Genomic DNA, 57,671 nt, shown 5'->3' on the forward strand with positions numbered 1-57,671 from the left:
TGAAAATCTGCCTATCCCCCTGGAGATTACCCGCGAAATTGAAATTTACCTTGACCACTATAATGAAAATGAGCCGTTTGCGGTAAGATCAAGCGCTACAGCAGAAGATTTGCCTACTGCATCCTTTGCAGGTCAGCAGGATACTTATTTGAATATCCTGGGCAAAGAGGCAATTTTGAGGCATATCAGCAAATGCTGGGCCTCTTTATTTACCGATCGTGCCATCACTTACCGCATTCAAAATGGCTTTGATCATCATAAGGTTCAACTTTCGGTCGTTGTACAAAAAATGATTTTCGCCGAAGCGGCAGGAGTGATGTTTACAGCCAACCCCATAACCGGTAACCGCAAAGTGCTATCCATTGATGCCGGTTTTGGCTTAGGTGAAGCCATGGTTTCGGGTTTGGTTAACGCAGATAACTATCAGGTTTGCGACGGTAAGATTGCGGATAAGAAAATACCGGCCAAGAAACTGGCTATTTGGTCCCTGAAAGGTGGAGGGACAAAAGTACAGGAACTGCCCTCGGAGCTGCAAGCCCGGCAAGTGCTTAGTGATGAGCAAATTTTACAGCTTGAAGCACTCGGGAGAAAAATTGAAACGCATTTTGGCAGCCCACAGGATATCGAATGGTGCTGGATAAATGATACCTTTTATATTTTGCAAAGCAGGCCGATTACTACCTTATTTCCCGTGCCCGAGGCGGGCGATAACGAAAAACATGTTTATATTTCTGTTGGTCACCAGCAAATGATGACAGACCCGATGAAACCTCTTGGATTATCTTTATGGCAATTAAGAGCTGCCAGGCCGATGTATAAAGCGGGTGGAAGATTATTTGTAGATGTAATCGATAGCCTGGCCACCGCTACAGGAAGAAAAAATTTACTGGAAGCCATGGAACAGCACGATCCGCTGATCAAAGATGCATTGGTTACCATAATCGAAAGAGAAGATTTTATAAAATCACTACCGGATGATGGGGCAGGCGTTTTAATTGCTAAAAGCACCAAAGGTTTATCGTCTGCTGAAATTTTGAAACAGGCGGGAAGCACCCCTGCAATTGTTTTTGAGCTGATTAAACAGAGCGAAGAATCAATAGAAATATTAAAACGGAATATCCAAACGAAATCAGGACCGGAACTATTTGATTTTATTCTGGAAGACATTGAGTTATCAAAAAAAATGGCGTTTGATTCGGAACACATTAAGGTAATCATCGCAGCGATGAATGCTGCATCATGGATCAATGAAAAAATGGATAAATGGTTAGGTGAAAAAAACGTATCCGATATACTTTCACAATCCGTATCGAATAATATCACATCCGAAATGGGACTGGCACTACTGGATGTGGCTGATGCGATCCGGCCTTTCCCTGAAATTATCAATTATTTACAGGAGGTTAAAGACGATCGGTTTTTAGAGGAGTTACCCCGGTTTAATGGCGGAACCATGGTTAAAGAGGCCATTGAAGACTACCTGAACAAATATGGCATGCGCTGTGCAGGCGAAATTGATATTACCAATACCCGCTGGGGAGAAAAACCATCGATTTTGATTCCGCTCATACTCAGCAATATCAAAAACTTTGAACCTTATGCCGGTAAACAGAAGTTCGACCGGGGAAGGGCAGAGGCGTTAAAAAAAGAAAAAGAATTATTGAATAAGCTCGCGCTTTTACCTGAAGCCGAACAAAAAATCGGAGAAACAAAAGAGATAATCAGCCTGCTCCGCAATTTTGCAGGTTATCGCGAATACCCTAAGTATGCGATTGTTAGCCGCTTTTACGTGTATAAACAAGCCTTGATAAAAGAAGCCGAAAAATTATTAGAAGCTGGGGTAATTGATGAAAAAGAAACGGTTTATTACCTCACATTTAATGAACTAAAGCAATTAGTGGTCACACATAAATCCGATAAAAAGCTTATTGCTCAGCGAAAAGAAGAACATCGTTTGTATGAAAAGCTTAATCCACCTCGTGTAATCACCTCTGATGGTGAAATTATCTCAGGCAGGTATCACCATCAAAACCTTCCGGAGGGAGCTATTGTTGGTTTAGCGGTTTCATCGGGGGTGATAGAAGGGCGGGCACGTGTAATTTTAAATATAGAAAGTGCTGATCTCGAAGATGGAGATATATTGGTAACTACTTTTACCGATCCCAGCTGGACCCCATTGTTTGTGTCTGTTAAAGGCCTGATTACTGAAGTTGGCGGCCTGATGACCCACGGAGCCGTTATTGCACGAGAATACGGTTTGCCGGCAGTTGTAGGTGTAGAAAATGCTACTAAACTCATCAAAGACGGGCAGCGCATCAGGGTGAATGGAACAGATGGATATGTAGAGATATTGAAAAGTTAAATTAATCAAACCGACAGTTTAAAAATGAATTGAGTCGGATTCCGGTGCCGGAGGTTACAAGTTAAAGCGTATCCAATAACCCACAGTTTTATACGCTTTGCTCTTCTCTCCGTGCGCCCTTTGCGATAAAAACCTTTTATTTGTATCACGATTAATACCAATTTTTTGCTAAAACAGCAGTATTTTTATCGCAAGATTAACTAACATGATGAATAAATATTGGCTTACTGTAACGGCTTGTACTTTGGCCATTGCAGCAAATGCTCAGCAAAAAGCTTTAACCGTTAACGATTATGAAAGAGCGGAAAGTTTTATGAGCTATAACACCACAAAGTATGTAGATCATGCCAACGTGCAACCCAATTGGCTTGATGACGATAAATTTTGGTATAGCACTAAAACCAATGGCACCGAACAGACTTTCCTGGTCGATCCTGAAAAAAAAACCAAAACACCCACTACTGATTTTAAAACTGGCGAAATGCCATCGCGACGTATGGGTGGCCGTAATGAGGTGTTATCGCCTGATGGTAAAAAAGCCATTTTAATTAAAGATTATAATCTTTTTGTGCGAGATGTGGCTTCTAATAAATTAACGCAGCTCACTACCGATGGTATTAAAGATTATGGTTATGCTACCGATAACGCAGGCTGGACACACAGTGATGCCCCAGTTTTACGTTGGTCGCCCGATTCAAAAAAGATCGCTACCTTTCAGCAGGATCAAAGAAATTCAAAAGACATGTACCTGGTAACCACTAATGTAGGGGCGCCGGTATTAAAAGCATGGAAATACCCTTTACCCGGTGATAAACAGATCGCGACCATCAGAAGGGTAATCATTGATGTTGAAAATCCAAAGGTAATTTCCCTTAACATTCCTGCCGACCCGCACCGTGCAACACTAAGCGACGATATATCAAGCAGTGGTACGTTTGATGATATTGATTGGAAAGCCGATGGCTCGGAAGTAGCCTTTCTATCCACCTCACGCGATCATAAAAACGAAAAATTCCGTATTGCCAACGCCACAACCGGTGCTGTGAGGGAAGTTTTCGAAGAAACCGTAAAAACACAATATGAATCGGGCCAGGGTGCCATTAACTGGCGTTACCTTCCTGCCTCAAAAGAAATTATCTGGTATTCGGAAAGAGATAACTGGGGGCATTTGTACCTATACGATTCCGGTAATGGAAAATTGAAAAACCAGATTACCAAAGGCGATTTTGTGGTTACTCGCCTGGTTAAAGTTGACGAAAAAGCACGTACACTTTATTTCTTTGCCAATGGCCGCGAAAAAGGTAACCCTTATTTCAGTTACCTGTATAAAATTGGTTTTGATGGAAAAAACTTAACCCTTTTAACACCGGAAACCGGTAATCACCAGGTCGTATTTTCTCCATCTTTCAAATATTTTGTAGACAGCTACTCGCAGCCAGACGTCCCTCCGGTTACCGTATTAAGAAGCATCGACGGAAAACTGGTTAATACTTTAGAAAAAACCGATGTTTCCAGGTTAGCTGCTACCGGTTGGAAAGCACCAACTCCGGTTTCGGTTAAAGCCAAAGATGGTAAAACCGATATCTACGGCCTGGTTTTTACGCCAACAAAAATGGATGCCAGCCGGAAATATCCCGTTATTGATTATATTTATCCTGGGCCTCAGGGCGGTAGCGTAGGCAGTTGGTCTTTTGCTGCTTCTCGTGGCGACAACCAGGCCCTGGCTGAGCTGGGCTTTATCGTGGTGGTAATAGAGGGAACGAGTAATCCCGACCGCTCTAAAAGTTTCCATGATATGAGTTATGGTAATATGGCTGAGAATACTTTGCCTGATCAGATTGCAGCCATCAGACAGCTTTCGGCAAAATATCCTATCGATACGACAAAAGTAGGCATCTGGGGGCATTCAGGTGGTGGTTTTGCCACTGCTGCAGCAATGTTCCGATATCCCGATTTCTTTAAAGTAGGTATTTCAGAATCGGGAAACCACGACAACAGGAACTACGAGGACGATTGGGGCGAACGCTATAACGGCCTGGTAGAAAATTCAGATTACGAAGCCCAGGCAAATCAAAATTATGCCAAAAATTTAAAAGGCAAGCTGATGCTGGTTCATGGATTGATGGATGATAACGTGCCGCCATACAATACGCTGTTGGTAGTAGAGGCGCTTGAAAAAGCAAACAAATCATTCGACCTGGTTATTTTTCCAAACAGCGCCCATGGGTATGGCACTTATTCGCCTTATATGATGCGCCGCCGCTGGGATTACTTTGTTCAAAACCTTTTGGGGGCAGAAGCTCCTAAAGATTACCAGATGAAAGGGCCATTGGCAAGATAATTTTTTAGCTATAGTATTTTTTGATTGAACCCCAAAGTTGTAAAAAGCTTTTGGGGTTTATTATTTATATCAAAGTTGCTGCAATTTTTTATATCCTTTCCGGAGGTTCAAAGAAAAGGAATCAATTAATTTATATGACCAAAAAGTTAATTTGTACTTTAAAAAGCTTTTTCTAATCTGTTTATTGCTTTGATTACTATCGTGCTAAACCGTCTTTATCATCAGCTTATATTGGGCAACCAAATCCTTTATAACATGTCATCGCAATAAATTATGTTACTTTTTATGGTTTTATATAATTTATAAGTTATCTTCATGTTATAAAATGGATAAGAAGTGTAAACTTAACCGTTCAACACCGACACTTAATCATTACATTAACCAAATACTAAACTAAATAACAATAACTCAGGTGCCTTATTTATAGGGTTCAAGTTTATTGTAGCTAAAATTATGAGACAAGTGAAACTTTTCATCGTTTTATCTCGCCTGTTTTCTCCCGGACGGTCACTACCTATTGCAAATAATTTTTCAAATCAAGTAAATAATCTGTGCGATGGTCAAAATACCCTAACCATATACCGATCGCTTTTAGATGGGGGTAAATATGAGTTAAAAAATGTCCAGTCATTTTTTAACATAAATTCCGGGAACGATCCCGGGGATTCGAATTGCTCCATCTGTGCAAAGCGTGAACAATATCATCAATTAATATAACCTAAAAAAGCAAACCATGAAACACACACCGCCTTAAAATCAGAAAGAACTAAATCGTTTAAACGTTCCTATTTTCTAACCAACTAATTAAATCAATTATGAACATGACTTTACCAGGCAATTCGTCTGTTTTATTTCTAAAACAGAAATTGTATTCATTAAAGAAAATGATGGGCATGAGCCTCCTGATGCTCCTATTGAGCACGGCAGCTATAGCCCAAATCACCGTAAAAGGTATAATATACGATAGCGATAAAACGCCTTTAGCAGGTGCAACTGTACAGGTAACCGGTACAAATACAAGAACCCAAAGCGATGCTGGAGGTAAATATCAGATTACTGCTCCCGGAACGGCGCAGCTAACCGTAAGTTTTGTGGGCTACGAATCACAAACGGTAAATATTAATAATCAAACCCTGCTGAATATTACTTTAAGTTCGCTGAATAATTTAGAGGCTGTTGTGGTGGTTGGTTATGCATCTGTAAGAAAAAATGATTTAACGGGTGCTGCAACAACCGTGTCAGCCAAAGATTTTAATAAAGGCCCGTTAAATGCCCCTGATCAGCTGATACAAGGCAAGGTTGCAGGCGTGCAGATGATCAATAACAGTGGCCAGCCAGGTGGAGCATCTACTGTTCGTATTAGGGGGAACTCAGCCATTACCGGAACCGGACAACCCCTTTACGTGGTAGATGGGGTAGCACTTGACGGACGTTCGGCAAGGCCATCAGCCAGTGCAGGTATCGGTACCGCGCCAGATGGTAACCCTTTAAACTTTATCAACCCGGCAGATATCGAATCCATGGAGATATTAAAAGATGCATCGGCTACGGCAATTTATGGCTCGCGTGCTGCATACGGTGTGGTTTTGATTACCACTAAAAGAGGGAAATCAGGAGAAACCAAAATTGATGTAAGCGCCTCTGCTGGTATAAGCAATATTGCCAGAAAAGTTGATGTGTTAACGGGCGATGAGTACCGTGCAGCATTATCGAAATACAATCTTACCGCAGGTAATTTCGGTACTAGTGTTGATGCATTGGACGCGATTACCAGAACGGCCTATAATCAGAATTACTCTGTTGGTATAAGTGGTGGCACTAATGGTAACACCTTCCGCGTTTCACTCGGTTATCAGGACCAGCAGGGGATTATCAAGACAACCGATTTTAAAAAATACAGCGCGGGATTTAACGGCAATTTCAAATTCCTCGAGAGCAAAAAGCTTGGTTTGGATGTTAATATGATCAGCAATCAATACCTCGAAAGTGTAGCGCCCATTACCACTGATGCAGGTTTTACCGGAAGTTTGATTTCGCAGGCACTATCCTGGAACCCCACCCAATCCTTTTATAATCCCGATGGAAGTTTATTTATAGATTATGGTTCTACCACGATCAATCCTTTGGCTGCTCTGGCTGCAAATAGCGATAAATCTAAAGTTTCTACCATTTTAGGAAGCGTTTCTCCATATTATAAAATTACGCCCTGGTTAGAATACCGAATGCTGGCCAGCGTAAATTACAGCACGGGTATCAGGAGGGCTTCTACAAGGAGTACCTTAAATCTGCAGGGGATACAGCCCTCAGGCACTTTTCTTGGTGGTTATGCGAGCTATTCCAACAACGAGTTAATTACACAACAGTTTACCAATACCTTAAATTTTAACAAGGAAATTGTAAGCAAACTAAACCTGAACGCCATTTTGGGTTACGAATATTCTAACTTTATCAACAAAGGGGCAACCAATACGGCAACCGGTTTTGGTGATATAGCTGCTGATTATACCGACGCCTTTCAGACCACAGCCCCGGCTAACCGTACATTTTCTACCTTCAACAATCCTACAACACAATTACAGTCGTATTTTGCAAGGGCAATTTTTAATTACGATAACCGGTACATCTTAACCGCAACGTTTAGGGCCGATGGTTCAACCAAGTTTGGTAAATCAAACCGGTATGGTTATTTCCCTTCTTTTGCAGCTGCCTGGGATATCAGAAAAGAAAGTTTCATGTCTGATGTCCAATGGTTGGATCTGTTAAAATTACGTGTGGGTTATGGTAAAACCGGTAACCAGGATTTCCCTTCAGGTTCTGCGCAGCTTCGCTATGATTTTGGAAATGCGAATGGCTTGCCGATTTTAACGCCGATTAACAATGAAAATGCCGATTTAAAATGGCAATCAGACAAACAAGCTAACATAGGTATCGATTTTGGCCTGTTTAAAAACAGGTTAACAGGATCGGTTGATTATTTCAATAAAACAACAAAAGATCTCTTATTCCCACAAATTGCATTTTCTCCGGCAGTTGGGGGCAACGTACCTACGTGGGTAAATTTACCTGGCCAGATCATTAATAAAGGGCTGGAGCTGACCTTAAATGGTATCATTATCGATCAGGATAACCTTACCTGGTCTTTAGGAGGTAATGCTACTTTTATCAACAATAAAGTACAGAACATTAATGGCATTATTAAAACAGGTTCGTTAAACGGACAGGGTTTGAGTGGTGTAACCACTGAGGTGATCCAAAACGGGCTACCGCTTTTTGCCATGGTTACCCGCCAATACAATGGTTTGGATGCCGGTGGATTTTCGAAATATACCGATGATGGTTTTACCGCTTATTATGTCGGCAATCCCAATCCAAAAGTAATTTTGGGTTTAAGTACAAACTTAAGGTATAAGAAGTTCTCATTTACAGCAAATTTTAACGGCTCGTTTGGCCAGGATATCTACAACAATACCGCAAACTCGGTACTTGCAATATCCAACCTGGGCGCCCAGCGCAATATTTCTGCCGCTTTGATCAACTCGCCTATACAAGAGTCGCTTGCTAATCCGATCGCCGCTTCATCGAGGTATATCGAAAAAGGCAATTACCTAAAATTGGCCAATGCCACGCTTAATTATAATATTGGCAACATTGGTAAATCGATTAAGTCGCTAAACGTTTATGTTAACGGGCAAAATCTGTTCGTAATTACAAAATATACTGGCTTTGATCCGGAGGTGAATGTGAACAAAGGAGTGAGCGGTGTTCCATCTGCAGGTATAGATTACACCGCTTACCCAACAGCAAGGACCTTCAATTTTGGTGTTAATTTTTCCCTTTAATCTTTTAATTATAATCACATGAAAAATCAATATATTTTCACTTTTGCTATGGTCGCCCTGAGTTTTTCGGGCTGTACCAAGCTGGATGAAAACCTGAATGGCCAGGTTGGCAGTGGAGCAGTATCGTCAAATAATGTTGCAGGAGTATTGGGTGCTACATATGCAGCAATGATTGGCCCTTATCAGGCGCCATGGAATTGGTCTGCTTTGCAGGAGGTTACATCAGACGAAATTATTGTACCAACGCGCGCAGGCGACTGGGACGATAATGGTGCCTGGCGGGCACTGCACTTACATAAATGGGCACCAGATCATACCCGGATTTCGGATGTTTTTAGGGATTTGAACAGCATTTCTTATGTAGCCACAAGTGTGTTAAATGCCAGCCCGAATGCGGTTCAGGCAGCACAGGCACGCTTCTTACGTGCATTTGCCCAGTTTTCTGTTTTAGATGGCTGGGGCCAGGTTCCGTACAGGGATCCGGGAGAAGGTGTTACCAAACCATCGCGTGTTCGGAATGCTGCCGACGAAATTGCCTACTTAATCAGCGAATTAAATGCCATTATCCCCGATCTGCCCAATGGACCGGCAAACATTGCCAATAAAAATGCGGCCAGAACCCTGTTAATGAAAATTTACCTGAACAAAGGTGCTTTTTTAAACCGCAGCACGCCAACTTTCGACGCTGCTGATATGGCCAAGGTTATTTCACTCGCTGATGAAATAGCCGCTGGTGGTTATGTACTCACGCCAAACTATTTTGATAATTTTGCACCAACAAACGATGTGCTTTCAACTGAAAATATTTTTACCGCACAAAATTTAGGAGGTGTAAGCGGGAGCGATTTAGATGGACAATGGAAATGTACCACACACTATAACCAGGATCCGAGTGGTTACAATGGTTTTTCAACCCTGTCTAACTTCTACGCCAAATTTGAAGCGTCAGATAAAAGAAGAGGAGGATCCTACGCCGGACAAACCAATATCGCCGGGGTTAGGATTGGATTTTTGGTTGGACAGCAGGTAAACCAGAATGGCGTGGCATTAAAAGACCGTAAAGGCAATCCATTGGCTTTCACACCAGAGGTAAGTATTATCGAAAGAGATCCCAACCATTTGGAAGTGGCGGGTATCCGCGTAATTAAATACCCGATTGATTATGCCAACTCCGGATCTAAAAAGCCCGATAACGATTGGGTTTATTTTCGTTATGCCGATGTATTATTGATGAAAGCCGAAGCACAGTTAAGAACCTCGCAACCAGCACAAGCCTTAACTATTGTTAACTCAATCAGGACAGTAAGGGGCGCATCAGTTTTACCAAGCCTTACATTGGATATCCTGCTGGATGAACGCGGCCGTGAGCTGTATTGGGAAAGTTTTAGGAGACAGGACTTAATCCGTTTTGGCAAATTTCTTGCCGCCTGGCAGGAAAAACCTGCAAGCGAAGCTAAATACCTACTTTTCCCTATTCCCGACAATCAATTGGGTAATCCTAATCTGATACAAAATCCTGGATATTAAAATTTAATATTCTTCAACAGAGGCTGTAACCACTGGCATATTTATGATGCCTGTTTTGGGTTCAGCCTCTGTTTTCTTAAATCATGGCTGCTTTCTCTAAAGGATTAAAGAGGAACAAATACTATGAATTATTTTTTCAGCAGCTTTAAAAGTACACCGTTTGTCCAACCAAAGCCATCCTGAAGGGGATATTCTCCACCGCCCCCTTTGCTGTTCGGCTGTACCACATTGTATTTCTCAATCAGTTTCCCGGTTTCCTTAAATACAGAAATATTCAGGTTTATCCATCGGCTGGTAACCGTATCGGCCAATTTATCGTAACCATAATTACGCAACCCGGTAATGCTGATATATTGGAGCGGTGCCCATGCATTTGGCGCATCCCATTGCTCTTTTGTGGTGGTTAAGGTGGTAATTAAGCCGCCTGTTTTAAGAAAATTCCTTTCCAGTTTTTCTTTAACGGCTTTAGCCTGTTCCGGCGTTGCCAGGTTGAAATACAATGGAAATGTTGCTGCGAGTGTGAGCTGACTGGAAAGTGACTGGTTTTTCCAATTATAATCGGTAAAAAAGCCCTGTTTTTTGTTCCAAAAATATTTATGGATAGCTTTTTTACGCAAATTAGCTTTTTTGGTAAATAAAGCAGCTTTTGTTTGGTTGCCTGCTTCGCTGTTTGCTTTAGCAATGGTAATTTCAAGATTATATAGTAAAGTATTTAAATCAACCGGAAGCAGATCCGTAGTAATAATCTGGTTGTAATTTTTACCATCGGCAAACCACCTGCTGCTAAAATCCCACCCCGATTCTGCTGCAGAGCGTACGTTTCTGAGAAATGTAGCCGGAGCCTGTTTGGTTAATTTAGCGGCTTCAAAATCCTCCCTGTACGATTCTTCGCGGGGCCGATCGCTGGCATCGTAGTAACGGTTTAAAATAGTGCCATCAGTAAGTTTTACCACATGGTTTATCGCTTTGCCATTTTTTAACTGCTCTGCCCCTTTCATCCAGAAATGATATTCTTTTTCCAGGACATCCTTATAATCTGTAAGTGTTACATCCTTGTTATGCCGGGTAAGCAACTGAACCATTGCCGCAAAAAATGGCGGTTGAGAACGTGTTAAATAATAAGTACGGTTTCCATTGGGGATAAAACCATATTTATTGATGAGATAAGCGAAATTATCAACCATATCTTTTATGGTTTTTATTCTGCCGGCCTTTTGCAATCCAAGCATTGTAAAATAAGAATCCCAATAATAAATTTCCCTGAACCGGCCGCCCGGAACAATATAGGGCTTTGGTAATGGCAGCAACGATGTTTGGTAGGTGGAAGCCGTGTCAGGGGTTCTTTTTAAAACCGTCCACAAGGTATCCAGGTGTTTTTCGATGCCCGCACTGATATCAGATTGATAAGTTGCTTGATGGCTTTCCGGAATATTAAAATATTCATTTACAAAAGCTTTTAAGTCGAAATTTCGGGTATTTTTGAAAGTATTATAAGCCTTCATGATATCTGAAGGACGCTTTTTTGGAATGGCATCTGCAAAAGATTTACTGTCAGGATAAATTCTTGCCATTTGAACTTTCTCAAATAAATCAGGATAGATTTGCCCCGGACTTAATTCGTTCTGCGCAAATAACCGGCTGGAAATAAATAACAGGCAAGTAAGCAGTGTTATTTTAATACCTGGCAAGCTTGGTCTCATCATATTGCTGTTTTATTAAATATAATTAATTATCCTCTTTCTACCTCAATAAAGCAAAAAGAAATGCAACTGCTTTATTTGGCAAACAAAGATTCACTTATCTTCGTTTTGATTTATTAAATAAACTTCCGATGGGAAAAACCAGAAATCAAAATAATGTAATCATAACCGGAGCTACCGGAATGGTTGGCGAAGGCGTATTGATGCAATGCCTGAACAGTGCTGAAATTAACAGTGTTTTAGTTGTTAACCGTAAACCTTGCGGTTATACCCATCCAAAGCTAAGGGAAATTATCCATCCTGATTTTTTCGATTTTACAGCAATAGAAAATCAGCTAACGGGCTATAATGCCTGCTTTTTTTGTTTAGGTATTACTTCGGTGGGTGTTGATCAGGAGACTTATTATAAAATGACCTATACACTCACCATGCACGTTGCGCAGACATTGAGCAAGCTCAATAGCGATATGACTTTTTGCTATGTTTCTGGTGGGGGAACAAATGAGCATGGCCGTTTAAAATGGGCACAGGTAAAAGGCAAAACGGAAAGCGATTTAACAAAATTGCCTTTCGAACAGGTTTTTAATTTCCGTCCGGGTTTTATCAAGCCGCTGCCAGGCCAAAAATATGCACATAAATTCTATAAATACATCAACTGGTTATTTCCTATTGGTAGGGCGGTTTACCCAGGTGGTTTCTGTACCATGGCTGAGCTGGGCCGTGCAATGATCAATACCTTAAGCCATAATGGTGAAAGACGGGTCCTGGAAGGGAAAGATATTATCGCTTTAGCTAAAGAATAAGCTCAGGTACCGCTTAGGTACCCGAGCTCATCTTCAGCTGATTTAAGGATTTAGTTTAGGTTAATTGATTATTTTGGGTTTAATATAAAACAGCGGTTGCGTCTTTATCTTTTTGCGATAAAACGGTCGCACCCGAGCCGCATTGGCCACCGTTCATGAGCGACTGAGAATCTGTTCCGGTAACACCAGGAACATTTGTTGCAGTTGACTCGCCTTGGGCTGCCCAGTTGGTATGCCTGAATGAGATGCAGTGACCAAATTCATGACAAATGGTTCTGGCACGTTGAGCAAATGAATTACCTGCAATATAACTTTTGTTGATTTTGATTAAAGCCCCTGCGCTTCCGCCTGATGGGAATTGCCCCTGACCACAAACACCAGATCCTAAATTTTCATCTTTGATCAAAATGTCGTAAGGAGCTGCAGTTACAATATTAAAGCGCAGGGTAGAACCAGATACACCATTCCATTGCGCAATGGCACTATTGATCTCACTGCTCATAGATGTCATAGAAGGATCTACAAAAACCCTGATGTTTAATTTATTGGTGCTGTTTACAATGCTTCCGGTATAGTATTGCTCAGTTTTTGGTCCCGCGGTACTAGCCGGGATATTCATGTCTTTGGGAAATATAATATCTTCTTCAACGATATACTCATTTCCGTTATCTACAATACTTGATTCAGGGAACCCAAGATTTTTAATGTGCTGTAAAACCTTATCGGCATTTTTTACAGTTTCTTGTGGTTCTGGGCTTAATGTTTCTTGGTTTTTTTTACACGCTGCAATTGCTACTGCAACCATCGCTACAACAGCGATTTTTTTTAGGTTTTTTTTCATTTGGATAAGAGGTTAGTTAATCCTTAAGAGCTGATGAAACAAATGTAACAGAAGGTGTTACATAAATTTTTAGCCAACTAAGATTTTTACACGAAAACTTAATTAGTATGCCGTGTAGCTGTTTAAATCTATGTTTGTATTTAAAAATTTACATGAACAGTCTTTTTTTTACATGTTTCTTTCAGCTAAACGCGGGAAGCAATATATTTTTTAACAGGATAAATGCATTCTAAACTATTACAGAGTCAATTCTAAACCGAATAAAAAATATTTTTTATCTGAATTTTACACTGCCATAGGGTTGTCAGTGGCTTGTGTTTTCTTTGTTTAACTAAAAACAAAAAGCTATGATACAGGAACAATTATTTGCAGAAACAATGGAAGAAACCTCCCTTGTGTATTTAATGAAGAATTATGCAAACTACAATTTCTGGGCAAATTTAACCCTGGTAAATTGGTTAAAAACACATCCTGAGCCATTATTGGAGCAAGAAGTGTTATCAAGTTTTAAAAGTGTAAAACTAACCCTTGCGCATATCTTACAGGCACAGGAGTATTGGTATTCTATTCTAACTAAAACAGAATTTGAATTTAGGGAATACGGAAGTTTAAATGATATTTTTGATTCCCTGTTAAAACAGTCAGAAAACCTTGCTGCTTATATTACAGCAATCGGCGAAGATAGATTTAATGAAAAAACAGAAATTCAAAGTCCCTGGTTTACTTCTGATTTTGAAAATTTCGAATATGTGCTGCATGTTTTTAACCATAGTACTTATCACCGTGGTCAAATCATTACCATTTGTCATAATCTAGGAATAACAGGCGCTCCTATGACAGATTATAACTTTTATAATGTAACGGCTAAATAAAATATGATTAATGATAATGGCTTGTCAGAAATTCTGTTTCAATCTTGTTCTTCTGACAAGCCCTTTTGATACATTCAGCTGCATTAATTATTTTTTATTATCGTATTTTCTTTGGTTGTCCTTATTGGAAGTTTGATCTGACCTTTGGCCGCCACCATTAGTGATTCCCTGGATTTTTTTATCGGTTTTAATATCGTGGTTAGCCCTGTCAGCTATTGAACTACCTTGAAATGTTGGATTGTTTTTGGGTGTGCCTGTATTTTTCATAACTCAAAAATTTGGTAAATAAATAGCAGAGCGCTATAATAACAACCAATGTGGGATTGGATATGTTTTGATTTTTTGAAATTCTAATATTTCTCATGGCGTAATCCGTCATTCCCAACTTGATTGGGAATCGTAATGCAATAAGCTTTAAGATTCCCCCTTCGAGGGAAGGAGGCTCGACTAAAGAAGCCTAGTACAACAAAAATATAGTAGGCTGTTTATGAAGGTCTATATTTTCTTTGCGCCAGTTATAAACACTTTGGGTTTTAATAAATTCATCTGGAGCAGTAAGGTTACTTGCCACACAAACCTGTGTATTGGGTTTGCAGCTTTTTAAGACCTCTTCAAAGAGCTGGTTATTGCGAAACGGTGTTTCGATAAAAATCTGTGTTTGTTTATAACGGCTGGCCGATATATCGAGATCTTTGATCCTCTTGGTACGTTGTTCCTTATCAATGGGTAAATATCCCCAAAATGCGAAACTCTGCCCGTTAAAACCAGATGCCATCAAAGCCAATAAAATTGAGCTTGGCCCTACCAGCGGAACTACTTTAATACCGCGTTTATGCGCTTCAGCCACAATGTCTGCCCCCGGATCGGCAATGCCAGGGCAACCCGCCTCACTCATTAAGCCCACATCTTTTCCTGCCACCAGCTCTGTAAAAAACTGACCTAGATCCTTCCGGTTATGTTTACCATAATCGTGCACAATTAAATCTTTCTGAGGGGTTTTTAAACCGGCCTCTTTTAAAAAACGGCGGGCTGTTTTACTGTTTTCTACAATGTAAGTATCAATCTGGTTAATGGTATCAACCAGGTAAGGGGTAAAAGTTTTATGTGCTACCTCTTCGGCCAGCGGTACAGGAATAAGATATAAAGTGCCTTTTTGCATGTTACAAAAATACGTACAATAAATAGAATTTAAGTTCGAAAGCTTGTAGAACTGGCAATATAATCTATTTTGTAAGCAAATGTGTAGCAAATTTTATTTCTAACTGACTTATTTTCTGCACAATTAAAAACATACTTAAAGCGTTAGATATTAGTTAAGTATGCCCTAAAGGGCAATATTTGCAGGAAAAACCAGAAACTATGCATGCATATTAAACCTTATGCATTTTTGGTTCTCTAATTGATACATGGTTGATAGGTTATTAAAATAAACATACAAATGAAAACACTGAAATTTACGGCACTTGTGCTGGGGCTTTTTGGGCTCCTTGCCGGAACCACAACCCTTGTCAGGGCACAAGACTACCAAAACGACTACCGGAACGATGGTTATAGTACCGGTAACATCTCTTTGCAGACTTTTTACGATGAACTTTCACCCTACGGTACCTGGATACAGGACCCGCAATATGGTTATGTTTGGCGTCCGGATGTAGATCAAAGTGATTTCCGCCCGTATTACACAAACGGACGTTGGGTGATGACCGAATATGGTAATACCTGGGTTTCCAATTACGATTGGGGCTGGGCACCTTTCCACTATGGCCGTTGGGTAATTAACAGCTACAGGCAATGGATTTGGCTACCTGATACCAACTGGGGACCGGCATGGGTTGATTGGAGAAGTGGCGATGGTTATTACGGATGGGCGCCAATGGCACCAAGCATCAGTATTAATTTAAGTTTTGGCCGCCGTTATATTGTACCAGAATTTTGCTGGAACTTTATTCCACAACGCAGTATTTATGTTAGTGTTTTCCCAAGATATGATTACGGGCGCAATAATGTATATATCCGTAACACCACCATCATTAATAATACTTATGTATATAACAGAAGAACTTATTATGGTGGCCCAAGGATTGAAGATATCAGGCGTGCAACCAACAGGGATGTAACAGTTTACCGTTATGCGCAAAGTTCAAGACCTGGGGCAAGCAGGGTTAGTGATAGGGAGGTTTCTATTTACAGGCCAAGGCCAGAGCGTAATGTAGATAACCGCAATGCTGCACCAAGGAGATTTGAACAGGGCAGCGCCGGTTTCAGCAGAAATGGAAGGAATGAAGGTTATGCCAACCGCGATCAAAACGCCGGTAATCCGGGCAATAATGATAACCGTTTCGGATCAAGAGATGGCCGTAATTCTACACAACCAGATAGAAATAACAGCGCTATAGGCAGAGATAATAATCAGCCATATAACAGAGATGCAAACGGACGTTTTAGTCGTGGAGGTGCTAATGGTATCGATAATGGAAACAGGCAGGATAATGCCAACCGTGGCCAGGATCAACAACGTTTAGAGCAGATGAGGCAGCAGCGTAACCAAGATCGCATGAGCGTAGATCAACAACGCGGGCAACGTGATATGCAACCACAACAACGTGGCCAGGATGATCAGCAACGTGCTCAAATGGACCAATTAAGGGCACAACGTAACGATCAGATGCAACAGCAACGTGCACAACGCGATGCACAAATGCAACAACAGCGTAATGATCAAATGCAGCAACAGCGTGCACAACAAGCTCAGCAACAACAACAAGAAAGGGCTCAACGCGATGCACAAATGCAACAGCAACGTAACGAGCAAATGCAGCAACAACGTGCACAAATGGAGCAACAAAGAGCACAGCGTAATGAACAGATGCAACAGCAACGTGCCCAACAACAACAAGAAAGGGCCCAACGTGATGCACAAATGCAGCAACAACGTAACGAGCAAATGCAACAGCGACAAGAACAAAGAAGAATGGAAGCCCCGCAACAACGTGGTGGCGGTGGTGAAAGAGGTGGTTCTGAAGGAGGAAGACCATCTAGAGGTGGTAGAGGATAAATAGAAAAAGTCCCGGTGCAAACCGGGACTTTTTATTGTTAAGGCTTATTCTTGATCCGGCTGGATTTTAAGAAAATAGCCGTGTTATTCATTAATATTTATTTTACTTTAAAGACCTGAAATTCTGCTAAATGTGTATAATCCTGAGGCCCTTCGGTCATTTCTAACTTCAGGAACCTAACTTTAGTAGGGGCATCGAGCTCATAGTTCTGTAAAGCTTTTAAATTGGGGTCCATGGCTTTGGCTGTTAAAAGATCAGTCCAAACGCTGCCATCAATACTTCCTTTCAGGTTAAATTTGGTAAACCCTGTATTGTTGTTATTGCGGGGAGCCATAGATATGCTGGTTACATTGGTGAGCGTAAGCATATCTACCTGGATCCAATGTGGGTATGGTAAAACGGTGGGTGAATATTGCGAATGCCAGAAGGTTGCCAGGTCGCCGTCAATTACACTTGCAAGTGATCCATCTCCGGCCTGAGTGCTTGATGCGCTGAGGGCCCAGCCAGTTCTGTCTGCAAGAATCTCGGGTGCCTTGTACTTCACGGTCGTAATAAACATTGTTTTTAACGAAGGATTGATCTTATATCCGGAAGCATCAACAATACTGATCGGCAACATATAAACTTTGTTGGGATCAAGGTTTTTGGAATTGTACTTTAAGGAAGCCAGGTTAGAAGTAATTGCCCCGCTTGATATGGTTACATCCAATGCGCTAATGGTATAGGCGCTTTCTGGGAGTTTAGAATAGGGGGTAAGGTTTTGACTGGTACGCACAACATTTACACTATCAAAGGCTTTATCATCTATCTTAAATCTCACCGTAATATTGTTTAGCGGCAAACCCACGGCAGCGAAAGATGCACCAAAATCGTAGGATACAACAGTATCCTTTGCCGGATAAACGATTATTTTTTGTGCATTGGCTTTTCTGGAAACATATACCACTGCATTTTCTTTACTGTCTGATTTTTCAAGGTATGCTTCTTCTTTCTTACATGCACCCATAACTGTAAGCACAGCTATGATACAGGATAATATTTTATATCGTTTCATATAACATCATTTTAAGTTAGTATCCCGGAAGCTGAACAATTTGTTTGTTCCTGTCCATTTCATTCTGGCGATAAGGGAGGAAATAAAATTTACGCTGCCACAGTACCCTGGAGGTTGCAACTACCCGCTTGTAAAAAGCAGGGTCAGACAAAGAAGTACCGGCATCGATGTTCATGCCATAAAAATCGCCACCCTGTTTAGAACCGGTTTCATCCGGGATTTTCCACCGGCGTACATCCCAAAACCTAATGCTCGATTCGTAACAGAGCTCGATTCGCCTTTCCAGGCGAATTTGTTTCCGCATTTCCGTCTGACCAAGGTCTGCCGGGATTGCAGGGATACCTCCGCGTGTACGTACATCATTCAGGTATTTTAACACATCGGCATGGCCTGGCTGCGATTCGTTTAAAGCTTCGGCATAACTTAAGTACAGTTCGGCCATCCTGATCAGCATAGCCGGACGTGCAGGGTTGCTTCAGGTGCTTAAATTGGTATTGGGATGAATGTTTTTTCTGGCTGTATACCCGGTTTTCGGATAATCCCGTGCATTTGCCTTTTTACCCGATGCCGCTGTAGAATAATAAGTAACATAGGTTTGCCCTGCAGCAGGAACCACCGGTATTACGGCGCCGCTAAAGGTTACATCGACATAAAAACGGGGCTCTCTTCCAACATACATATTATTTGTTCCTGCAGAATAATAAGGTGTTGCAGTGTTGGTGAATGTTGTTTCGTTATAGGAAGGTGTTTCTTTAATACCACGCCCATTTTCCATTCTGAAATCATCAACAAGCTCCTGTAATACACCAATACCATTCCAGCCATTGCCGGACAGGGAATTTTTTGGTGCACAATGCTGAGACCAGCCAGAATGCACATTGTTTGCCCTTCTTAGCCAAATACCTTCTTCTTTCCAGCCATCCCAAAACATATCCCTGGTCGAATTAAATCCCTGAAGAAATAAGTTGGCATTCTGTTTTATAAAAAGTTTATGGCCCTGGGCCACATTCAGATCAATGGCTCTTTTCATTGCCTCGGCTGCAGCTGTCCAACGGCTGGGATCGTAGGTTTGGTTAAATAATTGCTTTCCGTCAAAGTTCTTCCAGTCTGCAAATTCTGAATTCCCGTTAAACAGCGGGCTGGCATGTGCCAGTAAAATCTGGGCTTCAATTGCTGCTGCAATGGGTAATGTAATCCGGCCTACCTGATAATCATCAACAGTGTTGGAACCCGTAAGGTGTAAGCTCGTCAGGCTGGCTTCAGATGCACGCATTTCATTAAGCACAAATTTTACGCATTCATCCCACGAACTTCTTGGGATTTGAAAATTATCATTTGGCAAGCCCGAAACCAGGGGTGCAATAGCTGCCGGACCTACTTCTTTCATCAGCAACCAATGGTAATATGCCCTTAAAAAACGTGCTTCTCCTTTGTATTCTTTTACAATGGATTCGCCGTTCTGTTGGTCTAAAAGCTCCTTACACTCATCAACCCGCTCCAGGAAAATGTTAATGTTCCGTACCAATTGGTAATAGGTTTCGAAACGTGTAGGCGAATTATCGCTGGTAACCGCTCCTGAATTGATGGTTAAGGCATTGCCTGTTCCCCAGTTGGCATACTCCAGCTCATCACTGATACCTGCATACTGATAGCCATAAGGTTGGTCCCATATATCCTGTATACCTGCATACAGGCTAAAGAACCAGCGTTCGGTATTGGCCCGGTTCGAAAATACTTTATCTATGGTATTGATATTATCCGGTACGGTATCAAAATATCCTTTTTTACAGCTTATGGGTAGAAAAAGGAATGGTATTAATAGCGCCAGAATTAATTTTTTTGCGAATTTGTTTTTCATAATCAGTTAAAATTAGCACGTAAACCTAAATTGAAAGTTGAAATGTTTGGATAGGATGCCCCGCGGCCATCGCCCAGTTCAGGATCCCAAAATTTCCATTTTGAAAAAGTTACCAGATTGGTGCCATTGGCATAAATTCTCAGCTTTTTAACCGCAACTTTGCTCAATGCCTTTATACCAAAAGTATAACCTACTTCTGCGCTTTTCAAGCGGATGTAATCTGCACGTTTAACCCACCAGGTACTGGAATCGTAGTTTGTGGTAACATCCTGGTTGGTAGATAGGCGTGGATAAAATGCATTTGGATTAGGGTTTTCTACCGTCCAACGATCTGTTATTTTGGTATACATGTTTCCGAAAGTAGCGCCCTGAGAGAAAGGCGTTGTTCCCGTGCCCCCGTTATAGCTGAAATCGACCTGACCTGCACCCTGAAAGAAAAGCACAAAATCAAAGCCTTTATAGCCTGCGCCAACATTTAAACCATATAAAATTCTTGGGGTACTGCCATAACCAATGGCCTGCTGGTCAAATGTAGAAATGATGCCATCTCCATTCAGGTCTTTATAACGGATATCGCCCGGACGTACATCGCCTGCTTGTGTAGGTGCATTGTCGATTTCATTCTGGTCTTTGAATAAGCCCATGGCTACGTAACCAAAACGCTGACCGATAGCGTGTCCGGTACGATTAAGCCATGGGTATTGCCAAGGTGGTAAACCATCAAAAATGTTCTTGTTCTCATTCATGTTGAAGGTTCCCCTGAAAGTTACAAATCCATTTCTGAAGCTCTTGTTGTAGTTTAAAGTCAGATCGATACCACGGTTTGCTGTTTTTCCCACATTTACATAAGGGATATTCGTATTCGTGAATCCGGAAATGTATGGAATAGTGTAGTTTTGAAGCAGGATGCCGTTTCTTTTCTCTTTAAACAACTCCACAATCAGCTGAAGATCATCTTTTAAGAAATTAATTTCAATACCAAGGTTGTGCCTGAAACCAGTTTCCCACTGCACATCACTGCCTATTCTGTTTTCCTGGTAGCCGGTATAACCCCTGTCTGCTCCCGGAATACCGAAAGTATATGAAAATGCATCACCTAAAGTTGATAAAAATAAGAAACGGGAATTGGTATTACTGTTACCCGTTAAGCCATAGGTATAGCGGAATTTCAGGTAAGATACAATGTCTTTAACAGGTTCAAAAAATTTCTCTTTAGAAGCAACCCAGCCTGCACCAACTGAAGGGAAGAAACCAAAACGTTTGCTCGGAACAAAATTTTCAGATCCTGAATAACCAAAGTTGGTTTCGATAAAATACTTGTCTTTATAGCCGTAATTTGCCCTCCCAACCAGCGAACGCTGCCTGAAAGGTATAGAGCTGATCAAGTCTGTAGCATTTCCATTTACGTAGTCGGATTGATTGAAAAGCAACAAGCCTGAAACATCATGATTACCGTATTTTCTCGAATAGTTAAGGGAAGTTTCGGTATAAAATCTTCTGTTACTGTTACGGTCGGCAGAAAAGCCCAATACGTCTGAACCGGTTTCGGCAATTCTGGTAATAAGCTTGCCGTTAGCATCGCGACCTGTGGCCAGGTAAGACTGCAAGGTTCTTGACCGGGTTAAGCTGCTTCCGTTAACCGCATCAAAAGCAAACATGGTTGAAAAGGATAACCCTTTGGTTAGGAAGTCAAGTTCCTGAATTACCTTGATATTGCTTCTAACAGTATTTGAATAGGTGTTTGAATAACCGTTGGCAACCAGGTAGTAGTAGGGGTTAAATGGAACGCCCGGATATTTGGGCCACTGGCCGTTCGAATAAATTGGAGGTACTACGTGAGGCGCCTGCTGCGTAGCATAATCAAAAATCGCATTTACACCAGCTGATGGCGCATTATAATTGGTAATAAATCCGTTAATTCCCAGCTCCAGATTGGTACTTTTGGTGACCCTAACACTTACATTACTGTTAAAATTAAACCTTTCGAGCTTTAGGGTCGAATTAAAGGATTGCGCCTCAGCCTGTTTAAACATTCCTTTTTCGGTGTAATAACCGGCCGATACATAATATTTGGCTGCATCTACACCACCACTTACATTCAGGTTGGCTCTGCTGGCACTGGAAAAATCGTTAAACAGATAATCGTACCAGTTTACATTAGGGTATAAATCGGGATCTTCTCCACTGGCATGCTTCGCTATTATAGCGGGATCATATTGAGGTGTTCTTCCCCTGGTTGATAAGCCCTCATTATATAAAGTCATAAAGGTAGGCGCATCTATAAAGTTTGGAAGCTCTGTAAATTTTGAGCGCGAACTGTTTAGCTCCACATTGATGGTCGGTTTTCCTATTTTTCCCTTTTTAGTATTAATGAGGATTACGCCATTGGCACCCCTTGTACCGTATACCGCGGTAGCTGTTGCATCTTTTAATATAGTGAAACTCTCCACATCCTCAGGGTCAATGTTGTTGATTGGCCTGTCTGGAACACCATCTACCACGAGTAACGGCGATTGAGGGCTACTGGCAAAAGTTGCGATACCACGGATAAAAATATCGGCTCCATCTGCCCCCGGTGCCCCACCACGTTGCGTAGATATTACACCTGCCAAACGTCCGGCTAATGCAGAGGTTAAATCCCTTACCGGGAGTTTCAGCTCTTCGGGTTTAATAGTAGCCTGGGCGCCTACCACACTTACCTTTTTCTGTCGCCCAAAACCAATAACGGCAATTTCGTTCAAACTTCCAGATTCAGGCTCCATGATAACATCAATATCCACCCTGTTCCGCACGGCAACTTCAACACGTTTATATCCAACATAGATAAATTCAAGCGAGTCTGTAGCTTCAACATCTATGGCATATTTCCCGTTTAAATCTGTTAAAACACCATTTTTGGTGTGCGGTACCCTTACAGTAACACTTGAAATGGGCAAGCCTAATTCATCCTTCACCGTTCCGCTAACTTTATACTTTGCCTGTTCAATAACAGGTTTGGGTACAGCAGTCCTTTGATCGGGTACCGGTTGTTCTTTTTTCGTGATCACAATTGTCCGCTCGTCAATCGTAAATGCCACTGGTTGGTTCATCAGGCAAACCTTCATAACCTGTTCTAGTGGGGTATTGTTAAAATCAGCATCGATGGTGCGGCTCGTTTTTAATACTTTCGGAAGGTAGAAAACATCGTAACCCGTTTGTTTTTCAATCTCTTCAAATATTCTGACAATACTCACGTTTTGTTGTTTAAATGTTAGTCTTTGTGCATAGCTGACTGCACTGACCTGCATGATCGTTACAATGAGTAATAACGTCGTTAACTTCATAATTCGCAGGATTTTAGGTATAAAGGAATAGCCCCCTAATATTCTTAGGTAAAATTTATACATTTGGTTTATCTTGTTTTAGGTTAAAAAAATAGTTGCTAACTAGTTTTACTCGGACAAGTCATTCGCTGGAAGTGTTGGTCGCACTTCCAGTTTTTATTTTAATCTTGCCTGAAAGAATTTTGCTGTTAATCGTACTCTGATTTCTTCATGTTTGTTTTTGATTAGTTTAGTTGATATAATAATTAATTGGTTTTGTTATTCTACGATGATTTCGCGCCCTTTTACCGTAAACTTGAAGGCTTTGGCCAATTCCATTTTTTTCAATACCTGATTAATGTTTGCGTATTTGGAAATGCGGCCACCAAGTAGTTCATTTTTTAATTCCGGGCGCTTATAAGTAACCTGCACATTATACCATCTGGCCACTTCAAGCATGCCGGCCTCCAGTGTTTTATCAGTGAAACGGAAAACGCCATTTTTCCAGGCTATAGCATATTCAGTGTTTACTTTATCAACTGAAATGTCATCCCCATTCACTATTGCCTGTTCTCCTGGGGCAATAATTTTTTGATTCGTCTTATTTTTAATTTTAACACTTCCTTCAAGTAAGGTGGTTTTCGCCGTTGATTCGTCGTGGTAAGCGTTTACGTTAAAATGCGTACCCAATACCTCCACTTCCTGTGTTCCTGTTTTAACTATAAAAGGATGGTTTTTATCTTTTTCGACTTCAAAATACGCCTCTCCAACCAGGTTAACTGAGCGTTTACCTGAATGAATCAAAGCCGTACTGTACGAAATACTGGATGCAGCGTTTAACCAAACCAGAGACCCATCAGGCAAACGGACCTGATAGGTTTCTCCATTGTTGGTAGAGAGTGTATTGATTTGATCCGGAAGTGTTGTTCCTTTTATTTCGTAAATCAACAGGCCATTTTTAGTTTTGGTAATACTTACACCAGCCTCGTTTGCGAGTTCGCCATTTACTGCATCAGATAATTTAATTGTTTTACCATTGGCCAGTTTAAGTGTTGCGCCAGTTGAGCCGGGTATAATGTGTGCATTTGTATCGGAAAAGCTGGTAAAACCGGTATTTTGCTTCAAATAAAACAGGCTGGCACCGAATATAATGATTGCTAATGCAGCAGCAATTCCTATCCAGCGTTTCGGCCATCGGCGAGGTTGCGGTAAGGCATAAATATTTTCACTTTGTATTCTGGAGAGGATTTCTTCGCCATCGCCAACCAGGAAAACGGCCGGACTAAATTCATTTTCATCAAAGGCCTCCCAATAGCTCTTCAGCAATCGTTTAACCTGTTCTTTATTGCAGGGATCGGCCATCAGCGATAGAAATTCTTCCTTTTCTTCAGTAGAATTTAAACGCTGCAATTGCCGATCGAATAAAAAATTCAATCTTTGGTTTTCAGTCATATTTGGTTAGGATTCCTGACGGATCACTACTAAAGACGCAGACAAATAAAAAACGGGATATAAAAAAAATAAAATCAGGAAAAAAAATTAATTCATACTCAGGATAACAGAAATGGTTATTGCGGTATGTAATTTTAGAAATTTAGCGATCGACTTGGTTGCCCATTGCTGGTATTTTTTAACAGATTCGATAGATATTCCCATTTCTCCTGCAATTTGCCTGCTTTTTAGTCCCTGCTGGCGAAGTTGTAATACCCTTTGCTGAGAAGGAGGTAATTCTGCAATAGCCTTGAGCAGAATATTCTGATATTCCTGGTCTACATTAAAAATTTCTTCACTTTCGTTAAGGTTTAATACCTCTTCTGCGTATAGCTGGCTATGTTTTTTATCTTTAACCATCCGGCGGATGGCACTGATGGTATAGTTACGTGTTAAAATAAAGAGATAAGCGGTAAACTTGTCCAGTTTAGGTAATATTGCCCTGTTTTCCCATACTTTCAAAAATACATCCTGTACCATCTCTTCACAGATATCTACTGATTCAAGCATGGTGTAAATATATTTGATTAACGGACCATGGTATGCACGAAACAATTCGGCAAAGGCAATCCCGTCGCCATTTGCTATTTCCAGTAGCAACTCTTTTTCATTCGGAAGAGGTTTAATCGCCATTTTTTAGTTTCGGTGTAAGATAAAACTAAGTATTTTTTAATTAAGTGTAAAGAATAAATTTAGGTTTAATATGGTAATAATCAACCATAAAATAATGCTTCCTTTTTTTAATTTTTATTAAATATGGTAGGTTACGCTGCATTACTGCCCGGCTACTGCATGCAGAGTACTCAAATCAGTCCCGCTAAAAGTGGTTTCGGCATTTGGATACAGGTTTTCAGGATCGAGCAGAAAAGTGCTGATCCCCAGTTCCAATCCGGATTTGATTTCCGATCCGGCATCGTCGCCAATAATGAGAATTTCCTCTTTGTTAAGGTGATGGCGATCAATGAGCATCTGAAAGCTTTCCTTTTTATTGGTAATGGAAACGTCTACAACATGTACTTCCTCAAAATCATCGGCAATACCCAGCATCTTTACTTTTGATTGCTGCTGTTTTGGAAAACCCGCCGTTACAATAAACTTTCTGCCTGTCAGGCTTTTGATGTAGTGGTAATCATTGCTTGGTTTTAAGGGCTTGGTTACCTCCCTATTCTCGAGGTACGAAATCACTTCAGGCATTACTTCTTCCTTAAAGCCATACTTTTTAGCCACTTTTAGAAAAGGCACCCTCAGCATTTCCTGTTTGGCAAGTTGAAAATTTTCTTTGCTGATGCCCAAATCCAGTTTTTCCAGGAAACGGTATAATTCGCCCATCAACTGTTCTTCGTTTGCCTTGGTAAAATAAATGGTATTGTCCAGGTCTATGAAAAATATGCGCTTCATTGTGGATTGGTTTTTGTGAGGTGAAAAAAATAAAAACACCTGTTGGTTAAATATGTTTAATAAGTAAATTACTAAGAATATGAAAAAAGAGACAAAAATTATAGTTGGCGTTTTAGCCGGAGCAGCATTAGGAGCAACCATTGCCTTGGCATTATCATCAGATTCTACCAGCGACCTAAAAAGTAAGGTGTCAGATTTTTTTGCTGATCTTTTAGATGCTTCAAAAGATAAATTAGCAGGCTTGGCGGATAAAGCCACAAGTGTTGCCGGCAAGGTTAAAGATAAAGTAGCAGAAATAAATGCTTAAAGAATTGGAAGTGCCGGAAATATCCGGCACTTTTATTCTATATATTTCTAACCACCATCTTGATGAACATTGCTTTTCATGGTGCCGCCCGTACAGTTACGGGGAGTAAGCACCTTATTACATTAAAAAATGGTATCCAGATACTATTGGATTGTGGCTTATTCCAGGGAATGGGTCATGTTACTGATAAATTAAATGATTATTTTGGTTTCGATGCCAAAAAGGTGACCTACATGATCTTATCGCATGCGCATATAGATCATTGCGGGTTATTGCCCAAATTGGTTGCAGAAGGTTTTGAAGGCAAAATTTTCTGTACATCAGCAACAATGGACCTTGCCCGCATACTGATGATGGACTCTGCAAAGATCCAGATGCAGGATGCCGAATATGCCAACCGCCACCTGCGCCACGGCGAAGAAATGGAGGAAGCACTTTATACTGAAGAAGATGTTACCAAAACGGTGAGCCAGATGAAGATAGTAGATTATGAAGAAGATTTTGAAATAGAACCTGGTATACGTTTAAAATTTACAGATGCAGGCCATATTTTAGGAAGTGCTGCCGTACACCTTACGATTACTGAAGATGGAAAACCGACCAGGATTACTTTTTCGGGCGACGTGGGCCGTTATGGTGATCTGCTTTTAAAAAGCCCACAGCAGTTTGATCAGGCCGATTACATTTTAATGGAATCTACCTATGGCGATTCGCTGCATAAAGACCTCGATCCGATTGAAAATATGCTGTTGGAGATCATTTCCAATACCTGTAAAATAAAAAAGGGTAAAGTAATTATTCCGGCGTTTGCCGTAGGCCGTACTCAGGAATTGCTTTATGCTTTAAACGGATTGGAACTGAAAGGTAAATTACCCGATGTTCCTTATTATGTAGATAGCCCGTTATCATCAAAAGCTACAGAAATTCTTAAGAACCATCCTGAAGTGTATAATAATGGGGTTAAAGAAACCTTAAAAATAGATCATGATGTGTTCGGTTTTAAAGGACTGCGTTTTATTGAAAGTGTAGAAGAATCGAAAGCTTTAAATGAAGATCCTAGGCCTTGTGTAATTATTTCGGCATCAGGCATGGCAGAGGCAGGCCGTGTAAAGCACCATATCCGGAATAATATCGGTAATCCCAAAAATACCATTTTAATGGTGGGGTATTGCGAGCCAAATTCGCTTGGCGGCAGGTTAATCGCCGGACAAAAAGTAGTAGAGATTTTTCGTGAAGAATATGAAGTGAAAGCTGAAGTACAATCAATTAAATCGATGAGTGCGCATGGCGATTATGAAGATTTACTGCATTTCTTATCCTGCCAGGATCCCGCAAAAGTAAAACAGCTGTTTTTGGTACATGGCGAATACGAAGTACAGCAGCATTTCGCCACCAGGTTAAAAAATAATGGGTTTAAACATGTAGCCATACCCGAATACCACCAGGTGTTTGAGTTGGTATAAAATTAATTTGTTGGTCTGGATTTGTAATCCAGACCTCATTTCACAATTTTAAATCTGGTTCAATAAAGATTACAAGAACTTAATTCTTAAAACGGATTTGTAAATCCCGACTAACTTATAACTCATTTGTTGTAATGAGGGTTTTTTATGGCTCATTTTCTTTAAGCTTTAGTCTTTCAGCTTTCCTCCCTATCTTTGCCACATGGATGTTTTTGGTAAAGCGTTAACAGATATATACAGGACAGGCGAGGCTGATACCCTTTGGTTACATAATTCTTACGGAGAAGCTGAAGAAATGCCTTTGGAGTTTTTCTTCCGTGATGATGAAGATATGCCGGTGTTGGAACTTCAGGCTTTGCACATGTGCAGCGGTAAGGTATTGGATATCGGTGCTGGTGTGGGCAGTCACGCTTTGCTTTTGCAGGCTTTTAATATCGATGTTACAGCCATTGATATTTCGGAAGCTGCGGTAAACATTATGAAAGATCGTGGCGTAAAAAAGGCATTTGTACAGGATGTTTTTACCTACCGGGAGAAATTTGATACTGTTATTATGCTCATGAACGGTATAGGCCTTACCGGAACATTGCCAGGTTTTAGGGATTTTCTGATCAAATTAAAAGACCTGATCAACCCGGATGGACAGGTAATTTTCGATTCTTCTGACATTGCCTATTTATATGAGGATATGCCAAAACCTGAAAACCAATATTACGGGGAAGTATCTTACCAGTATGAATATAAAGGCGAAAAAGGCAACTGGTTCAACTGGATTTACATAGATGAAGAAACCATTAAACATACTGCAAAGGAAACGGGATGGGATGCCGAACTGATTTTCGATGATGGAGAAGATCAGTATTTAGTCAAATTGACTTTAGCGCAATAATCTTAAAGTCATAAAGCTTTTTGGGCTAATATTTTAGATAAGCAGGCTCATACATTTGTGATATACGAATTATGAGCAATACAAAAATAAAGTTAAGTGTCTTAGATCAATCGCCGGTTCGCAAGGGTGTTACTGCCCGTCGTGCCATTGAAGAAACTACTATTCTTGCACAAGAAACCGAGCGGTTAGGTTACCACCGTTTTTGGGTTTCAGAACATCACAATACTACGAGTTTAGCGGGCTCAACGCCCGAGATCTTAATTGCGCATTTGGCCAATCATACCAAAACATTGAGAATAGGTTCCGGCGGTATCATGCTGCCCAACCATAGCGCGTTAAAAGTGGCAGAAAGTTTTCGTTTATTGGAGGTAATGCATCCTAATCGCATCGATTTGGGTATGGGCAGGGCACCCGGTACCGACCGTATTACGGCTTCGATGCTTAATCCATCAAATAATTGGAGTGAGCAGGATTTTGTAGAACAGCTGCGCGAATTGCAGCATTACCTTCATGACACCTCTGATGGCGGTATCCAGGCAAAAATAAAGGCAATACCAATTGCTGAAACGGTTCCACAGCAATGGTTATTGAGCAGCAGCGGACAAAGTGCTTTATTTTCGGCCCACTTCGGAATGGGGTTTTCTTTTGCGCATTTTATCAATCCACATGGAGGGCCACAGGCAGTTCAATACTACCGGGAACATTTTAAGCCCTCGGTTGACTTAGCAAAGCCAGTTGAAAATGTGGCACTTTTTGTTTTCTGCTCAGACAATGAAGAAAAGGTAAAGCAGCAGGAGGCGTTAATGAGCTACCGTTTTCTCCAGCTTGAAAAGGGAGGAAGATTAACCTCGGTGGGTTGGAATGATATTAAAGATATCAGTTATAATGCTGCAGAACAGGAACGAATAAATGCCAATAAACCGCGGATGATTTACGGCACACCAGTAGTAATAAAAGAGCGGCTTTCCCAACTGGCTGCTGATTATGATGTGGATGAATTAATGGCGGTTACCATTACCGAACATTTTGAAGACCGGATAAAATCGTATCAGTTGTTATCAGATTTATTCCTGTAAAATAAATCGCAATTCCGGGGTTTCTTGAAACACAAACCCCGGAGTTAATATTCAGGACTGACAGACACTTTAAAAATTAAAAAATGTTTGTCGGCCGCCAACTTTTTGACCAAAATTCTGGATATTATAAGTAAGGGTAAGCATGCCATACCTACCCAGGTTATTAGTCTGCGTATCGATAACGCTATTGCCTGTAATCTGGATGTTTCTGCGCACATTGCTCTGTAAAATATCGTTAACCGAAAATTTCAACTGTGCCCTGTCGTTTTTCATGAACAGGTAAGTAAAGGCGGCATTCCAGAATTTAATATTATTGTTATAACCTGCAATTTTTTGGTCGTTGATGGTTAAGGAATAGCTGGTTTCGAAAACCAGTTTTTTAGGATAACGGATAATCAGTTCTGATGTACTCTGGTGGGTGTTGTAACTGATATTGGTGTAAAAACTGTCGTTATACTTACTGCGGTTGAGGTTTACGGAATACGACTGATTAATCTCAACCTTATCGTTCAGGTTTAGTCTCACACTCCCATTTGGCCCAACGTAAAATACATTTGCATCACTTTGGATGTTGTTTACAATAACAGGCGTATGATCAAAATTGGCCCAGAAACCCAGTCCAACCTTTAAGCTTGTTTTATCTTTCCTGAAATCTTTTGAAATGTTAGCTCCACCCTGAAAGTTAAAGATGCCGCTCATATTGATTGGATTAACCGTTTGCACGCCATTATTGATGGTGATGCTGTTCACGATGCCATTTTTGGTAAAATTACCATAACCATAAAGATTATAATTGATTAAGCTTTTCGGATCGTACTTATACATGTTCATACTTAAGTTCTGCGTTCTTGCCGGAAGCAGGTTTGGATTTCCGTTCCTGATATAAAATGCGTTGGTATTGTCGGCCACAGGTTGAAGATAATTTACATTAGGCTCCGTAAACCTTGCAGAATAATTGAATGAGAAAATTTTGTACTTGAACTGGAACGTTGGCCAGATAAAGTTATACCGTTGGTTGATATTGGCTGCATTTGTAAAACGGTTATTGAGCGAGATGTAATTGTGCACCAAACCAGGTTGAAGATAGAGATCTTTCGTTATTTTATACCTCACACTCATATTGGTATTGGTTTTAAACCCTGCCTGCTTAACGGTTTGCGACAAATTCGGAATTACAATATCGTATAACTGGTTAGCCGGATTGCGGTAAAAAGTGCTTAACGCATTTTCATTGTTGATGATATTGCCACTTACATCTGCTTTAAAATTCAATTTTTTACTGATGGGTTCGGTATAATTGGCATAAATATAAGCCTTGAAATTATCGATGGTATTGTTCCTTAACTGGTCAATTTCTACGGTAGAAGGAGTAAGGTAAAAAACGCTGCTGCTTCTGTTATAATTAACAATAGGATTTGGGGTTGCAGAAATATCAGTACCCAGGTTAAATGATCTTCCTGCTTTCTTAAAATCCTTACTAAAATCAGCTATTAACTGATATTTATTTGTAGAACTGTTCCTATCGTTTAAATTTTCGAGTGTATTAATCAATTGGTTATTTGCATTGGTATTGCCTGAAGAAACTTTACTTACTGAATTGTTGGAGTTGAGCACAATTGCCGGTTCAATGGTCAGTTGCGTTAAGGAATCGATCTGCCAGTCTAATTTTCCGCCAATATTGTGTTTTAGAATAAGGGAACTGGTATTTTCATTGGCATTGGTAATCAGCCTGTCGGTACCTAGTGTCTGGTTGGTATTGCTGAGTTTCTCCAGAAGATTATCCGATCGGCCAAAAAAATACTGTGTATTAAATTTAATGCCTTTTTTGTTAATGGTATTAAAATTAAAACCACCGCCCGATGAAGCCTGAACACCGTTATAGCTTCCTCCAAAACTAATACCGTTAAACTCGAAATAACCTCCCGATGTCATCATCATCGAGTTTATCCCACTTCGGTTAAAACCACCAATACGTTGTACGTCATTAGGGTTAAAGCCTGGCTGGTTGATATTATTACCATAAGCCAATACACTTACCTGTGTGGTATCCCTAAAAAAGTTCATCAATCCACCGGCCTGATAAAGGCCTCGCTGTCCGCCACCTGCATATAGCTTTCCAAAAGCACCTTTTTTAATGGCTTTTTTCAGTTTTAAATTAATAACCTGTGGAATTTCTGCTGCGGTTAGGTCCGGATCGCGTCTTTTGGCTTGTTTATCATCAACTACCTGCACTTTATCAATAATATTGGCTGGCAGGTTTTTAGTAGCAATCTGTTGGTCGCCACCAAAAAATTCTTTTCCGTCAACCAGGATTTTACTCACGGATTTTCCATTAACCTGTATAGAACCATCAGGTGCTATAGCAACGCCGGGTAATTTTTTTAAAAGATCTTCTACCACCGCTGATGGCAGGGTTTTAAATGATTCTGCATTAAACTCGATGGTATCTTTGCGTACGATAACGGGTGGCCGTTCTGCTGAAATTACAACTTCATTTAAATCGTTCGCTTTGGTCGAAAGGTAAAGAGTACCAAGGTTTACGGCAGGATTTGCGGCAGTTAACTCAACTTCTTTTCTGAAAGTTCCATATTGCCATGCGGTTACCACTAAGCGGTATTTTATACCCGTGGCAAGGCCATTGATTTTAAAAAGACCTTTATCGTCTGAAAGTTTATAAGTGGTTAATACACTGTCGCCAACTTTATAAACCGAAACAGTAGAATAATTTAAGGTAACTTTATGATTGGCACTATCGGCTAATATTCCGGTAATGCTTCCGTTTTTTTGTGCAAACAGGTTAAAAATAATTAAGCTAAAAGCAAGCGAGAGTAAGAGTTTTTTCATGTATGGTTTTAAATAAGGAACCTGAAAGTATTAGCTATTTTTTTACGAAATCAATAAATGTGACGAACCTGATTAAAAATGTGATGGATAAGGTTGTTAAAGAGGCTGACACCAAATTTTTTAAAATGTTGCATGTAAAAAACAACTAATATTTTAGTTTAAAAGTAGGCTGATTAGGCTGTATTTGCAAATAGCCACAGAAAAATTACAATCTTAAAAGCAAAAAAGCCTCCATTGCTTTGCAAGGAGGCCAATTGAAAAGATGATTAATTTAGTGTAAATCGTTGTAATTAATAATTTTTATTGCTGGGTTCTTGGCCAGTATTTCTTCCATCCATTTGCGGTGCGAGGCGCCAACACCCACAATAACCCTTTTGGCGTTTTTCGCTTTTGCCTGCTCAACGATGTTTTTGCACATGCCCTCATTTCTTAACGTCCATTGGGCAATCATTGCTTTTACCGATTCGGTAGGAAAGCCTGCATAACCATAAAAATGAGGACCACCATAAAAGTTCCAGGCTTCATCCAGCACACCGTATTTCACCGTGTTCATGCCCGCATACGGATCGGCATTAAAAACTTTCGATTCTTCTTCACCATAACTCCAATAGCTTTCTATAGCTTTAACTGTTGCTGCTTCAGCCGAAATGCTGTCGGCCTTAGCTTTATTGATCATGACTTTGTACAAAGAATCGGTTTTAGCCCAGGCTTCGCTCCATGGTTTATCATAAGTTTGGCAATCCATTTTATAAATCTGATTCTGGCCCAATTGATAAATGAGCGGGAAATAGATTTTGCTGTATTCGCTTCCTGGGCGGTATAAGCCTGCTTTTTTTAAAGAATCTATGCTACCAAACATTTTTGTATATTCAAGCTGTTCTTCTTTACCAAAACTGTTTTTCATATAATTTTGGAGAATAAAAATCTGATATTCAGCATTTGCCCTGTCCCAGTTTTTGGCATAATTAACGGCTAAATTCATACGGGTTTTATGGTAGTAAGCAAAAGATTCAAGTGCTTTCCGATCTTTTTTAATCTGAGCAGTAATGTTTTTGGGCTTTTCCGGATTTAGTTTTTCGATGTAATCGTGACCTTTTTTAAAAACTTTTACGGCCCAATTGCTTTCTTCAAGTTTAGCATAATCGGCCTCAGGTAAATATTCACCAAAAACCATATCAGGTTTAAAGTTTTTCAGCTTATCAATAATCTCCTGGAAGTTTAGTGCAGATTTAGAATTATCGTGGGCAGAGCCTACTATAACAATTTCGATCTGATTTTGGGCATTTGATTTAAACGCGATTGCGGTTAATAATAAAAATGCAAGGCTAAGTTTTTGTATGGTTTTCATCTTTGTTCGTTTTGTTGATTCAAAGATGAACAGATGCATTTGTAAGCTATATTTAATTATCCCAAAGCCTCAATATATTATCCCAATTGGGTAAAAAAGGAATTTGGGTGTTAATACCTTAGAACTAAACGTTGGGATAGCGGTTTAAGCTTTTTGTCCCGTATGTAAGGCTTATTCCATTAGTTTTTGGTTAAAACCAACTATCAGTTTAAAGAGATCATTATATTTAGTGAGGGGTAGGGTTTCGGGTTTATCAAATATATCGTGATAGGCTGAAGGACCGCCCTGGGTGTAGATAAAAAACGCAGGAACCCCTTTCTCGGTAAAGAAATAATGATCGCTATTGGCTGCTTTACCCCTCGGATTAATTTTGGAAATGTAGTGATGTTCGTTGTTTACAGCATTGAGCTGTGCAAAGGCTTTTGGGTAAACAGGTGCGTTAACCACAGTCATTCCGGCTTCACCTGTTCCAACCAGATCGAGGTTAAGGAGGAATTTAATGTTACCTAAGGGAACCAACGGGTTTTCTACAAAATACCCAGACCCCAAAAGGCCCGACTCTTCTGCTGCAAAACAAATAAAGCCAATGGAATAGGGCTGAGGGTGGATCGCATAATATTTGGCTAAACTTAACAGGGTAGCCACGCCGGCAGCATTATCATTTGCACCGGGGAAAAAGGTATTGGCACCCATTCCGCCCAGATGATCGTAATGCGCGGTAATGATTAAAAGTGAATCAGGGTATTTAGTTCCTTTAACCAGGCCGCAAATATTGGCAGCCTGGAAATCGGGGATAAATTTGTTTTCGATATCAACGCTGATTTCTTTTGGAATAGCTGTGAAATATTTCTTGTTAACCTGGATATTGGTTACTCCTCCCACTTCTGTAGCTGCCGACCAGGTAAGTTTGTCTTTTAATGAAATGATTAATGAAGGCGTAGCCTGGTAATTAAGGCTGTCAATCGGTGTTAAACTGGCTTTTTGCTTAATGCCAGGGCTTTCGCTATTAACGATAAAATCTTTACCTGGCACGAGTTCCTGTCCATTAATAGCGACCATCATTTTTCCCGGGAAGGTATTTACAGGGAAAGAAAAATATTGCTGATAGTGAGTGCCCATTGGCAATAAGCCGGTTTTTTGATAGGTATGGGCAATATAATCGGCGGCTTTTTTCATACCCTCTTTGGCATATCCCCTGCCCCAGAATGTTTTTGAGGTTAGGGTGTTTATTACAGTCCGCACATAGGCAGAATCCTGTGCAAAACTGTTTACGGTACAAAACAGGAAAATGAAGAAACTGAATTTTTTCATGCCGGAATTTAGTAAAATAAAACCGAGGAAAAGGTGATCGTTAGCCTGAATTTATTCCAGGGATCTGATAGATGCTGAAATGAATGCTGCATGACGATAATTGAAAATAAAAATGGTTGATGGATTAACGGCTCCTGCTATTAATCCATCAACCATTAGATATAATTATTCTTATTATTTTACCAGGTAAGGCTGTAAAGCTGTTTTAATTTTTTCTTTGTTCTGCGCTGTTGTCCATTTTTCTTTGATAGATTGATCGCCTAAACTAAAAAGCGTTTCGTAAAGCAATTTACCATTTGCCATCGTTTGTACTTTGAAGGTGTTCTGAGATCCGATAATATCTGCCCAAACGCCTCGCACATCAGCCCAGTAAGATTTTTGATTTGCCCACCATTTTTGCGCATTGGCAAAATTTTTAGGATCTATTTTGGTAAATTCCTCATAACCTTTTTCAACAGCAAGCAATTTATCGCCACTGGCCGAGCGTACAATTTTTTTATTGTCCTGCTCAAACATCCAGCCATCTTTGGTAATGGTAATTCTGCTGCCGCGGTTTAATACATTATAATCTTTACGCACGGTAGATTCTCGCCTTGGTAGTGGCGAATCGGTTTCGCTCTGCCATGCATCATGAGCGCCAACATGGCTCCAGGTGCCATAACCCTGGTAACGCGGACTATCATCTACCTGATACACTTTTTGTGTCCATTTACCTTTTACATCTGCTGGTGTTAAATGGCCTTTTTTCCATGCATTACCTTCAGTATAAAGCATAATATCGGTATCTTCATAAGTCCAGTCCTGGCGCCAGTGTTTAATTACCGTTGTATCATTTATGGCCAGCATATGCTGAATCACAATTCTTTTAGGCTCATCAACAATAATTTCGGCCCATTCATTGCCATGGCTTTCGTAAGGTTTACTGAATTTGTAATTCGGATCGGGTGCGGTTACTTCACCGTAATTGAAATTCACTTCATAGAAACCCGCTAAAGATTTAATGGCCTTTCTGTCTTTTTCCAATTTTTCTTCCGGAGTATCTACTTTTGTTTGTGCGCTGGTATTAAGGGTAATTAAGCCGGTTAATACCAAAATTAGGTTCAAAAATTTCATTTTTATTATTAATTAGGGGGTGGTTAATTTTCCGCAATGGCGGGATTTTTCTTCTTTTTCTTTTTGCCCCACCAGATAATAAATCCGGTAATGGGTAAACTTGCTGCAATTAAACTGGCAAAAAATGCCATTATTTTTCCGGGTAGGCCTAAAATAGCCCCAACATGGATATCATAGTTCATCCCGATAAGTGCTTCACCCGCATTTTTATCGCTTTGGTTTTTACGGGCGAGCAATTTGCCTGTGTATTGATCGAGTAGCAGGACATCGAAATTCCAATAGGTTTCTTCGCCCTTATAGCCGGTTGCATAAATGGTTGCTGTACCACCTTCGGCTGGCGACATCCCGATGCGGTCTGCATCTTTAAAGGTTTTTTGCGCGGTTTCGAAAGCCACATCAAAAGGAATGGCTTCAATGGTTTTGGTCGAATCTGATTTTGCCGGTATTTCTTTGGGTGGTTTAGTGCTGCCTGATGCCACTACATACACCGTTTTTTGGAACCATTGGAAGGCCCACACGAGGCCTGTTAGTGCCAGCATCAGGCAAATGACCATCACATAAAAACCCAATACGTTGTGCATATCATAATTGATGCGTTTAAATTTGGCCTTCCATTTAATTTTAAAACTTTTATCGAAGTTTGATTTTTTGAGGTTCTTAGGCCACCACATTACCATACCCGAGATTAAAAGAAAAACAAAAATGATGGTGCTCCAACCGATAATCTGCTGCCCGATGGGGTGGTTAATGAGAAAACTCCAGTGCAGCATTTTAATGATGCCGAAGAATTCGTATTTATTATCGGAAACTAATGTAACTTTTCCCGTATAAGGATTGATGAGCACAAGATCGTAATAATCTATAGAATCGAAGTACCAAAATGCTTTAGGATTACCAGGTTTATAAGTGTTAAACTCCCATGCCCGGTCGGCTTGGGCATAGCTCGAAATGAAAGTAACTTTTTTCTTTCCGCCCAGGGCTTTTTCGGCAGTCGATTTTAATATGCTTAAAGGAACTGTTTTTTTATCTGCCGGTACCTCAACAAAAAACTCTTTTCTATGTATAAACTCGGTGATTTCTTTCTGAAAGGCAAAAATACAACCAGTAATGCCCAGGTGAAAAACCACAAGGCCAGATGTTATACCCAGCCACAAGTGCAGCCAATCGCTGATTCTTCTTATCTGCGATTTCTTAGTCTTTTTCTGTAGAGGTTTTGTTGGCGACATTAAGCTTTTAATAATGAACCGACAGGCAGTTTTGGCTCCCGGTTGGCTGAAAAGTTTAGAGTTAATCCGGTTTATTTAACTTCGGTAGTATAGGTTACCAAATGCCAGGTTTTATCGTAATCCTGCCCGTTCAGTTTGCCCGGTGTTTTATCTTCGGCAAAAGCCTCCAGAAAATAATTTCCTTTTGCAACCGGGTTAAAGGTAAATTTACCATTTACATCAGTTTCGGCAGGCTGGCCTTTTTTATCAGGACCAACAAGGGTTAATTTCTGGTTTGCAAAAGGGGTTTTGTTGTAAATAACTTCATGAACAGCAGTTTCACCAACTTTTAAAGCGTGTTTATCGGGCCTGATGGTTAAAGCCGCATCGGCGGGAAATAGCTTATTTATTTTTAAGGTGCCAACAGCAACATCAGCAAAAGCATAATATTCAATTTTTGCTTTTTCGTAAACAGTAGCCACCTCGTGTACAACAGAAAGTTTATAAGTTCCGTCCTGATCGGGTGTAAAACGGGCTTTATAAAAAAGTACATCCGGCGAAGTTGTTAAAATTGTTGTGGTACCATTGGGAGCCGTTAAAACCAATTTGAAATCTTTCAGGTTGCTGAACCACTTGGCTGCAGTATCTGGCGCATTGCTTTCGTATTCTCCAAAAAAAACTTTTACGTCCTGTGTTTGTCCTTTTTTGCCTGTTGCCGGGGTTTCTATCCATAAAGCATGTGCAAAGACATTCGTGATGCCCAAGGCGAGAAATAATGCCAATAATGAGATTTTAGTTTTCATGTTTTCGGTTTTTTAACCGGGAGCAGCTGATCTGACCCAGGTGCTCCCGGTTGATTTTATTAAAATTTATAAGTCAAGCTGCCGGTAAAGGTTCTTAAATCCTGTGGATTCATGGTACTATAACCAGTCCAGTATTTTTGGTTGGTAAAGTTGTCTACTTTAGCACCGATCCTAAACCTTGGGTGATCATAGAATACCGATGCGTTAAAAACTTCGTAAGCTGGCAATATAAACACACCCTGACTTACGCTGTTTACAATTTTGTTATCGCTGGCATAGTTACCACCGGCACCTAAACCAAAGCCTCTTAATGAACCTGTCGCAAACTTATAACTGATCCATAAGTTTGCTGAGTATGGCGAAGCCGAATAAGCGTCACGTCTCCCTTCAACATCAGGAGAAGCATTTTGGAGACGGTTATCGTTATAAGCAAAACCCGCAATAATGTTTAAACCATTTAAAGGGTTGGCTACAATTTCTGCTTCAATACCCTTGCTGATTTTGTTACCATCCTGGATCTGTGCATTTGGATTTAACGGATCTCCGTTATAACCCCTTACAATATCTTTAACTTTGATGTAGTAATAAGATACCGATCCGGTTAGTTTGCCGTCAAACAGGTTACTTTTAACTCCACCTTCTATCTGATTAGCTTGCTCTGGCTTAAATGAATCGCCTTTATAATCTATACCATTAATGTTATTAAAACCGTTTTGGTAATTAGCAAATAGCGATAACTGATCTTTAATTGGCTGGAATACCAGGCCAAATTTAGGAGAGAAAACCGTTTGTTTGTAAGCCCCTTTTGGAGCTGAACCTGCACGATCAGAATTACCTTTATTATCAAACCTGTCTACCCTTAATGCTGCTAAGGCAATTAATCTGTCAGTTAAATTAATTACATCTGAGGCATAAGCACTATAAGTATTTGATTTAAAATTTAAGGGATAATTAAATACAGTATTTGGATCGCTAGCATTTGCAGCATAAAAAGCTGCTAAATTATGTTCGGTAAAATTATTATAGTTTGCTCCGTTTCCATTTTTATTGGTTACATCAAATGAATTAATTGAGTAAAATAACTGATCTGAATTTTGGCGTAAATAATCCAAACCTAACACAATCCTGTTTTTGATTGATCCTAAATTAAAAGTACCGTTAAAATTCTGTTGAATTTCGTAGTTGTAAAGCTTGCTGTTATCTGTCGACTGGTCTGCCCTTGAAATGAAGTCGGCACCTGGCGCAGCAGTTGGATTGCCTAGCGGTGGATAGTTATTTGGAACCAGGAACAGGTAAGTTCCGCGGCCATTAGAAAAACTATAACTAGATGAAAAGCTGGTGTGCGATGACCAGTTTTCGTTAAATTTATAATTCGCCTGGCCAAAGAAATTTGTACTGTTGTATTTTTGCTTCATTGCATCTCCGGTAAACGATTTATCGTAAGGTATGCCAGACTGATCAGCCCGGTCAAAACCAAGGTCTTTTACCGGAAAATAGAAGAAAACAAATGGTTTTAAGGTGTTTTTACCATTAGAAATTTCCGCATCAAAGGTAAAATCCAACTTATCGTTTACCTTATAGGCTAAACTCGGTGCAACAAAGAAACCCCTGTCGAATACATTTTGCTGGAAAGAGCCTTTGTAATTATAAGAAGCATTTAAACGTGCATAAATGTGATTATTTTTATCAACCGGGAAATTAAAATCGGTGCTTACCCTGTTTACATCATAGCTACCTGCCGAATAGGTTACCTCCCCACCTAAACCTTCGAAAGGCTTTTTGGTGATGCGGTTAATTAAACCTCCATAAGAAGTTAAAGTACTTCCGAATAAAGTTGCCGACGGACCTTTAATTACTTCAACGCTTTCTATGTTCGCCGCATCGTTGCGACTGGTTATATTACCTACGATCCCGTTTCTGAGTTTTGATTGAACAATAAAACCCCTTGATGCATAATATGCACCGCCATCGCCTCCACGACCGGTTGATTCCCACATTTTTTGGATACCCACCGCGTTACGCGTTGCGTCATCAACGGAGAATATCAATTGATCGTTAAAAGTTTCTTTCGTAATGGTGGTGTAAACCTGCGGATTTTCTAAATTGGTTATCGGCATTTTAGATACATAATCACTCTTTTGGGCACCGTATTTATTGGCTTTACCTTTATTAATATTGACCTCGCTGAGCTGATTGGAATTCTGGCTGATGACAAAATCGATTGTTTTGTTCTCACCTGTAGTGATTATGATTGATTTTTCTATACTCTGAATACCAACACCCGATGCACGTATGATATAAGAACCCGGTTTAACACGATGAATTTCGAAAAAACCTTTATCGTTGGTTATGTTTCCCAAACCTTTCCCTTTTAAACCTATAGAGATATAAGCTGCCGGTTTACCATCTGAGGTGGTTACCTTACCGCTAATTGTGGAAAATTGTTGTGCAAAAGAGAGCAAGCTGAAAAAAGTTAAAAGAAAAGTTAAACCGGAAAGTTTGATTTTAAACATGCTAATATTTATTTGGATTAATTCTAAAGAGACGCAAAATAACGATAGAAAAATGGATTATCCAAATTATTTTGAATTATTCTAAATAGGCGGGATGGGCATTTCTTTAATTAGGACCATATTAATGTCCTAAAAGATTAGTTTAACGTTTTAGAAGCTTCTTTTCTTAGATTTTTAAGCTGTTTTTTATAAAAATCTTCCAGTTGACTGATTAACTGAATTTATTCCAAAAAATAAAAGCAAATGTGATTTATTTAGCTTAAATGTGCCATTCGGATCAATATAGGCATATTTTAAGCTGTAAAAGGCGGGTATTAAAGAATTAAATGTTAATTAATGTTAATTTTTTAGGTTAAAATATGGTTTTATTTAGCTAAAAAGTAATTAAATGTCAAGTAAAAAAGTTGATACTTTAGTCGGAAATCAAACCTAACTAACTAATCATCAATGGAAAAAAATTCTACAAGACATGCCTATGTGAAATTTTTAACGGCCACATTATTTTATCTGCTCATCCCCTGGCTGGCTTTTGCCCAGAAAACAATCAGGGGAACAGTTTTAGATCCTTCTAATAAACCTTTACCGGGTGTTTCGATTATTGAAAAAGGCACCAAAAATGGTACAGCTACCAATGCCGATGGAAAGTTCAGCCTAACGGTTCAGAAAGACGGTGCAGTTATTGTGGCCAGAATAGTGGGCTATCGTTCAGCAGAGAAAACGGTTTCAGCAAGCGGTACAGTAAACTTTTCTTTGGAAGAGGATAACAATACCCTGAATGAAGTGGTTACTATCGGTTATCAAAAAATTACCAGGAAGAAAACTACAGCTGCAATTTCCAGTATTTCATCTAAAGAGCTGGCTAATTTGCCATCCGCAAGTTTTGATCAATTGCTACAAGGTAGGGTATCGGGTGTAAACGTTCAGAATTTCACTGGTCAGCCCGGAGCAGCGCCTACTGTGTCTGTAAGGGGTAATTCATTAGTAAGCAGGGGCTACGATGAATTTAATGTAATAAACTCGCCCCTTTATGTAGTTGATGGTGTTCCGCAACCAACCGAAACCTATGTCGGATCAGGTGTAGGAACAGGTCAGAATTATTTAGCTGGCATAAATCCAACAGATATCGAATCTATAGATGTATTGAAAGATGCGTCTGCAGCAGCTATCTATGGATCCCGTGCAGCTAATGGGGTTATCTTGATAACGACGAAAAAGGGGCTTAGCGGCGAGCCCCGGGTTTCAATCAATACCTATGCAGGTTTAACCCAAAGACCAAAGTTGAGAGATGTGACACTTGGAACTACCGAGAGAAGACAGAAGATGGATATTTTGCAAAGGCAACTGTCTTATAATGACCTGAAACAGCTTCCTTACATCTTGACTGATAGTTTAAATCCCGCTTATAATGGTAATACAGACTGGCAAGATCTTTTTTATCAATCTGGAAAAATTACTAACGGCGATTTAAGTGTGAGTGGTGGTGGCGCGAATGGAATGGTATACAGGTTTAGTGGAGGCTACTATGATGAACAAGGTATTATTAAAGCCACTGGTTTCAAAAGGTATTCAGGTAGATTAAATCTGACAACCAGAGCCATGAAAGAGAAATTAATGATTAACCCCATCATTGCCTACTCAAGATCGGATTTTTCAAGAGGTAATGGGAATGGTAGCAGTCCTATTAATTTAGGGGCTGGCAATATGCCTTCATCGTTATTAAATCTGGATGAAGATAAAAAGGCCCTTTTATTAGGTGCCTATGATGAGAGTTTGGATAAAAACATCAGTAATCAGCTTACGTTAAATTTAAATTTAAGTTATGAGTTTAATAAACACCTAATGTTTACTTCTCAGTCCTCTTATTTATTAAATACTGCCAGGAGGGATTATAGTAGGACGAGTATATTGAACAATGGTCAGGGAAATTCATCATCCAGCTACGCTGATAATGGTACCAATGCACTAACGTCTAACTTTTTATCTTATAACAATCAGTTTGGTAAACATTCTGTGAGTGTTATTGCTGGGCAGGACATTCAGTATAACCAGTTCCAGAATACATCTGCTTCAGGTTACGGAGGTCCGTCAGATAACATTCAGGTAGTTAATGGGTTTCAGCAATCAAGAATTTCAGCTGGTTCCGACTATCAGGCTTATGGACTCCTTTCGTATTACGGACGTTTGGCTTATGATTTCAATGGTAAGTATTTGCTTTCGGCAAGCGCCAGGGCAGACGGTTCATCAAGATTTGGTAAAAACAATAAGTGGGGATATTTCCCGTCAGCGTCTGTTGGTTGGCTAATTTCAGAAGAAAATTTTATAAAAAATTGGGTAAATAATCCATTTACGCTAATCAAATTGAGGGCAAGTTTAGGAACATCAGGAAGTTTACCTAATAATAATTATTTACAATACAATTTGTATTCCGTAAATAATGGTGGGTTTAATGGAAATGGCGGGGCGACATCTTACAATGGTACAACTGCTATTACACCGAATTTAAGTGATGGTGCGGCGCAAAGTAACCTTAGCTGGGAAAAATCCCTTCAATGGAATATTGGTACCGATATGGAGATTAAAAATGGTAAGTACGCACTATCATTTGATGTATATAACAAAGAGTCTTCTTTACAGTTATTTAGCGTAAACCTTCCATTAACAACGGGGTACGATAGGGCTTTAACGAATTCTATAGGCGTCCGAAATTCAGGTGCGGAGTTAACAGTTTCTGCTACTCCGATTGAAGGAAACTTCAAATGGTTTACAAGGGTTAACGCCTCGTATAATAAAAACCAAATTATGAATTTACCCAATGGTGGGAGAGACCTTATTTTAAGTGGAGACAGATTTGATAAATCTCACATCCTTTCAGTTGGGAGTCCAATAAATGCATTTTATCTTTATAGGACAAATGGCGTATTTTCGAGAACAAGCGATATACCTGTTAACCCTTTTACTGGAGAGTTATATAGGAATAGTAATGGTACATACCAAGCAGGTCAATTTTATCTAGCTGATCTTGACGGAGATGGTTTCATTGATATTTTTAATGATGGTATCAATCCGGACAAAGCACCAATTGGCGACCCCAATCCAAAAATTACCGGAGGCTGGACCAATGACTTCAGTTATAAGAATTTTTCATTGAATATATTTTGCACCTTCACTTTTGATAGAGATGTATTAAATTTATTTGAATCAGATCGTTTTTCTAACTCAACAGATGGAGACCCAATAAATAGATTTGCCGCATTTTCAACTCCGGATTTAAGCAAAATAAACATTTGGAGAAACCCCGGAGATCAGGCAGAATATGCTAAATATGATTTGGGAAGTTATCGTTACTATTATACCGGTGCCCAAACATTCTTCCTGGAAAAAGGTGGTTATTTCAGAATCAGAAGTATAAATTTTGGTTACAATTTTCCGGCTAAAACGCTTAAAAAATTGGGTTTAAATAAATTAAAGCTTTTTGCAATCGCAGATAATGTTTATATGTTCCAGCAGTCTAAACGCCTTCCCGATGCTGAAAACGTAAATCCATACGGGGAATATAATGGCGCGGGATATCCTATCCCAAGAAAATATACACTTGGTTTGGAAATTCAATTTTAATTTTAATACTATGAGACAGCACTTAAAAACTTTAAGCATATTAAGTTTAGTTATATTAATAACTCCACTTATTTCTTGTAAAAAAATATTGGAGCAGGAGCCCAAAAACTCTACTTACCTAGAAAAATTTTGGAAATCAGCGAGCGATGCAAGAAGTGCCTTAGCTGGAAATTATGCATTGCTCCGTAATGCTTGTACAGATAAGGAGAACCGTTACTATTTGTATGGAGATGCCATTGCCAAAAATTATTTTACCATTCAGTATACTGGGGATGGGCTTGAAGGCATACAAAATGGTGATTTTACGTTTCAATATAACTTAAACTCACTGGCTAATTACACGCTATACTATAAAACGATTGCGATGTCTAACATCGTTATTGCTAATGTAAGCAAGATGACTAATGCCCAATTGAAAGATACAGATGATCCGACAGCGTTTAAAAACAATATCATGGGTCAGGCAATGTTTATCCGTGCTTTAAGCTATTTTATGATGGTAAGGGTTTGGGGCGATGTTCCTTTGGTGACTACAGCTTATGACGATCCAATCACTGCACCACAGCTTCCTAGAAGTTCGAGAGCAGATGTGATGAAGCAAATTGAGACAGATTGCAGAAACGCCATCAATTTATTGACCTGGAATTATATTAACATTGGCGATGCAAAAGTAACCGCCAATAAAGGGTCAGCATATGCATTATTGGCCCACCTATATCTATGGAGGGCTACGATGTCTGATGTTAGCCAAGATACGCCAAATTTAACTGACGTAAATAATGCAGATACTACAATTACTACTTTAATACAAAAGGGAGGATATAGCCAAACGGATACTGCAAATTATAAATCAACTTTTGTAGGCCGTTCTAGTGACGGAATATTCGAAATCAACATGAGTGAGAATACATTAGAAGGTTCTAATTCCAGTATCGGTACGAGATTCCTTAGCGGTGCGTATATCAATACATATTCTAATAATCCAAGATTTTATGTTGTCCCACGTTATCTGTCAGATCAGTTTGGATCAAATTCTAAAGATATTCGCTTTACTAAAAATTTTGATCTTTCAAATCCTGAAAGACCAATTTGCACAAAATATAGCAATGTAATTTATAGAAACCCCGGACAGAAATTAGATGCTTACTTGAGTAATAACATGATTATTTTCCGTTTAAGTGACATGAAGTTGCTGAAAGCTGAAATTGCATTATATAAAAATGATGCAGCCACCGCGACTACTATCATTAATGAATTCAGAACAAGGAATAATCCCAATCCTACACTTGTACCAAACGGACTTTCTGTAAGTAGGGTAATGGATGAGTATATTAAGGAAAGAAGTAAGGAGATGTATCTTGAAGGGCACCTGTTCTTTGATCTTTTACGTACCAGACGCTATGGTAATGTTGTGGATTGGCTTACGGAAACCAGGTTTAGGAGAGAAGGGTTTTATTGGCCAGTGGATCCTGCACTATTCAGGGAAAATCCGAATCTTAAACAAACAACCTATTGGTTAGGAAAAGTTTAACTATTAGCAATTAAATCATGAAAAAATATATTATAGCTGTAATAGCGATTGTAACTGCCGCATTTACATCCTGCAAAAAGGATAGCTACAAAAATGATGGGGGCGTTAGTAATGCCTTTGTCAATATGACAACATATGACTATCTGAAATCTAATCCAAAGTTTGATTCCTTAGTTAAGGTTATTGACCGGGCAGGTTTAAAAGATGCTGTTAATGGAAATATAACATTCTTTGTTACGACAAATTACGGAATCGTAGACTACGTTGCGGCGAAGAAGAATCAACAGGCCATAAAAATTGGTAAGGAAAACTTTGATTTTGGGATTAAAGACATTCCTTCTCAGGAATTGAGCGATTCCTTGAAAACGTACATGTTTGCAGGTAAAATTAACCGTGATCAAATGACAGTTACCGGTAAACTTTATGATAGTATGCTTGGTTCAATTCCTAACGTACAGTATCTGATTAAGTTGAGAAGGACTTTTGATTTTAACGCGTATGTCAGTAATGTAGATTATGTAACCTATACCAAAGTGATAGGTACCAGGGATGACCGTGAGCCAAATCAGGATGCTATTCCGGATAATCAAAAAGATAAGGCTGTTGATTGCCAGACTTCGGGGATTATTACTACAACTGGAATCGTGCATGTGCTCAACGGAAATCATAGGTTGTTTTTTAATGCCCAGTCGTTAGGTAACTAAGACTGTCCGTGAAAAACAATATGTTAAACCTCAACAATGTATAATTATGAAAACAAAATATATTATAGGTTTTTTTGCATTGCTAAGCATGGCAGCATGTAAAAAAATACAACAAGGCTTTCAAAGTGATGCTATTCGATATAAGGATAATAATATCTATGCTAAAAGAGGCTTGATTTTATATCAATCTGATAGGATAAATGCCGATGGTTCTACACCGCCATATACATTTAAATTGCTAAATCTTCGACGCGAGGATGGTTCTCCTGCTCCTGCTCAATTTAATACTGAGTATGAAATTACTACGTTTAAACCAGGGATGTCATTTGATGCCACTACAGATACCACTGTAGCATTGCTGAACAAAAAAAGAGAAACTGTTAAGCGACTGCCTATGTACTTTAATGAAACCAGTGGGCAGCTTACTTTTAATAAGGCTTCGGCGAATTTACCCTTAGGTAAATACTACTTTGATGTAGAAATGACAAATGTGACAGGTACAAAATTATTTCCTAAGTTGGCTACAATAAATGTGGTAGACCCTGAATTGGAAGATCTTTTTGTAGTAACTGATAATGTTGCTAATGGATTTAATGATGTAACCGGGGCTGTAACAGCAATGCGTAACCCAACCATTACCTGTACCAAGATATCAAATTCAGGTGCACGTGCAATTTTGAAAATGGTTGATAAGAACGGACGTACATTCAATCCAAAAGCCGGCGAAATCATTCAAAGAGGAGATCGTCCGGTTTTTGAAAACTATGCCAAGTTTAACCCGGTTATCAAAACGGATACTGCAATGATTTGCGATTTTGAAGTGGCGCCATTTCCGTTAACAAAGTATGTAACGCCTACAACCGATTGGGGATTCCTAATGTATTACAGAATACCTAGTCAATATGTTACTATTGATAATTTTCCATCTTCACCTGGTTTCTCTGTAAACCCAAGATGGTCATGGCAACTTAAGTTAGAAGGTACTTATGTTATTCAAATTAAATTTAATGATGTAACCAAAAAATAATATCAAGAAATACAACAAAAAAGGCAATTTTCATATCGAAAATTGCCTTTTTTGTTGATACGACAATTAAAAAAATCCTGTTATTTGATTAAAACAGCTTGTAAACTCAATGGGCGTTCCGTATCATTTGCAGGTGTTACCAAACCACCACAAATAATATCATAATGATAACCTGCTGTAAAGCTGGTGCTGCCTATTGTAGCTTTAACTGTTCCAGATGAAGTTTCTTTTGCATCAAGCGAATAGGTTCCGGCATCTACAGTGATAAAGCCACTTGCGCTCTTGTAGGCTTTATTGCTGATTAAGGCAGTGGTTGCACTGGTTTTTGCCAGGTCGAGGGCAGGAGCATCCGGCGATAGGTTGATGAAACGGATGTAAGCTTTATCTGTTGATGGAGTAGAGAGATCATCGCCAGCCGTGAAAATATCCAATGCTCCGGGTTTGTTAATCAGGTAAGCAGAATAGTAATTCTTTGCACTTAAAGCAACAGTTTTGGTTAATACGCTCTCTGTACTGCTGGCGGTAGTAAATTTTAAACTATAAGAACCTGCTGTATAAGAGGTGTAAGAAGTAGACCCGCCAAATGGCAGAGCCGCCGAATTAACCATCGTGCCATTAAAATAAGCATTATAAGTTGCCAGGGAGGGCGAAGTATTAATTACCCTGATATAAGATATATTGGGATCGACAGTTTCGGCCTTTTTGCAAGAAGTAAGTGCCGTAAAAGTAAATAAGACAAATAAGGAAAGGGCTCTAAAATGACTTGGAGTAGAATTCTTCATGGTGTTTTAAAATTTGATTTAATATTAAGAAACATCAATAAAACGACGGCTCAGCAGTATTCGCTACAGCACTACAAATATTGCGCTTTAATCAGCATTTTAGTATGTTAAAAGTTGTTAAGCAGATGTTAAAATTTGGTGCTCTTTTTTAACAAGGTTAATGCTGGCCAGAGAGATTATGATAAAATTAATTATAAGCCAAATAATTCTTAGCCGGAGTATGCCCCCCAGACCCTGATTAAGTCAGATTAATCTAAAAAAAACAAAAGCTTAACATAAAAAAATCACGATATTATTGTGTAACTCGATTTTTATTTAAACCTTTGCACCTCAATAGAGTTAAAGCCGTTTGAATACGCAAGAAATGATTAAACAAATTTTATATAAACTTTCAGTTTCCCCGACACAAACAGTGTGTGGGAAAGGTTTGTTTATTAATCATTGTCAACCCGTATTTTATTCTCCCATAAGCCGGCAAAATTTCACTCCACGTATTTAGTACCTATACTAAACGTAACGAGGAATTGATCCTCTCTAAAAACCCAATTAACAAGAATACTTATAATTTTTCGTTAGAAAACGAATGGATATTAACGAATTTATAGTGCAGGTTGCACTTCCTGAACATCGTGTATTTGCCGAAGAAATTGTAACCGAGATGGCCGAGTCTGCTAAAGCACGCGGTACCGGTATAGCCAAGCGTTCGCCGGAGTATGTTGCAGGCAAAATGATCGAAGGTAAAGCTGTAATTGCTTTCCACAAGGATGGTACCTGGGCTGGCTTCTGCTATATCGAAACCTGGAGCCACGGGCAGTTTGTAGCCAATTCTGGATTAATCGTTTCCCCTAAATTTAGGAAGGCCGGTTTGGCACATGCCATTAAACAGAAAGTTTTCGAACTTTCCAGAAGCTTGTACCCAAAGGCAAAGATTTTTGGCTTAACCACCGGTTTGGCCGTAATGAAAATCAATTCCGATCTGGGATATGAACCGGTTACCTATTCTGAACTTACACAGGATGAAGAATTTTGGAAAGGCTGCCAAAGCTGTGTAAACTTCGAGATATTGAAAATGAAGGAACGTAAAAACTGCATGTGTACGGCCATGCTTTACGATCCGGCTACGCAAAAGCACGATGCCGCTAAGAAGTTTGCCGAAGAACTACAGAAAAAACCCAAATTATACGAGCGCTTTATGCGCATTAAACAGCGCTTGGTTGTTAAACCTAAGCCAAAAACCGGATTAAAAGCCCTTTTATTTTTATTTACCTTTTTATTTAAGTAGCATGAAAAAAGTTGTTTTAGCATTTAGCGGAGGCTTAGATACCTCATTTTGTTGTATTTACCTGGCAAAAGACCGTGGGCTGGAAGTTCACTCGGTGATTGTAAACACAGGTGGTTTCTCTGATGAGGAATTACAGGAAATTGAGAAAAGGGCTTATGCTTTAGGCGTTAAATCGCATGCTGTAGTAGATGAAACTGAAGGTTATTATGATGACTGTATTAAGTACCTGATTTTTGGCAATGTACTTAAAAATGCCACCTATCCGTTATCGGTAAGTGCCGAACGTGTAAGTCAGGCAACTGCGATTGCCAACTATGTTAAAAAAATCGGTGCTGATTATGTGGCCCATGGCAGTACCGGTGCAGGTAACGATCAGGTACGTTTCGATATGATCTTCAACATCCTGATCCCTGGAGTTGAGATTATTACCCCGATCAGGGATTTAAAATTATCACGCGAAGCGGAAATAGAATATTTGGCTCAACATGGAGTGGAATATAGTGCCGAAAAAGCAAGATATTCTATCAATAAAGGGCTATGGGGAACTTCGGTAGGAGGAAAAGAAACTTTAACCTCTCATGAAACCTTGCCAGAAAGTGCCTGGCCAACACAGGTTTCGGAAACCGGATCGCGTAGGTTAGAACTGACTTTCGTGAAAGGCGAACTGGTAGCTATTGACGGTGAAACATTAGCTCCGGTTAGGGCAATCCAAAAATTACAGGCCATTGCACAACCTTTCGGTATTGGAAGAGATATCCATGTGGGAGATACCATTATCGGCATTAAAGGCCGCGTTGGTTTCGAAGCTGCCGGACCGATTATCATTATTAAAGCGCACCATACTTTAGAAAAACATACCTTAACCAAATGGCAGTTGAGCTGGAAAGAGCAGTTATCATCTTTCTATGGTAACTGGTTGCACGAAGGGCAATTCCACGATCCGATTATGCGGAATATTGAAGCATTTTTAGCCGACACGCAAAAATTTGTGAGTGGTAAAGTATTTGTAGAACTGTTGCCATATCGTTTCCAGATTATCGGAATTGAATCAGACCACGATTTAATGAGCAATAAATTTGGTAGCTATGGCGAAATGAATAACGCCTGGACCGGCGAAGATGTTAAAGGTTTCTCTAAAATATTCGGTAACCAGGTAATGATCTGGCACAAAGTGAATAGTGAGGTTGAAAGCTAAAAGGCGTAATCTTGATACTTGATTCTTAATACTAAAATGAATAAAATCCTGTCAAAAGAAAGTTGTTTAAACCATTATAAATGGGGTGATAACTGTGATGGATGGAATTTTGTGAGCAAGCCTGATGCGGCCATTAAACAGGAGTTAATGCCATCTCAAACTGCCGAGAAATTACATTTTCATACCTATGCAGAGCAGTTTTTCTTCATCTTGAAGGGGCAGGCAACCTTTTTAATTGAAGGAGAAAAGTTCATGGTTGAGGCCAACGAAGGTTTACAGATTAAAGCTGGCGATAAACATAAAATTATGAATGACGGCGTTGGTGATTTGGAATTTATTCTTTTCTCTTATCCATCAACCCAAAACGACAGAACGGATTGTGAATAATATAGCGATAAAACAAATAGGATTAAATGAGGCTCATCTTGTGATCGGTCTGTTTAACCAATATCGCATGTTTTACAACCAGTTTTCAGATATCGGAATGGCTAAAGCTTTCATCGATGAACGTTTACAGCATAACGAATCCATTATATTTTTAGCCATAGATCAGGATACGGAGCAAGCAGTGGGTTTTGCCCAGTTATATCCTAAGTACTCATCGTTAAGGCTGAATAAAAACTGGATACTGAACGATTTATATGTTCTTGAAGATTACCGCAAACAGGGGATCGGCAGCGAATTGATTAAAACCACCCTTGATTTTGCCAGAGCCAAGAGATCTACATTTGTACAATTGGAAACCGCTGTCGACAATTTTACTGCACAGCAGCTGTACGAAGGTATCGGTTTTGTAAAGCAGCAAAATGAGGAAGATTTTTTTCTTTATAAAATAGCACTAAACTCATAGAGATGAATAAAATTAAAGCAGGCATAATTGGTGGTGCAGGTTACACAGGAGGCGAAATGTTACGCATCCTTGTTAATCACCCAAATGTTGAAATTGCTTTCGTAAACAGCACCAGTAATGCCGGAAACCTGATTTCTGATGTGCATACTGATTTGATCGGCGATACAGATTTAAAATTTGTAAGCAGCATTCAGCAGGATATTGATGTATTGTTTTTATGCGTTGGCCATGGCGATGCGAGAAAATTTTTAACCGTAAACCCGATCAACGAAAATATTAAAATTATCGATTTATCACAGGATTTTAGGCTGCATCAGAAGTCGACATTCGAAAACCGTGAATTTGTTTACGGATTGCCTGAACTGAACCGCAATAAAATTAAAACGGCTAAAAATATTGCTAATCCTGGTTGTTTCGCAACTTGTATCCAGTTAGGGTTATTGCCTTTGGCTGAAAAGGGACTGATCCGGAAAGAAGTTCACATCAATGCAACTACCGGTTCAACTGGTGCCGGACAAAGCTTGGCTGCCACCTCGCACTTCAGCTGGAGGAACAACAATCTTTCTATCTATAAGGCATTTCAGCATCAGCACCTGAACGAAATTAGTGAAAGCTTATTGCAGTTGCAGCCTTCACTTTCGGAGGTGTTAAACTTTGTGCCACAGCGGGGAGCTTTTACCCGGGGAATTTTGGCCGCAATGTACCTGGAAACGGATTTAACCTTGGAAGAAGCACAAGATATTTACGAAGAATATTATAGTGCCCATCCTTTTACGCATGTTAGTCAGAAAAACATAGATTTAAAACAGGTGGTAAATACCAATAAAGCATTAATTCATATAGAAAAACATGGCCGTAAATTATTTATCATCAGCATTATCGATAACCTTTTAAAGGGGGCCAGCGGACAAGCAGTTCAGAACATGAACTTAATGTTCGGTCTGGAGGAAACCGCGGGGCTTAGATTGAAGGCAGCTAATTTCTAGGCTGAAGGCTGGAAGGTTGAAGGTAAAAAGGTCTGGATTCAGATCTGAAAATTTTAAAATATATGAGAGATTATCAAAAACTAGATGTTTGGAAAAAGGCTCACTTGTTTACTTTACAGGTTTATAAGGAAATCTTATCTGTCATGCCTATTGAAGAAAAATTTGCTTTAACCCAACAAATTCGGCGGGCCACCTATTCAATTCCTTTGAATATTGTAGAAGGAAGCGGCAAGAATACAGATAAAGATTTTGTCCACTATCTTGATAATGCACTTGGTTCTACAAAAGAAGTAGAATATGCTTTTATTCTCATCCGCGATTTACGTTATATCAATTTAGAAGCTTACGAGACTGTAAATAAAAGTATTAATGAAATTAAAGCGATGTTAATCGCATTTATTAAATTTTTGAGAGGCAGTGGAAAAGGTTAGGCTACATAAACCTTCAACCTTCAAACCCTCAACCTTCAAACCTTATTAAAAAATGAACTTATTCGACGTTTACCCACTTAACGATATAGAAATAACCAAAGCAGCAGGCAGCAATGTTTGGGATGCTAACGAACAACAATATTTGGATTTATATGGCGGACATGCTGTGATTTCAATAGGTCATACCCATCCGCATTATGTAAGCCGTTTAACCAATCAGCTAAACAAGGTTGGTTTTTATTCCAATTCGGTGAAGATTCCTTTACAGGTTCAGCTTGCCGAAAAATTGGGAGAAGTTTCTGGCAAAAAAGATTTTCAACTTTTTTTATGTAACTCTGGTGCCGAAGCAAACGAAAATGCCTTAAAACTGGCCTCTTTCTATAATGGAAGAAAAAAAGTAATCGCTTTTACCGGTGCTTTCCACGGACGTACCTCCTTAGCCGTGGCTGTAACCGATAACCCTAAAATCGTAGCTCCTGTTAACCAGACCGAAAATGTAATCTTTTTGCCTTTTAATAATGAAATTGCTTTAGAGGAAACTTTTAAGGCACAGGGCAATGATATTTCGGCAGTAATTATGGAAGGTATACAAGGTGTTGGTGGCATTAAAGAGGCTTCAAAAAGTTTCTTACAAAAGATCCGTGCGCTTTGTGACGAATATAATGCCGTTTACATTGCAGATAGCGTGCAATGCGGCTACGGACGCACAGGCTCGTTCTATTCGCATGATTATGCTGGCGTAGAAGCAGATATATATACCATGGCAAAAGGAATGGGTAATGGATTTCCCGTGGCCGGGATTTCTATTGCGCCTAAATTTAAACCTTGGCATGGCGAGTTAGGCACCACTTTCGGGGGTAACCACCTGGCATGTGCTGCGGCTTTAGCGGTTTTGGAAGTGATAGAAAAAGATAACCTTATTAAAAATGCTGAAGAAGTAGGTAATTACCTGATTGCAGAACTTAAAAAATTTGAGCAGGTAGTAGAAGTGCGCGGTCGTGGATTAATGATCGGAATTGAATTGCCTTCTGAACTGGCACATGTTAAAAAAGAGCTACTGTTTACGCACCATATTTTTACCGGAGAAGCAAAACCAAATGTAATCCGTTTATTGCCTGCATTAAATTTGACGAAAGCACATGCTGATGAGTTTTTGGAGGCATTTGGTCGCGCGCTTAAAGCTTAAAGACTAAAGCTGAAAGCATGAATAACTGACAAGTAGTGTACTTTAGTATTTATGTTTTTTGCTCTGGTTTATAATAAATAAAAACTAGATTAGTAGTATCCCTATTTTCGAATAGAAAGGCTTTGGTCTTTCTAATTTAAATTTAAGCTAAATAAAAATGAGAGACTACCAAAAACTGGATGTTTGGAAAAAGTCACATTTAATGGTGTTATTTGTTTATTCAGATATACTACCAATGTTTCCAGCATCTGAAAAATATGATTTATATAGTCAGGTTAAGCGAGCAGCTTACTCGGTGCCGCTAAATATTGTTGAGGGAGCAGGTCGGAACTCGGAACAAGATTTTGCACGGTTTTTAGATATAGCACTAGGATCTTGTCATGAAGTTGAATATGCCTGTTTACTTGCTAACGATTTGAGGTACTTAAACGAAGACAAGTATCTGGAAATAAATAATAAAATAAATGAAGTTAAGGCAATGCTTATAGGCTTGCTGAAACGGTTAAGACGATAAATTGTTTAGGGTTTAGATGATGCAGCCTGTTTAAAACTTTGCAGGGGCTTTAGTCTTTAAGCTTTAAGCTTTAAGCTTTAAAAAATGAAACTTTTCACCTCCGTACACGATGTTCCAAGCATCAAACAGTTTGTAAATGATGCGCTTGCATTAAAGGAAAATCCTTTTGCATACCAGGATTTAGGTAAAAACAAGACTTTGGGTCTGGTTTTTATGAACCCGAGCTTACGTACCCGGTTAAGTACGCAAAAGGCAGCCTTAAACCTGGGCATGAATGTAATGGTAATGAATATGGATAAAGAGGGCTGGGCTTTAGAAACACAGGATGGTGTGGTAATGAACGGTACAACAGTTGAACACATCCGCGAAGCTGCAGCTGTAATGGGCCAATACTGCGATATTTTGGGGTTACGTTCTTTCCCGAAGCTAAACAACCGGGAGGAGGATTACAGCGAAGATTTCTTTAATAAATTTGTTAAATACTGCGCGGTGCCTGTGGTGAGTTTAGAGAGTGCAACACGCCACCCATTACAAAGTTTTGCCGATATCATTACCATTCATGAAACCTGGACAAAGAAGCCTGACGGACGTAAACCAAAGGTAGTTCTGGCCTGGGCACCGCACGTAAAGGCATTGCCACAGGCAGTACCAAATTCTTTTGCCGAGTGGATGTGTAAAGCACAGGAAGAAGGCATGATCGATTTTACGATTGCCCAACCAGAAGGTTACGAACTTTCTGATGATTTTACTTCCGGAGCAAACATCCAGTATAATTTAGAGGAAGCCTTATCGGGAGCAGATTATGTGTATGTGAAAAACTGGAGCAGTTATAAAGAATACGGTAAAGTATTAACCTATCCTGATGGCTGGATGATGAACAACGAGAAGTTGAAATTTACCAATGATGCTAAAGTAATGCACTGTTTACCGGTACGTCGTGATTTAGAATTATCATCTGAAATTTTAGACGGACCGAACTCGTTGGTGATCCACGAGGCAGGTAACCGTTTGTGGGCTGCACAGGCGGTAATTAAAGCGATGTTGGAACAATTGAAATAAAAAAAGAAACTCGTCATTGCGACGGGTACGAAGTAATCTTAATGCGGTAGAAAATACCCACCCACAATTGTAAGATTGTTTTGTGCCTCGCGATGACGGACATGCTAGCAATATGAAACAACTCACTATCATAAAAATCGGTGGAAATGTAATCGATAATTCAGAAAACCTGCATCAGTTTTTATTGGATTTTACAGCTTTGCCCGGAGATAAAATTTTGGTTCATGGCGGAGGTAAAATTGCAACCGAACTGAGCGAATCGTTAGGTATTGAGGCCAAAATGGTTGAAGGCAGACGGATTACCGATATCGAAACCTTACGGATCGTGACGATGGTTTATGCTGGCTTAATCAATAAAAACATGGTAGCGCAGTTACAGGCTAAAGGCAGCAATGCGATTGGTTTGAGCGGCGCAGATGGAAATGTGATCAAAGCAACAAAGCGGCCGGTAAAGGCTGTAACCTACGGTAATGAGCCCGGACCTTTAGCCGGTTCAGTAATCGATTATGGTTATGTTGGCGATCTTGACGAAAATTCGGTGTCATCGGCTACTTTACATAATTTGCTGAATGCTGGCCTGGTTCCGGTATTATGTGCCATTACCCATGATGGAAATTCACAGTTGCTCAATACCAATGCCGATACCATTGCCTCTTCTGTTGCAGTGGCCATGTCATCTTTATATGAGACACGTTTGGTATATTGCTTCGAGAAAAAGGGTGTATTAAAGGATGTTAGTGACGATGCTTCGGTAGTGAGGGAAATTAAAGCAGGTGAGTTTGAAGGCTTAAAAGCAGATGGAACGGTACAGGGAGGAATGATCCCTAAACTGCTCAACGCTTTCGAGGCAATTAAAAAAGGTGTTTCTGCCGTTTATATCGGTAAGGCTGATGAACTGGCCGAACTTGCAGATGGTACTTTTGGAACAAAGATGCTGAAGTAAGGTAGATGGCAGGAAGGTTGAAGATGCAAGGACACCGATTTGCATTTGTAATTCTTTAGTGTGCTGGCTTTCTGATGTAGATTTTATAGACTTTTAGAGGGGAAAAGAAACCGATAATCACTGCTTTTGCAAACTAAACCTGATAGAAACGAAAATACTTTTTGTATTCAAAACGAGAAAGATTGCTGCATCGTTCCTCCTCGCAATGACGATGAATGGATGAAAAGGCAGAAGTTAAAAAGATTGAAGT

42 protein-coding genes and 1 pseudogene (1 of these 43 cut by a window edge) are annotated in these 57,671 nt (G+C 39.7%); 25 read left to right on the forward strand and 18 right to left on the reverse strand.

Annotated elements, in window-relative coordinates:
- From ppsA to ACFSR6_RS11750, 4 genes are all read left to right on the forward strand, one after another.
- A protein-coding gene (gene ppsA / locus ACFSR6_RS11735) for a phosphoenolpyruvate synthase (RefSeq protein ID WP_379078973.1) crosses the window boundary here: on the forward strand, positions 1-2,362 show its 3' portion. 260 nt of this gene lie to the left of the window's left edge; 2,362 of the gene's 2,622 nt are visible here — the last part of the coding sequence; its start codon lies beyond the left edge, outside the window; its stop codon occupies positions 2,360-2,362.
- 205 nt (positions 2,363-2,567) lie between these two features.
- Positions 2,568-4,703: a S9 family peptidase gene (locus ACFSR6_RS11740; RefSeq protein ID WP_379078975.1), complete on the forward strand. Its 2,136-nt coding sequence runs from the start codon at positions 2,568-2,570 to the stop codon at positions 4,701-4,703.
- 815 nt (positions 4,704-5,518) lie between these two features.
- On the forward strand, positions 5,519-8,542 hold the full coding sequence (locus ACFSR6_RS11745; protein ID WP_379078977.1) for a SusC/RagA family TonB-linked outer membrane protein: 3,024 nt from the start codon (positions 5,519-5,521) through the stop codon (positions 8,540-8,542).
- Between the two features lie 18 nt (positions 8,543-8,560).
- On the forward strand, positions 8,561-10,069 hold the full coding sequence (locus ACFSR6_RS11750) for a RagB/SusD family nutrient uptake outer membrane protein (protein WP_379078980.1): 1,509 nt from the start codon (positions 8,561-8,563) through the stop codon (positions 10,067-10,069).
- 128 nt (positions 10,070-10,197) lie between these two features.
- On the opposite strand, the gene treF is transcribed toward ACFSR6_RS11750, so the two are convergent.
- Positions 10,198-11,772, reverse strand: a complete 1,575-nt coding sequence (treF, locus tag ACFSR6_RS11755) for an alpha,alpha-trehalase TreF (RefSeq protein WP_379078982.1) — start codon at positions 11,770-11,772, stop codon at positions 10,198-10,200.
- 128 nt (positions 11,773-11,900) lie between these two features.
- Here treF and ACFSR6_RS11760 point away from each other — a divergent pair, with 128 nt between their 5' ends.
- Positions 11,901-12,572 (forward strand): Rossmann-fold NAD(P)-binding domain-containing protein, encoded by a 672-nt coding sequence (locus ACFSR6_RS11760; protein WP_379078985.1) that lies wholly within the window; start codon positions 11,901-11,903, stop codon positions 12,570-12,572.
- 79 nt (positions 12,573-12,651) lie between these two features.
- Here the strand turns inward: ACFSR6_RS11760 and ACFSR6_RS11765 are convergent, their stop codons facing one another.
- Positions 12,652-13,413 (reverse strand): M57 family metalloprotease, encoded by a 762-nt coding sequence (locus ACFSR6_RS11765; protein WP_379078988.1) that lies wholly within the window; start codon positions 13,411-13,413, stop codon positions 12,652-12,654.
- 347 nt (positions 13,414-13,760) lie between these two features.
- Between ACFSR6_RS11765 and ACFSR6_RS11770 the strand changes: the two genes are divergently transcribed.
- Positions 13,761-14,285 carry a DinB family protein gene (locus ACFSR6_RS11770; protein ID WP_379078989.1) on the forward strand — a complete coding sequence of 175 codons (525 nt, stop codon included), beginning with the start codon at positions 13,761-13,763 and terminating at the stop codon, positions 14,283-14,285.
- A gap of 87 nt (positions 14,286-14,372) precedes the next feature.
- On the opposite strand, the gene ACFSR6_RS11775 is transcribed toward ACFSR6_RS11770, so the two are convergent.
- On the reverse strand, positions 14,373-14,552 hold the full coding sequence (locus ACFSR6_RS11775; RefSeq protein WP_379078992.1) for a hypothetical protein: 180 nt from the start codon (positions 14,550-14,552) through the stop codon (positions 14,373-14,375).
- A gap of 190 nt (positions 14,553-14,742) precedes the next feature.
- On the reverse strand, positions 14,743-15,444 hold the full coding sequence (locus ACFSR6_RS11780; protein WP_379078994.1) for an SAM-dependent methyltransferase: 702 nt from the start codon (positions 15,442-15,444) through the stop codon (positions 14,743-14,745).
- A 279-nt stretch (positions 15,445-15,723) separates the two neighbouring features.
- Between ACFSR6_RS11780 and ACFSR6_RS11785 the strand changes: the two genes are divergently transcribed.
- Positions 15,724-17,340 carry a DUF6600 domain-containing protein gene (locus tag ACFSR6_RS11785; protein ID WP_379078997.1) on the forward strand — a complete coding sequence of 539 codons (1,617 nt, stop codon included), beginning with the start codon at positions 15,724-15,726 and terminating at the stop codon, positions 17,338-17,340.
- Between the two features lie 98 nt (positions 17,341-17,438).
- On the opposite strand, the gene ACFSR6_RS11790 is transcribed toward ACFSR6_RS11785, so the two are convergent.
- From ACFSR6_RS11790 to ACFSR6_RS11815, 6 genes and pseudogenes are all read right to left on the reverse strand, one after another.
- Positions 17,439-18,395 carry a discoidin domain-containing protein gene (locus tag ACFSR6_RS11790; RefSeq protein ID WP_379079000.1) on the reverse strand — a complete coding sequence of 319 codons (957 nt, stop codon included), beginning with the start codon at positions 18,393-18,395 and terminating at the stop codon, positions 17,439-17,441.
- Between the two features lie 16 nt (positions 18,396-18,411).
- Positions 18,412-20,253 (reverse strand): annotated as a pseudogene (locus ACFSR6_RS11795) (RagB/SusD family nutrient uptake outer membrane protein).
- A gap of 2 nt (positions 20,254-20,255) precedes the next feature.
- Positions 20,256-23,576: a TonB-dependent receptor gene (locus ACFSR6_RS11800; protein ID WP_379079002.1), complete on the reverse strand. Its 3,321-nt coding sequence runs from the start codon at positions 23,574-23,576 to the stop codon at positions 20,256-20,258.
- A gap of 258 nt (positions 23,577-23,834) precedes the next feature.
- Positions 23,835-25,007, reverse strand: a complete 1,173-nt coding sequence (locus ACFSR6_RS11805) for a FecR family protein (RefSeq protein WP_379079005.1) — start codon at positions 25,005-25,007, stop codon at positions 23,835-23,837.
- An 87-nt stretch (positions 25,008-25,094) separates the two neighbouring features.
- Positions 25,095-25,679, reverse strand: coding sequence for an RNA polymerase sigma factor (locus ACFSR6_RS11810; protein WP_379079008.1), 585 nt, complete (start codon positions 25,677-25,679; stop codon positions 25,095-25,097).
- Positions 25,680-25,820: 141 nt separating this feature from the next.
- Positions 25,821-26,444 (reverse strand): HAD family hydrolase, encoded by a 624-nt coding sequence (locus tag ACFSR6_RS11815; protein WP_379079010.1) that lies wholly within the window; start codon positions 26,442-26,444, stop codon positions 25,821-25,823.
- Positions 26,445-26,523: 79 nt separating this feature from the next.
- Between ACFSR6_RS11815 and ACFSR6_RS11820 the strand changes: the two genes are divergently transcribed.
- The 4 genes from ACFSR6_RS11820 (at position 26,524) to ACFSR6_RS11835 (ending at position 30,179) form a co-directional block, all read left to right on the forward strand.
- Positions 26,524-26,751, forward strand: a complete 228-nt coding sequence (locus tag ACFSR6_RS11820; RefSeq protein WP_379079012.1) for a YtxH domain-containing protein — start codon at positions 26,524-26,526, stop codon at positions 26,749-26,751.
- Positions 26,752-26,813: 62 nt separating this feature from the next.
- Positions 26,814-28,214 carry an MBL fold metallo-hydrolase RNA specificity domain-containing protein gene (locus ACFSR6_RS11825; RefSeq protein ID WP_379079015.1) on the forward strand — a complete coding sequence of 467 codons (1,401 nt, stop codon included), beginning with the start codon at positions 26,814-26,816 and terminating at the stop codon, positions 28,212-28,214.
- Between the two features lie 202 nt (positions 28,215-28,416).
- Positions 28,417-29,103, forward strand: coding sequence for a class I SAM-dependent methyltransferase (locus tag ACFSR6_RS11830; RefSeq protein ID WP_379079017.1), 687 nt, complete (start codon positions 28,417-28,419; stop codon positions 29,101-29,103).
- A 71-nt stretch (positions 29,104-29,174) separates the two neighbouring features.
- Positions 29,175-30,179: an LLM class flavin-dependent oxidoreductase gene (locus ACFSR6_RS11835; RefSeq protein WP_379079020.1), complete on the forward strand. Its 1,005-nt coding sequence runs from the start codon at positions 29,175-29,177 to the stop codon at positions 30,177-30,179.
- A gap of 69 nt (positions 30,180-30,248) precedes the next feature.
- On the opposite strand, the gene ACFSR6_RS11840 is transcribed toward ACFSR6_RS11835, so the two are convergent.
- The 7 genes from ACFSR6_RS11840 to ACFSR6_RS11870 all read right to left on the reverse strand — a co-directional run bounded on the left by ACFSR6_RS11840 (position 30,249) and on the right by ACFSR6_RS11870 (position 41,316).
- Positions 30,249-33,023, reverse strand: a complete 2,775-nt coding sequence (locus ACFSR6_RS11840; RefSeq protein WP_379079023.1) for an outer membrane beta-barrel protein — start codon at positions 33,021-33,023, stop codon at positions 30,249-30,251.
- A 271-nt stretch (positions 33,024-33,294) separates the two neighbouring features.
- Positions 33,295-34,371: a DUF5694 domain-containing protein gene (locus ACFSR6_RS11845; RefSeq protein WP_379079026.1), complete on the reverse strand. Its 1,077-nt coding sequence runs from the start codon at positions 34,369-34,371 to the stop codon at positions 33,295-33,297.
- Between the two features lie 171 nt (positions 34,372-34,542).
- The gene (locus tag ACFSR6_RS11850; RefSeq protein ID WP_379079029.1) at positions 34,543-35,682 is read right to left on the reverse strand and encodes a M28 family metallopeptidase; all 1,140 of its coding nucleotides are present in this window, start codon (positions 35,680-35,682) and stop codon (positions 34,543-34,545) included.
- A 174-nt stretch (positions 35,683-35,856) separates the two neighbouring features.
- Positions 35,857-36,795, reverse strand: coding sequence for a DUF6607 family protein (locus tag ACFSR6_RS11855; protein WP_379079031.1), 939 nt, complete (start codon positions 36,793-36,795; stop codon positions 35,857-35,859).
- A gap of 23 nt (positions 36,796-36,818) precedes the next feature.
- Positions 36,819-38,021 carry a PepSY-associated TM helix domain-containing protein gene (locus ACFSR6_RS11860; protein WP_379079034.1) on the reverse strand — a complete coding sequence of 401 codons (1,203 nt, stop codon included), beginning with the start codon at positions 38,019-38,021 and terminating at the stop codon, positions 36,819-36,821.
- A gap of 71 nt (positions 38,022-38,092) precedes the next feature.
- Complete coding sequence (locus tag ACFSR6_RS11865; RefSeq protein ID WP_379079036.1) at positions 38,093-38,803, reverse strand: DUF4198 domain-containing protein; 711 nt, start codon at positions 38,801-38,803, stop codon at positions 38,093-38,095.
- A gap of 59 nt (positions 38,804-38,862) precedes the next feature.
- Positions 38,863-41,316, reverse strand: coding sequence for a TonB-dependent receptor domain-containing protein (locus tag ACFSR6_RS11870; protein WP_379079038.1), 2,454 nt, complete (start codon positions 41,314-41,316; stop codon positions 38,863-38,865).
- A 447-nt stretch (positions 41,317-41,763) separates the two neighbouring features.
- On the opposite strand from ACFSR6_RS11870, the gene ACFSR6_RS11875 reads away from it, so the two are divergent.
- The 4 genes from ACFSR6_RS11875 to ACFSR6_RS11890 are packed head-to-tail and all read left to right on the forward strand — an operon-like array spanning position 41,764 to position 48,193.
- Entirely contained in the window at positions 41,764-44,931 is a 3,168-nt protein-coding gene (locus ACFSR6_RS11875; protein WP_379079041.1) for a SusC/RagA family TonB-linked outer membrane protein, read from the forward strand.
- 10 nt (positions 44,932-44,941) lie between these two features.
- Positions 44,942-46,462, forward strand: coding sequence for a RagB/SusD family nutrient uptake outer membrane protein (locus tag ACFSR6_RS11880; RefSeq protein ID WP_379079043.1), 1,521 nt, complete (start codon positions 44,942-44,944; stop codon positions 46,460-46,462).
- 17 nt (positions 46,463-46,479) lie between these two features.
- Positions 46,480-47,166, forward strand: a complete 687-nt coding sequence (locus ACFSR6_RS11885) for a hypothetical protein (protein WP_379079045.1) — start codon at positions 46,480-46,482, stop codon at positions 47,164-47,166.
- 46 nt (positions 47,167-47,212) lie between these two features.
- Positions 47,213-48,193, forward strand: coding sequence for a hypothetical protein (locus ACFSR6_RS11890; protein WP_379079048.1), 981 nt, complete (start codon positions 47,213-47,215; stop codon positions 48,191-48,193).
- Positions 48,194-48,273: 80 nt separating this feature from the next.
- Here the strand turns inward: ACFSR6_RS11890 and ACFSR6_RS11895 are convergent, their stop codons facing one another.
- The gene (locus ACFSR6_RS11895; protein WP_379079051.1) at positions 48,274-48,975 is read right to left on the reverse strand and encodes a DUF4397 domain-containing protein; all 702 of its coding nucleotides are present in this window, start codon (positions 48,973-48,975) and stop codon (positions 48,274-48,276) included.
- A gap of 583 nt (positions 48,976-49,558) precedes the next feature.
- On the opposite strand from ACFSR6_RS11895, the gene ACFSR6_RS11900 reads away from it, so the two are divergent.
- From ACFSR6_RS11900 to argB, 10 genes are all read left to right on the forward strand, one after another.
- Positions 49,559-50,257 carry a GNAT family N-acetyltransferase gene (locus ACFSR6_RS11900; RefSeq protein WP_379079054.1) on the forward strand — a complete coding sequence of 233 codons (699 nt, stop codon included), beginning with the start codon at positions 49,559-49,561 and terminating at the stop codon, positions 50,255-50,257.
- Position 50,258: 1 nt separating this feature from the next.
- Positions 50,259-51,452: an argininosuccinate synthase gene (locus ACFSR6_RS11905; RefSeq protein ID WP_379079056.1), complete on the forward strand. Its 1,194-nt coding sequence runs from the start codon at positions 50,259-50,261 to the stop codon at positions 51,450-51,452.
- A 36-nt stretch (positions 51,453-51,488) separates the two neighbouring features.
- On the forward strand, positions 51,489-51,839 hold the full coding sequence (locus ACFSR6_RS11910) for a cupin domain-containing protein (protein WP_379079059.1): 351 nt from the start codon (positions 51,489-51,491) through the stop codon (positions 51,837-51,839).
- A gap of 67 nt (positions 51,840-51,906) precedes the next feature.
- Positions 51,907-52,302 carry a GNAT family N-acetyltransferase gene (locus ACFSR6_RS11915; RefSeq protein WP_379079063.1) on the forward strand — a complete coding sequence of 132 codons (396 nt, stop codon included), beginning with the start codon at positions 51,907-51,909 and terminating at the stop codon, positions 52,300-52,302.
- 2 nt (positions 52,303-52,304) lie between these two features.
- Positions 52,305-53,288 carry an N-acetyl-gamma-glutamyl-phosphate reductase gene (gene argC, locus ACFSR6_RS11920; RefSeq protein ID WP_379079065.1) on the forward strand — a complete coding sequence of 328 codons (984 nt, stop codon included), beginning with the start codon at positions 52,305-52,307 and terminating at the stop codon, positions 53,286-53,288.
- A gap of 62 nt (positions 53,289-53,350) precedes the next feature.
- Positions 53,351-53,719: a four helix bundle protein gene (locus ACFSR6_RS11925; RefSeq protein WP_379079067.1), complete on the forward strand. Its 369-nt coding sequence runs from the start codon at positions 53,351-53,353 to the stop codon at positions 53,717-53,719.
- A gap of 52 nt (positions 53,720-53,771) precedes the next feature.
- Positions 53,772-54,905 (forward strand): aspartate aminotransferase family protein, encoded by a 1,134-nt coding sequence (locus ACFSR6_RS11930; protein ID WP_379079069.1) that lies wholly within the window; start codon positions 53,772-53,774, stop codon positions 54,903-54,905.
- Between the two features lie 157 nt (positions 54,906-55,062).
- On the forward strand, positions 55,063-55,419 hold the full coding sequence (locus ACFSR6_RS11935) for a four helix bundle protein (RefSeq protein WP_379079072.1): 357 nt from the start codon (positions 55,063-55,065) through the stop codon (positions 55,417-55,419).
- An 84-nt stretch (positions 55,420-55,503) separates the two neighbouring features.
- Positions 55,504-56,478 (forward strand): Rossmann-fold NAD(P)-binding domain-containing protein, encoded by a 975-nt coding sequence (locus ACFSR6_RS11940; RefSeq protein WP_379079074.1) that lies wholly within the window; start codon positions 55,504-55,506, stop codon positions 56,476-56,478.
- A gap of 112 nt (positions 56,479-56,590) precedes the next feature.
- Positions 56,591-57,421: an acetylglutamate kinase gene (gene argB, locus ACFSR6_RS11945; RefSeq protein WP_379079076.1), complete on the forward strand. Its 831-nt coding sequence runs from the start codon at positions 56,591-56,593 to the stop codon at positions 57,419-57,421.
- The last annotated feature ends 250 nt before the right edge of the window (positions 57,422-57,671 follow it).

This window comes from Pedobacter vanadiisoli, from assembly GCF_042684385.1.
In the GTDB taxonomy this organism is placed as follows: Bacteria; Bacteroidota; Bacteroidia; order Sphingobacteriales; family Sphingobacteriaceae; genus Pedobacter; species Pedobacter vanadiisoli.

Bases quoted from the DNA above. Each gene is read 5' to 3' on its own strand.
- ACFSR6_RS11875 (WP_379079041.1), top strand. From the start codon at position 41,764: ATGGAAAAAAATTCTACAAGACATGCCTATGTGAAATTTTTAACGGCC.
- ACFSR6_RS11900 (WP_379079054.1), top strand. From the start codon at position 49,559: ATGGATATTAACGAATTTATAGTGCAGGTTGCACTTCCTGAACATCGT.
- ACFSR6_RS11910 (WP_379079059.1), top strand. From the start codon at position 51,489: ATGAATAAAATCCTGTCAAAAGAAAGTTGTTTAAACCATTATAAATGG.
- ACFSR6_RS11765 (WP_379078988.1), bottom strand. From the start codon at position 13,413: ATGAAAAAAAACCTAAAAAAAATCGCTGTTGTAGCGATGGTTGCAGTA.
- ACFSR6_RS11940 (WP_379079074.1), top strand. From the start codon at position 55,504: ATGAAACTTTTCACCTCCGTACACGATGTTCCAAGCATCAAACAGTTT.
- ACFSR6_RS11870 (WP_379079038.1), bottom strand. From the start codon at position 41,316: ATGTTTAAAATCAAACTTTCCGGTTTAACTTTTCTTTTAACTTTTTTC.
- ACFSR6_RS11825 (WP_379079015.1), top strand. From the start codon at position 26,814: ATGAACATTGCTTTTCATGGTGCCGCCCGTACAGTTACGGGGAGTAAG.
- ACFSR6_RS11810 (WP_379079008.1), bottom strand. From the start codon at position 25,679: ATGGCGATTAAACCTCTTCCGAATGAAAAAGAGTTGCTACTGGAAATA.
- ACFSR6_RS11840 (WP_379079023.1), bottom strand. From the start codon at position 33,023: ATGAAAAAACTCTTACTCTCGCTTGCTTTTAGCTTAATTATTTTTAAC.
- ACFSR6_RS11805 (WP_379079005.1), bottom strand. From the start codon at position 25,007: ATGACTGAAAACCAAAGATTGAATTTTTTATTCGATCGGCAATTGCAG.
- ACFSR6_RS11835 (WP_379079020.1), top strand. From the start codon at position 29,175: ATGAGCAATACAAAAATAAAGTTAAGTGTCTTAGATCAATCGCCGGTT.
- ACFSR6_RS11750 (WP_379078980.1), top strand. From the start codon at position 8,561: ATGAAAAATCAATATATTTTCACTTTTGCTATGGTCGCCCTGAGTTTT.
- treF (WP_379078982.1), bottom strand. From the start codon at position 11,772: ATGATGAGACCAAGCTTGCCAGGTATTAAAATAACACTGCTTACTTGC.
- ACFSR6_RS11930 (WP_379079069.1), top strand. From the start codon at position 53,772: ATGAACTTATTCGACGTTTACCCACTTAACGATATAGAAATAACCAAA.
- ACFSR6_RS11880 (WP_379079043.1), top strand. From the start codon at position 44,942: ATGAGACAGCACTTAAAAACTTTAAGCATATTAAGTTTAGTTATATTA.
- ACFSR6_RS11790 (WP_379079000.1), bottom strand. From the start codon at position 18,395: ATGAAACGATATAAAATATTATCCTGTATCATAGCTGTGCTTACAGTT.
- ACFSR6_RS11760 (WP_379078985.1), top strand. From the start codon at position 11,901: ATGGGAAAAACCAGAAATCAAAATAATGTAATCATAACCGGAGCTACC.
- ACFSR6_RS11935 (WP_379079072.1), top strand. From the start codon at position 55,063: ATGAGAGACTACCAAAAACTGGATGTTTGGAAAAAGTCACATTTAATG.
- ACFSR6_RS11915 (WP_379079063.1), top strand. From the start codon at position 51,907: ATGTTTTACAACCAGTTTTCAGATATCGGAATGGCTAAAGCTTTCATC.
- ACFSR6_RS11800 (WP_379079002.1), bottom strand. From the start codon at position 23,576: ATGAAGTTAACGACGTTATTACTCATTGTAACGATCATGCAGGTCAGT.
- ACFSR6_RS11785 (WP_379078997.1), top strand. From the start codon at position 15,724: ATGAAAACACTGAAATTTACGGCACTTGTGCTGGGGCTTTTTGGGCTC.
- argB (WP_379079076.1), top strand. From the start codon at position 56,591: ATGAAACAACTCACTATCATAAAAATCGGTGGAAATGTAATCGATAAT.
- ACFSR6_RS11780 (WP_379078994.1), bottom strand. From the start codon at position 15,444: ATGCAAAAAGGCACTTTATATCTTATTCCTGTACCGCTGGCCGAAGAG.
- ACFSR6_RS11745 (WP_379078977.1), top strand. From the start codon at position 5,519: ATGAACATGACTTTACCAGGCAATTCGTCTGTTTTATTTCTAAAACAG.
- ACFSR6_RS11905 (WP_379079056.1), top strand. From the start codon at position 50,259: ATGAAAAAAGTTGTTTTAGCATTTAGCGGAGGCTTAGATACCTCATTT.
- ACFSR6_RS11860 (WP_379079034.1), bottom strand. From the start codon at position 38,021: ATGTCGCCAACAAAACCTCTACAGAAAAAGACTAAGAAATCGCAGATA.
- ACFSR6_RS11830 (WP_379079017.1), top strand. From the start codon at position 28,417: ATGGATGTTTTTGGTAAAGCGTTAACAGATATATACAGGACAGGCGAG.
- ACFSR6_RS11820 (WP_379079012.1), top strand. From the start codon at position 26,524: ATGAAAAAAGAGACAAAAATTATAGTTGGCGTTTTAGCCGGAGCAGCA.
- ACFSR6_RS11885 (WP_379079045.1), top strand. From the start codon at position 46,480: ATGAAAAAATATATTATAGCTGTAATAGCGATTGTAACTGCCGCATTT.
- ACFSR6_RS11890 (WP_379079048.1), top strand. From the start codon at position 47,213: ATGAAAACAAAATATATTATAGGTTTTTTTGCATTGCTAAGCATGGCA.
- argC (WP_379079065.1), top strand. From the start codon at position 52,305: ATGAATAAAATTAAAGCAGGCATAATTGGTGGTGCAGGTTACACAGGA.
- ACFSR6_RS11740 (WP_379078975.1), top strand. From the start codon at position 2,568: ATGATGAATAAATATTGGCTTACTGTAACGGCTTGTACTTTGGCCATT.
- ACFSR6_RS11865 (WP_379079036.1), bottom strand. From the start codon at position 38,803: ATGAAAACTAAAATCTCATTATTGGCATTATTTCTCGCCTTGGGCATC.
- ACFSR6_RS11895 (WP_379079051.1), bottom strand. From the start codon at position 48,975: ATGAAGAATTCTACTCCAAGTCATTTTAGAGCCCTTTCCTTATTTGTC.
- ACFSR6_RS11845 (WP_379079026.1), bottom strand. From the start codon at position 34,371: ATGAAAACCATACAAAAACTTAGCCTTGCATTTTTATTATTAACCGCA.
- ACFSR6_RS11770 (WP_379078989.1), top strand. From the start codon at position 13,761: ATGATACAGGAACAATTATTTGCAGAAACAATGGAAGAAACCTCCCTT.
- ACFSR6_RS11855 (WP_379079031.1), bottom strand. From the start codon at position 36,795: ATGAAATTTTTGAACCTAATTTTGGTATTAACCGGCTTAATTACCCTT.
- ACFSR6_RS11850 (WP_379079029.1), bottom strand. From the start codon at position 35,682: ATGAAAAAATTCAGTTTCTTCATTTTCCTGTTTTGTACCGTAAACAGT.
- ACFSR6_RS11815 (WP_379079010.1), bottom strand. From the start codon at position 26,444: ATGAAGCGCATATTTTTCATAGACCTGGACAATACCATTTATTTTACC.
- ACFSR6_RS11925 (WP_379079067.1), top strand. From the start codon at position 53,351: ATGAGAGATTATCAAAAACTAGATGTTTGGAAAAAGGCTCACTTGTTT.
- ACFSR6_RS11775 (WP_379078992.1), bottom strand. From the start codon at position 14,552: ATGAAAAATACAGGCACACCCAAAAACAATCCAACATTTCAAGGTAGT.